The organism is Pseudomonas sp. W15Feb9B (assembly GCF_000828175.1).
Classification (GTDB): Bacteria; Pseudomonadota; Gammaproteobacteria; order Pseudomonadales; family Pseudomonadaceae; genus Aquipseudomonas; species Aquipseudomonas parakoreensis.
Window position 1 is genome coordinate 1 of record NZ_JTKF01000023.1, and the last position, 56,283, is coordinate 56,283.

56 protein-coding genes (1 of these 56 only partly in view) are annotated in these 56,283 nt (G+C 60.9%); 47 read left to right on the forward strand and 9 right to left on the reverse strand.

Going from position 1 to position 56,283, the window contains the following annotated elements:
• Positions 1–148: 148 nt before the first annotated feature.
• From OC71_RS12075 to OC71_RS12090, 4 genes are all read right to left on the reverse strand, one after another.
• A complete protein-coding gene (locus OC71_RS12075) occupies positions 149–1,888 on the reverse strand; it encodes a dipeptidase (protein WP_041069071.1) in 1,740 nt (579 codons plus the stop codon).
• Between the two features lie 199 nt (positions 1,889–2,087).
• Entirely contained in the window at positions 2,088–2,726 is a 639-nt protein-coding gene (locus OC71_RS12080) for a LysE family translocator (protein WP_041069074.1), read from the reverse strand.
• 1 nt (position 2,727) lies between these two features.
• The gene (locus OC71_RS12085) at positions 2,728–3,498 is read right to left on the reverse strand and encodes a 2OG-Fe(II) oxygenase (protein ID WP_041069077.1); all 771 of its coding nucleotides are present in this window, start codon (positions 3,496–3,498) and stop codon (positions 2,728–2,730) included.
• A gap of 89 nt (positions 3,499–3,587) precedes the next feature.
• Positions 3,588–4,214 carry a serine-tRNA(Ala) deacylase AlaX gene (locus OC71_RS12090; RefSeq protein ID WP_041069080.1) on the reverse strand — a complete coding sequence of 209 codons (627 nt, stop codon included), beginning with the start codon at positions 4,212–4,214 and terminating at the stop codon, positions 3,588–3,590.
• Positions 4,215–4,304: 90 nt separating this feature from the next.
• Between OC71_RS12090 and OC71_RS12095 the strand changes: the two genes are divergently transcribed.
• On the forward strand, positions 4,305–5,303 hold the full coding sequence (locus tag OC71_RS12095; protein ID WP_041069083.1) for a LysR family transcriptional regulator: 999 nt from the start codon (positions 4,305–4,307) through the stop codon (positions 5,301–5,303).
• A gap of 64 nt (positions 5,304–5,367) precedes the next feature.
• Here OC71_RS12095 and OC71_RS12100 read toward each other — a convergent pair whose 3' ends face one another.
• Both OC71_RS12100 and OC71_RS12105 read right to left on the reverse strand, forming a co-directional pair.
• Positions 5,368–5,775 carry a PA2817 family protein gene (locus OC71_RS12100; RefSeq protein ID WP_041069086.1) on the reverse strand — a complete coding sequence of 136 codons (408 nt, stop codon included), beginning with the start codon at positions 5,773–5,775 and terminating at the stop codon, positions 5,368–5,370.
• An 89-nt stretch (positions 5,776–5,864) separates the two neighbouring features.
• Positions 5,865–8,312: an acyl-CoA dehydrogenase gene (locus OC71_RS12105; protein ID WP_041069089.1), complete on the reverse strand. Its 2,448-nt coding sequence runs from the start codon at positions 8,310–8,312 to the stop codon at positions 5,865–5,867.
• 247 nt (positions 8,313–8,559) lie between these two features.
• Here OC71_RS12105 and OC71_RS12110 point away from each other — a divergent pair, with 247 nt between their 5' ends.
• From OC71_RS12110 to OC71_RS12125, 4 genes are all read left to right on the forward strand, one after another.
• Entirely contained in the window at positions 8,560–9,219 is a 660-nt protein-coding gene (locus OC71_RS12110) for a transglutaminase family protein (RefSeq protein ID WP_041069092.1), read from the forward strand.
• Positions 9,220–9,262: 43 nt separating this feature from the next.
• The gene (locus OC71_RS12115) at positions 9,263–9,886 is read left to right on the forward strand and encodes a glutathione S-transferase family protein (RefSeq protein ID WP_041069094.1); all 624 of its coding nucleotides are present in this window, start codon (positions 9,263–9,265) and stop codon (positions 9,884–9,886) included.
• Between the two features lie 133 nt (positions 9,887–10,019).
• Positions 10,020–10,952, forward strand: a complete 933-nt coding sequence (locus OC71_RS12120) for an ABC transporter ATP-binding protein (protein WP_041069096.1) — start codon at positions 10,020–10,022, stop codon at positions 10,950–10,952.
• The gene (locus OC71_RS12125) at positions 10,949–11,728 is read left to right on the forward strand and encodes an ABC transporter permease (protein ID WP_041069097.1); all 780 of its coding nucleotides are present in this window, start codon (positions 10,949–10,951) and stop codon (positions 11,726–11,728) included. Before OC71_RS12120 ends, OC71_RS12125 begins: the two co-directional genes overlap by 4 nt.
• Before the next feature lie 165 nt (positions 11,729–11,893).
• Here OC71_RS12125 and OC71_RS12130 read toward each other — a convergent pair whose 3' ends face one another.
• Positions 11,894–12,412: a DUF2062 domain-containing protein gene (locus OC71_RS12130; protein WP_041069099.1), complete on the reverse strand. Its 519-nt coding sequence runs from the start codon at positions 12,410–12,412 to the stop codon at positions 11,894–11,896.
• 136 nt (positions 12,413–12,548) lie between these two features.
• On the opposite strand from OC71_RS12130, the gene OC71_RS12135 reads away from it, so the two are divergent.
• From OC71_RS12135 to OC71_RS12190, 12 genes are all read left to right on the forward strand, one after another.
• The gene (locus OC71_RS12135) at positions 12,549–14,762 is read left to right on the forward strand and encodes a DNA internalization-related competence protein ComEC/Rec2 (protein WP_041069102.1); all 2,214 of its coding nucleotides are present in this window, start codon (positions 12,549–12,551) and stop codon (positions 14,760–14,762) included.
• 111 nt (positions 14,763–14,873) lie between these two features.
• Positions 14,874–15,509, forward strand: coding sequence for a MotA/TolQ/ExbB proton channel family protein (locus tag OC71_RS12140; protein WP_003227083.1), 636 nt, complete (start codon positions 14,874–14,876; stop codon positions 15,507–15,509).
• Positions 15,506–15,934 (forward strand): biopolymer transporter ExbD, encoded by a 429-nt coding sequence (locus OC71_RS12145; RefSeq protein ID WP_027612340.1) that lies wholly within the window; start codon positions 15,506–15,508, stop codon positions 15,932–15,934. The genes OC71_RS12140 and OC71_RS12145 overlap by 4 nt, the downstream gene beginning before the upstream one ends.
• Entirely contained in the window at positions 15,934–16,944 is a 1,011-nt protein-coding gene (gene lpxK, locus OC71_RS12150) for a tetraacyldisaccharide 4'-kinase (RefSeq protein WP_041069105.1), read from the forward strand. The genes OC71_RS12145 and lpxK overlap by 1 nt, the downstream gene beginning before the upstream one ends.
• A 21-nt stretch (positions 16,945–16,965) precedes the next feature.
• Positions 16,966–17,151, forward strand: coding sequence for a Trm112 family protein (locus OC71_RS12155; RefSeq protein WP_003174668.1), 186 nt, complete (start codon positions 16,966–16,968; stop codon positions 17,149–17,151).
• A complete protein-coding gene (gene kdsB, locus OC71_RS12160) occupies positions 17,148–17,912 on the forward strand; it encodes a 3-deoxy-manno-octulosonate cytidylyltransferase (protein WP_041069122.1) in 765 nt (254 codons plus the stop codon). The genes OC71_RS12155 and kdsB overlap by 4 nt, the downstream gene beginning before the upstream one ends.
• The gene (locus OC71_RS12165; protein WP_041069125.1) at positions 17,912–18,376 is read left to right on the forward strand and encodes a low molecular weight protein-tyrosine-phosphatase; all 465 of its coding nucleotides are present in this window, start codon (positions 17,912–17,914) and stop codon (positions 18,374–18,376) included. Before kdsB ends, OC71_RS12165 begins: the two co-directional genes overlap by 1 nt.
• Entirely contained in the window at positions 18,373–19,392 is a 1,020-nt protein-coding gene (gene murB / locus OC71_RS12170) for a UDP-N-acetylmuramate dehydrogenase (protein WP_041069128.1), read from the forward strand. The genes OC71_RS12165 and murB overlap by 4 nt, the downstream gene beginning before the upstream one ends.
• Before the next feature lie 395 nt (positions 19,393–19,787).
• Positions 19,788–20,258 (forward strand): (2Fe-2S)-binding protein, encoded by a 471-nt coding sequence (locus OC71_RS12175; RefSeq protein WP_041069131.1) that lies wholly within the window; start codon positions 19,788–19,790, stop codon positions 20,256–20,258.
• Positions 20,255–22,576, forward strand: coding sequence for a xanthine dehydrogenase family protein molybdopterin-binding subunit (locus OC71_RS12180; protein ID WP_041069134.1), 2,322 nt, complete (start codon positions 20,255–20,257; stop codon positions 22,574–22,576). The genes OC71_RS12175 and OC71_RS12180 overlap by 4 nt, the downstream gene beginning before the upstream one ends.
• Complete coding sequence (locus OC71_RS12185; RefSeq protein ID WP_041069137.1) at positions 22,576–23,556, forward strand: XdhC family protein; 981 nt, start codon at positions 22,576–22,578, stop codon at positions 23,554–23,556. The genes OC71_RS12180 and OC71_RS12185 overlap by 1 nt, the downstream gene beginning before the upstream one ends.
• On the forward strand, positions 23,553–24,143 hold the full coding sequence (locus OC71_RS12190) for a nucleotidyltransferase family protein (RefSeq protein WP_041069139.1): 591 nt from the start codon (positions 23,553–23,555) through the stop codon (positions 24,141–24,143). The genes OC71_RS12185 and OC71_RS12190 overlap by 4 nt, the downstream gene beginning before the upstream one ends.
• A gap of 148 nt (positions 24,144–24,291) precedes the next feature.
• On the opposite strand, the gene rne is transcribed toward OC71_RS12190, so the two are convergent.
• Positions 24,292–27,528 carry a ribonuclease E gene (rne, locus tag OC71_RS12195; RefSeq protein ID WP_041069142.1) on the reverse strand — a complete coding sequence of 1,079 codons (3,237 nt, stop codon included), beginning with the start codon at positions 27,526–27,528 and terminating at the stop codon, positions 24,292–24,294.
• A gap of 699 nt (positions 27,529–28,227) precedes the next feature.
• Between rne and rluC the strand changes: the two genes are divergently transcribed.
• Genes rluC through sppA form a run of 3 tightly spaced genes read left to right on the forward strand, consistent with a single transcriptional unit; the run spans position 28,228 to position 30,853 of the window.
• Positions 28,228–29,190 (forward strand): 23S rRNA pseudouridine(955/2504/2580) synthase RluC, encoded by a 963-nt coding sequence (gene rluC / locus OC71_RS12200; RefSeq protein ID WP_007950779.1) that lies wholly within the window; start codon positions 28,228–28,230, stop codon positions 29,188–29,190.
• A complete protein-coding gene (locus tag OC71_RS12205) occupies positions 29,177–29,839 on the forward strand; it encodes an HAD-IA family hydrolase (protein WP_041069147.1) in 663 nt (220 codons plus the stop codon). Before rluC ends, OC71_RS12205 begins: the two co-directional genes overlap by 14 nt.
• Positions 29,840–29,863: 24 nt before the next feature.
• Positions 29,864–30,853: a signal peptide peptidase SppA gene (gene sppA / locus OC71_RS12210; RefSeq protein ID WP_027612352.1), complete on the forward strand. Its 990-nt coding sequence runs from the start codon at positions 29,864–29,866 to the stop codon at positions 30,851–30,853.
• Positions 30,854–30,939: 86 nt separating this feature from the next.
• Here sppA and OC71_RS12215 read toward each other — a convergent pair whose 3' ends face one another.
• Positions 30,940–31,518, reverse strand: a complete 579-nt coding sequence (locus OC71_RS12215) for a nucleoside triphosphate pyrophosphatase (RefSeq protein WP_041069150.1) — start codon at positions 31,516–31,518, stop codon at positions 30,940–30,942.
• Between the two features lie 105 nt (positions 31,519–31,623).
• Between OC71_RS12215 and OC71_RS12220 the strand changes: the two genes are divergently transcribed.
• The 27 genes from OC71_RS12220 to OC71_RS12350 form a co-directional block, all read left to right on the forward strand.
• Positions 31,624–32,151, forward strand: coding sequence for a YceD family protein (locus tag OC71_RS12220; protein ID WP_003204262.1), 528 nt, complete (start codon positions 31,624–31,626; stop codon positions 32,149–32,151).
• Between the two features lie 13 nt (positions 32,152–32,164).
• Positions 32,165–32,347 (forward strand): 50S ribosomal protein L32, encoded by a 183-nt coding sequence (gene rpmF / locus OC71_RS12225; protein WP_003179396.1) that lies wholly within the window; start codon positions 32,165–32,167, stop codon positions 32,345–32,347.
• Positions 32,348–32,351: 4 nt separating this feature from the next.
• On the forward strand, positions 32,352–33,362 hold the full coding sequence (gene plsX, locus OC71_RS12230; RefSeq protein ID WP_084234183.1) for a phosphate acyltransferase PlsX: 1,011 nt from the start codon (positions 32,352–32,354) through the stop codon (positions 33,360–33,362).
• A gap of 123 nt (positions 33,363–33,485) precedes the next feature.
• A complete protein-coding gene (fabD, locus tag OC71_RS12235; protein ID WP_041069180.1) occupies positions 33,486–34,424 on the forward strand; it encodes an ACP S-malonyltransferase in 939 nt (312 codons plus the stop codon).
• Between the two features lie 16 nt (positions 34,425–34,440).
• Positions 34,441–35,181: a 3-oxoacyl-ACP reductase FabG gene (gene fabG, locus OC71_RS12240; protein WP_007967600.1), complete on the forward strand. Its 741-nt coding sequence runs from the start codon at positions 34,441–34,443 to the stop codon at positions 35,179–35,181.
• Positions 35,182–35,377: 196 nt separating this feature from the next.
• Entirely contained in the window at positions 35,378–35,614 is a 237-nt protein-coding gene (gene acpP, locus OC71_RS12245; protein ID WP_003175607.1) for an acyl carrier protein, read from the forward strand.
• A gap of 108 nt (positions 35,615–35,722) precedes the next feature.
• Complete coding sequence (gene fabF, locus OC71_RS12250) at positions 35,723–36,967, forward strand: beta-ketoacyl-ACP synthase II (RefSeq protein WP_003227039.1); 1,245 nt, start codon at positions 35,723–35,725, stop codon at positions 36,965–36,967.
• A complete protein-coding gene (gene pabC, locus OC71_RS12255; RefSeq protein ID WP_041069189.1) occupies positions 36,967–37,782 on the forward strand; it encodes an aminodeoxychorismate lyase in 816 nt (271 codons plus the stop codon). The genes fabF and pabC overlap by 1 nt, the downstream gene beginning before the upstream one ends.
• A 3-nt stretch (positions 37,783–37,785) precedes the next feature.
• Positions 37,786–38,940: an endolytic transglycosylase MltG gene (gene mltG, locus OC71_RS12260; protein WP_041069194.1), complete on the forward strand. Its 1,155-nt coding sequence runs from the start codon at positions 37,786–37,788 to the stop codon at positions 38,938–38,940.
• A 19-nt stretch (positions 38,941–38,959) separates the two neighbouring features.
• Entirely contained in the window at positions 38,960–39,592 is a 633-nt protein-coding gene (gene tmk / locus OC71_RS12265) for a dTMP kinase (protein ID WP_041069196.1), read from the forward strand.
• On the forward strand, positions 39,585–40,568 hold the full coding sequence (locus tag OC71_RS12270) for a DNA polymerase III subunit delta' (protein ID WP_041069199.1): 984 nt from the start codon (positions 39,585–39,587) through the stop codon (positions 40,566–40,568). Before tmk ends, OC71_RS12270 begins: the two co-directional genes overlap by 8 nt.
• A gap of 42 nt (positions 40,569–40,610) precedes the next feature.
• Complete coding sequence (locus tag OC71_RS12275; RefSeq protein WP_027612362.1) at positions 40,611–40,967, forward strand: PilZ domain-containing protein; 357 nt, start codon at positions 40,611–40,613, stop codon at positions 40,965–40,967.
• 15 nt (positions 40,968–40,982) lie between these two features.
• Positions 40,983–41,774, forward strand: coding sequence for a TatD family hydrolase (locus OC71_RS12280; protein ID WP_041069202.1), 792 nt, complete (start codon positions 40,983–40,985; stop codon positions 41,772–41,774).
• A gap of 352 nt (positions 41,775–42,126) precedes the next feature.
• Positions 42,127–42,765, forward strand: a complete 639-nt coding sequence (locus OC71_RS12285; RefSeq protein WP_007950805.1) for a TetR/AcrR family transcriptional regulator — start codon at positions 42,127–42,129, stop codon at positions 42,763–42,765.
• A gap of 137 nt (positions 42,766–42,902) precedes the next feature.
• Positions 42,903–43,871 carry a GTP 3',8-cyclase MoaA gene (locus OC71_RS12290; protein WP_041069205.1) on the forward strand — a complete coding sequence of 323 codons (969 nt, stop codon included), beginning with the start codon at positions 42,903–42,905 and terminating at the stop codon, positions 43,869–43,871.
• 170 nt (positions 43,872–44,041) lie between these two features.
• Positions 44,042–44,647, forward strand: a complete 606-nt coding sequence (locus tag OC71_RS12295; protein WP_041069208.1) for a DUF4823 domain-containing protein — start codon at positions 44,042–44,044, stop codon at positions 44,645–44,647.
• 15 nt (positions 44,648–44,662) lie between these two features.
• Positions 44,663–45,223: a DUF1285 domain-containing protein gene (locus tag OC71_RS12300; RefSeq protein ID WP_041069211.1), complete on the forward strand. Its 561-nt coding sequence runs from the start codon at positions 44,663–44,665 to the stop codon at positions 45,221–45,223.
• A gap of 122 nt (positions 45,224–45,345) precedes the next feature.
• On the forward strand, positions 45,346–46,062 hold the full coding sequence (locus tag OC71_RS12305) for a FadR/GntR family transcriptional regulator (protein WP_041069214.1): 717 nt from the start codon (positions 45,346–45,348) through the stop codon (positions 46,060–46,062).
• 46 nt (positions 46,063–46,108) lie between these two features.
• Positions 46,109–46,984, forward strand: a complete 876-nt coding sequence (locus OC71_RS12310; protein ID WP_041069217.1) for an SMP-30/gluconolactonase/LRE family protein — start codon at positions 46,109–46,111, stop codon at positions 46,982–46,984.
• A gap of 270 nt (positions 46,985–47,254) precedes the next feature.
• Complete coding sequence (locus OC71_RS12315) at positions 47,255–48,073, forward strand: SDR family oxidoreductase (protein WP_041069220.1); 819 nt, start codon at positions 47,255–47,257, stop codon at positions 48,071–48,073.
• Between the two features lie 278 nt (positions 48,074–48,351).
• Positions 48,352–49,356: a substrate-binding domain-containing protein gene (locus OC71_RS12320; RefSeq protein WP_041069223.1), complete on the forward strand. Its 1,005-nt coding sequence runs from the start codon at positions 48,352–48,354 to the stop codon at positions 49,354–49,356.
• A gap of 33 nt (positions 49,357–49,389) precedes the next feature.
• Positions 49,390–50,934: an L-arabinose ABC transporter ATP-binding protein AraG gene (gene araG / locus OC71_RS12325; RefSeq protein WP_041069226.1), complete on the forward strand. Its 1,545-nt coding sequence runs from the start codon at positions 49,390–49,392 to the stop codon at positions 50,932–50,934.
• 12 nt (positions 50,935–50,946) lie between these two features.
• Positions 50,947–51,915: an L-arabinose ABC transporter permease AraH gene (araH, locus tag OC71_RS12330; RefSeq protein ID WP_041069807.1), complete on the forward strand. Its 969-nt coding sequence runs from the start codon at positions 50,947–50,949 to the stop codon at positions 51,913–51,915.
• A 230-nt stretch (positions 51,916–52,145) separates the two neighbouring features.
• Positions 52,146–52,859: a GntR family transcriptional regulator gene (locus OC71_RS12335; RefSeq protein WP_041069228.1), complete on the forward strand. Its 714-nt coding sequence runs from the start codon at positions 52,146–52,148 to the stop codon at positions 52,857–52,859.
• Complete coding sequence (locus tag OC71_RS12340; protein ID WP_041069231.1) at positions 52,856–53,854, forward strand: ADP-ribosylglycohydrolase family protein; 999 nt, start codon at positions 52,856–52,858, stop codon at positions 53,852–53,854. Before OC71_RS12335 ends, OC71_RS12340 begins: the two co-directional genes overlap by 4 nt.
• A 222-nt stretch (positions 53,855–54,076) precedes the next feature.
• Positions 54,077–55,543, forward strand: a complete 1,467-nt coding sequence (locus OC71_RS12345; RefSeq protein ID WP_041069234.1) for a cytosine permease — start codon at positions 54,077–54,079, stop codon at positions 55,541–55,543.
• Positions 55,536–56,283: the 5' portion of a PfkB family carbohydrate kinase gene (locus OC71_RS12350; RefSeq protein WP_041069237.1), read on the forward strand. It continues 182 nt past the right edge of the window; the window shows 748 of its 930 coding nt (coding positions 1–748); its start codon is at positions 55,536–55,538; its stop codon lies off the right edge, out of view. Before OC71_RS12345 ends, OC71_RS12350 begins: the two co-directional genes overlap by 8 nt.

Sequence of the window (56,283 nt, forward strand, 5' to 3'; positions counted from 1 at the left end):
TCTCGTTTCCCGCTCCAATTTCACAAAAACGCCGATCAGTGATGATCGGCGTTTTTGTTTGTGCAGCATTTTGCACGCAACAAAAAAGGACCTTCGGGTCCTTTTCTGTTTTCACGTCAGGCCCGCTGAATCACGGGCCCGTGTCTTATCAGAGCTTCGGCAGTTGGCCGACACGGCCCATCATCTCAGTGACGATCTGCAGGTCCAGCAGGAACTGGTCAACCGTCTTGAACTCACCGTCAGTATGGCCGGTGTATTTGACTTCAGGACGGGCCAGGCCGAATTGCACGCCGTTCGGCAGGTCATGCACCGAGGTCGCCCCGGCCGAGGTGCCGAACTCGTGCTTCATGCCCAGGTTCTCCGTGGCCACCGCCAACAGTGCTTTGACCCATTCGCCTTCCGGGTTGCGGTACATCGGTTCGTCGATCGAGTAGGTGAAGTCCGCAGCGACGTGGGTTTTCTTGCTCCAGGCGGCGAGTTTGTCAGCGATTTCCTTCTGCAGCACTTCTGGCGATTTACCCTTCGGCACGCGCAAGTTGACAGCCAGTTTGAAGGCCTTGTCGTCCACACCGACGTAGGTCAGCGAAGCAGTCAGCGGGCCCATGAACGCATCGGAGAAGCCGACGCCAAGTTTTTTCCCCAGATAATCCAGGCCCCAGTTGTTGGACGCATAGCGTGCAGCGTCGGTGATCTGGTTGTGCTTGAGCGCCACCTTGCCGTCGAGACCGTTGATGAAGTCGAGCATCCGCGCGACCGGGTTGACGCCGGACTCGGGTTCGGAGGAGTGCGCGGACACACCGGTGACGCTCAGCTTGACGTCTTTGCCGTCAACTTTTGCCGCCACTTTGAAGTCGCCACCGTGTTTTTTCGCGTACTCGTTGCCGGCCTTCTGCAGGCTCGCCGCCAATTGCTCCGGCTTGTCGGTGACGAGGGTGGCGACCGAAACCGACGGAATCTGGTTGGTCGCCAGGCCGCCGGTCATCGAAGTGATTTCGGCGCCACTGCCTTCAGCCTTGCGCAGCGGGAAATTGGCCATGACCGTGCCGTAGCCTTTCTCGGCGATGACCACCGGGTAACCGCCATCCAGTGCCATGTTGTAGTTCGGCGTCGGGTTGTGTTCGAAGTAGTAGGGGATCGCGTCACCCGTGGTTTCTTCAGTGGTGTCCACCAGCAGTTTGAAGTTGCGTGCCAGTGGCAGCTTTTCTTCCTTGATCACTTTCATGGCGTACATGGCGACGACGATGCCGTTCTTGTCGTCCTCGGTGCCACGGCCATACATGCGGTCGCCGATCAACGTCACTTTGAATGGATCGAGTTTGGTTCCGTCCTTCAGCACCCAGTTTTCCGGGGTGACCGGTACCACGTCGGCATGCGCGTGAATGCCCACGACGTCATCGCCGCTGCCATCGAGGGAAATTTCATAGACGCGGTTGTCGACGTTGCGGAATTTCAGGTTGAACGATTCGGCGAGGTTTTTGATCTTTTCGGCGATCTTGATGAACTCGGGATTGTCGTGCTGGGCCACGCCTTCTTTGCGGAAGGTCGGGATTTCCACCAGCTCGCGCAGGGTCTCGAGGGCGGCCTTGCCGTACTTGGCGCGGGTGTACAGGCCCAGTAGACGGTGGATCTCGTTCTGTTGCTCGGCGGTCAGGGTCTTGTTGTCGAGAAAACCATTGATCGCCGGGGCGAGGTTGTCGGTCTTGCCCGGATTGCTGCTCGCTACCGCACCGAGAAACTGACGAAAATCGCTGACCGTCGTATCGCTGAAGGCCTTGAGGATCGCAGCACTTTGCTCGGTGCTGATGTTGGCCTGGGCCGGCAGGGTGAACGACGAAAGACTGGCCAGAATCAGGCTGGCGGCAGCCAGACGCTTGAGGGAAAAATTCATTGCAGTGGGCATTCCTTTGCAGGCATTTGAAGGGAAGTGTTTGAAAGTTGAAACAAATCTTTTCCAAACTAACACCGCGAAGGTGTTGAAGGGGAGCCCCTGAAGTGGGATCCGTCGCACAGAAATGCAAAAGCGGCGCACAAACGAAAAAGGCCCGAGCAGTGTGCAACTGATCGGGCCTTGTCTTTGGGCGCAGCGTTTACATCGACAGCACCAGCCTGCCGGCGAACAGAATCAGGATCACGCCCATGCTGCGTTCGAACCAATGGCCCATGCGCATGAACAGGGTCCGCACCCGGCTGCTGGAAAAAAACAGTGCGACGATCACGAACCACAGCGCGTTGACGAAGCACATCCACACCCCGTACAGCGCCTGGATATTCAGCGGGGTAGTGGCGCTGATGATCGTGGTGAAGATCGCCAGGAAAAACAGCGTGGCCTTGGGGTTGGTGGCATTGGTCAGAAAACCGGTGCTGAACGCCTTGAACAGTGACTGCGCGACCAGCGGCTCGTCGGTATTGTTTTCACCCTCGAGCGTGGACTTCGGTTTACTGCGAATCAGGCTGATGCCGAGGTAAAAGATGTACGCGCCACCGATCACCTTGGCCACGGTCAGCAACCACGGCGTGGTGTGCATGAGCGCGCCAACGCCGAGCAAGGTGTAGAGAACGTGCACCGAAATACCGGCGCCGATGCCCAGTGCGGTGCAGATGCCCACCAGTCGGCCGAAGCGTACGCTCTGGCGGATGGTCACGGCGAAGTCCGGGCCGGGAGCGACCACGGCCAGAAAGTGAATGGTGGCCAGTGCCAGAAACTCGCCCAGGTAGTTCGATAACATCTCAGCTCCAGAAGGTCAGGGGAGAAGCATTGCCGCGATAGCCGACAAAGAATGAAAGGCTCAGTCGCGGATCCGCTACGCCCGGCGTCACCGAGTGCATGCAGCGCGAATTGAACATGATGAAATCGCCCGGCTCCGGCCGCACTTCCAGAGTCGGTGGGCCGAGCAGCGCCGGGTCGATGCCGTAGCTGTCGCCGCGCATCTGGTCGAACTGATCCGGGGTGATGTCGTCGTCCCACATCTGCAGTGCGCCGCCCTCGGTCGGCATGTTCAGGTACACGTTGCAGGCGAACTGCGCCTCCAGGCTGCGGGCCTGAAAGCTGTCCGGGGCGTCCTTGGCGAAAATATCGTGATGAGCGAGGAAACACACACCGGGTTTGACCACCCGCGACAGGCCGACATACATCTTGCGGCCATAGAGGTTTTCCAGATGAGCGCCGGCCGGCCAGGACTCGTCGAGCATGCAGCGCAGGGTATCGACCGGTGAGGAGTAGGGGGCGCAACGTTCGCGCAGTTCCGCGATGTTGCGGGTGGCGCGTTCGAAGTAGTCCTCGATCAGCAGCGGCTGGTTTTCCGCCTCGTAAAACGCCATGCCGATGCGGCCGATGCTCGGCGCGTTGATGTAGCCCTCAAAGCCCGGAGCCAGAATCTTGTCGCCAAGCTGAACCGCCAGCGGCTCCGGCAGAAAGCCTTTGACGCGGATGGCGAGGACTTCTTCGTTGGCCAGTTTTTTTATGCACGTCTCATCGAGACGCTCGACGTCTAGCATCATTGTTTTAGGTCCATCTATCGATAGTCAACGGAACCGGCGAGTGCGGTTCCCCCGGCGCCGGACGCTGCGCGTGGCAGCGCCCGAGATGCTTAATCCACGCTGTAGTGGACGGATAACGTACCTTTCTTCTGCGAAAGGGAAGCGATCGTGACTGTGCCCAAATCCTTCAGGCTGCGTACATGGGTGCCACCACAACCGTAGGCCGGCAGCTCGCCAAAACCGATTTCCCGCGCGCCTTCGCGCAGCGAGGTCAGGCGGGGCAGGTCGTGTTCGATCCACTCACGAATACCGTATTGAACGGTTGGTGCGTCGACTTCCTGAGCAGCATCGCCCGGTTTGAACTGCACCCGACCTTCGTCTGGCCAGTGGTGCGCCTTGACTGGCGTCCAGCCCATCGCTTGCACGAAATGCCCGATCAGGTGCCCGGCTGAATGCATGCGGGTGTTGTAGCGGCGACGTTGTTCATCGACGTGGATGCAGGTCATGCCGAGTTTCACCGGACGGTCGACGTAATGCACGATCCGATCCGGCTCCTGGACCACGCGCAGCACCTGGCTTTCGCCGATCATGCCGGTATCGCAAGGCTGCCCACCGCCTTGCGGATGAAACAGCGTGGCGCGCAACACCACGGCAAATTCGTTCTCGTGGGGCGTGCAGTCGAGGACTTCCACATTAGCCTTGAGGTCATCACTATGGAAAAAGAGGCGAAGCGTCATATTCCATGCCCTTATTAAAGTGTCTTTTTTTATTATATGAATCGTGCAATAACGTGATAATCCGTTCAAACATCAAAGGACTTGTGCGCTGTGAGCATCAATCTTCCGCTGCCACTGCTCGGTGAAATGGCGATCTTCGTCAAGGTCGTGGAGACCGGCAGTTTCTCCGAAGCCGCCCGCCAGCTGGGTTCCTCGCCGTCGGCGATCAGTCGCAGCATTTCCCGACTGGAAAAGGCTCTGGCCACGCGTTTGCTGCAGCGCACAACGCGCAAATTGCGCCTGAGTGACGGTGGTGAAGAAGTGTTCAAGCGCTGTCAGGAGATGGTCAGCGCCGCCAAGTCGGTGATGGAGATCAGTGGGCAGTTCACCCACGAGGCAGAAGGGCTGGTGCGGGTCAGTGTGCCGAAAGCGGTCGGACGCTTCGTGATTCATCCGCACATGCCCGAGTTTCTGCGGCGTTATCCAAAGGTCGATGTCGAGTTGCTGCTGGAAGACCGCCAGGTTGATTTGATTGACGATCATGTCGACCTGGCGATTCGAATTACGGACCGTCCGCCGGCCGGGCTGGTCGGGCGACAGTTGCTGACCATCGACCATTTGCTCTGCGCCACCCCGCAATACCTGGCCGACCACGGCACACCGACGCATCCGCATGATCTGCTCAATCACAGTTGTATCTATCTGGGAGAAACCCCGAGCGATGCCCGCTGGAAATTCAAGAAGGGCAGTAAAGCAGTGACGGTCGGCGTGCGTGGCCGCTATGCCGCCAACCATACCGGCGTGCGGCTCGGAGCCGTGTTGCAGCACATTGGTATCGGCAGCTTGCCGTACTTCACCGCGCGTTATGCGCTGGAGCAGAAACTGATTGTGCAGGTGTTGCCGGAGTGGACATTCCTCGCGTCCTATCACGGTGGGCTGTGGCTGCTGCATTCACCGACGCGTTATCTGCCGCCGAAGCTGCGGGTGTTCATCGACTATCTGGTGGAGTGCCTGGAGAAGGAGCCGACGTTGAGCAAGCCGGGCAAGGCGGGGGCGCCGAATAATCTGGCGATGGCCTACGAGCTGCCCGAAAGCGAAGGATTGTTGTAAACGCCGAACAATAAAAAGGCCCGCATGGATCACCATGCGGGCCTTTTCTTAACCGAGCAGAAAATCAGTGCTTGCTGTCCTGGGCAGACATCGCCAGCAGCTGTTTTTCCTGATTCCAGTCGAACGGTTCGTCGTTCTGTTCGGCTTCGTAGCGACGTTCTTCCAGTGCCTGATACAGGTCGATTTCTTCATCAGACAAGTAGTGCAGGCAGTCACCAGCGAAGAACCACAGCAGATCCCGCGGGATCAGGTGGGCAATTTGCGGATAGCGGGTAATCACTTGGGTCAGGATGTCCTGGCCCAGGTACTGGCTTTCGATCGGATCGATCGGCAGGGATGCCAGCAGTTCGTCAAAGCGCTCCAGGAACAAGGCATGGCTTTCTTCGGGAACCTGATCGGCCTCACCTACGGCGACCAGGATACTGCGCAGGTGGTCGAGCAAAACCAGATGATCGGCAACGACGTTGGACACGAGATAAGTCCTCAAGAGCAAAACGGGCGCGGGAGTATAAAGCTCTCGCGCCCGTTTTTCACAAATAAACAGCTACACGGTCGTCAGCATCAGCGGACTTTGCCTTCTGCCTGTTTCAGTTCTTCCTTGTCGAAATCATCGACATCAATCACCTTGCGCCGAGCCGCTTCAGCATCGCGCAGGGTTTGCGCCTCCGCCGCTTGCAACACCCCGGCCTCCAGCGCGGCGTCGATGGCGTGTTCGCCCGCCTCCGGTTTGACCTGGCCGCTTTTCAGCGCAGTGTGCAGTTTCTTGTGCAGGGGTTGCGCGGCACCCAGCAGATCGCTGGCGTGTTGCAGGGCACCCACGGCATCGTCGGCGGACTGCGGGCGATAGCAACCGGCGAGCAGTTCTTCGAGAGTCGGATCACCTTTGGCGCGACCAATAACAGCTGCCACTTCGGCACCGAGCTTGTCCGATGGGCCTTTGTGGCGACGGCCGAACGGGAACACGATCACCCGCAGCAGGCAGCCAAACACTTTGTTCGGGAAGTTGCTCAGCAGCTCATCCAGTGCCCGTTCCGACTGACCGAGGCTTTCTTCCATCGCCCAACGGAACAGCGGCTCCATATGCGCCGGCGAATCCAGGTCGTGATAACGCTTGAGCGCGGCGGAGGCCAGGTACAGGTTGCTCAATACATCGCCGAGACGCGCCGACAGGCGTTCGCGCCGCTTCAGTTCACCACCCAGCAACATCATGCTGAAGTCGGCGAGCATGGCGAACGCTGCCGCCTGCCGATTGAGTGCGCGGAAATAACCTTGGCTGATCCTGTCCCCTGGCGCATGTTCGAAGTGGCCAAAGCCCAGGTTCAGCACCAGGGTACTGGCGGCGTTGCCGACGGCAAAACCGATGTGCTTGAGCAGCAGGCCATCGAATTCTTTCAGTGCCTGTTCCTTGTCTTCACGGCCGGCGAGGGCCATTTCCTTGAGCACGAAGGGATGGCAGCGAATGGCGCCCTGACCGAAGATCATCAGGTTGCGCGAAAGGATGTTGGCGCCTTCCACGGTGATGAAGATCGGCGCGCCGTTCCAGCTGCGCCCGAGGTAGTTGTTCGGCCCCATGATGATCGCCTTGCCGCCGTGCACGTCCATGGCGTGGGTGATGCACTCGCGGCCGCGTTCGGTCAGGTGGTACTTGAGGATCGCCGACAGTACCGATGGTTTCTCGCCCAGATCCACTGCGTTGGCAGTCAGCATCCGCGCGGCGTCCATCATCCAGGCGTTGCCGCCGATGCGCGCCATGGCTTCCTGAATGCCTTCGAAGGCCGACAGTGGAACGTTGAACTGCTCACGAATCTGCGCGTACTGACCGGTCACCAGACTGGTGAACTTGGCCGCGCCAGTGCCGACGGCTGGCAGCGAAATCGAGCGCCCGACCGACAGGCAGTTCATCAGCATCATCCAGCCCTTGCCGAGCATTTCCTGGCCGCCGATGAGATAGTCCAGCGGGATGAATACGTCTTTGCCCGAGTTCGGGCCGTTCATGAATGCGGCACCCAGTGGTAGGTGGCGACGGCCGATTTCCACACCCGGTGTATCGGTGGGGATCAGCGCCAGACTGATACCGAGATCTTCCTTGTCGCCCAGCAGATGCTCCGGGTCATAAGCCTTGAAGGCCAGACCGAGCAGGGTCGCGACTGGGCCGAGGGTGATGTAGCGCTTTTCCCAGTTCAGGCGCAGACCGATGACTTCCTGGCCGTCCCATTGACCTTTGCAGATGATCCCGGTGTCCGGCATGGCGCCAGCATCGGAACCGGCCAGCGGGCCGGTGAGGGCGAAGCACGGAATATCGTCGCCACGGGCCAGCCGCGGCAGGTAGTGATTGCGCTGCTCGTCGGTGCCGTAATGCAGGAGCAATTCGGCCGGGCCGAGGGAGTTGGGCACCATTACGGTGGAGGCGAGGTCGCCGCTGCGGGTGGCGAGTTTCATCGCCACTTGCGAGTGAGCATAGGCGGAAAATCCCTTGCCACCGAATTCCTTGGGAATGATCAGGGCGAAGAAGCCGTGTTCCTTGATGTGGCTCCAGGCTTCTGGCGGCAGGTCCATCGACTGGCCGATCTGCCAGTCAGTGACCATCGCGCAGAGCTCTTCGGTGGGGCCGTCGATAAAGGCCTGTTCCTCTTCGCTCAGTTGCGCCTTCGGGTAGGACAGCAGCTTGTCCCAGTCTGGACGGCCGCTGAACAGCTCGCCGTCCCACCAGACGGTACCGGCATCGATCGCGTCGCGTTCGGTCTGCGACATCGGCGGCAGGGTTTTCTGGAACCAGTTGAACAGCGGCGCGGTGAAGTGCTTGCGGCGCAGGTCGGGCAGCAGCAACGGCGCGGCAACCACTGCGAGCACGACCCACAGCACCAGCAGCAACCAGCCCGGAGCATGGCTGAAAATACCCATCGCCAGCAGGTAAATGGCGACGATGCCCAACGCGGGCAGCGGGGCGATGCGGCGGTGAGCGAGGTACGCCACACCGACGATCAGAACCAGTATCCACAACAACAGCATATGTAATCCTCCGTGAACCAAGGCCAACCGACCCACCAGAGCTTAGACGGCATCTGTAAAACGGGTGGTCAGAACATGGTGATTGAACTCGTGGGAAACCCCGGATGGTTTTCGTAGGTTCGGTGGGCAACACCCGTGGGAAATCGTTCGCCGTTCCCGCATCTTCGCGTGCATGTTTGGCCGAAACGTCGTTATCTCTGTGCTTGAGCTGTCGCTAGACTCGGGGCTCCCCCAGGAGAACATCGTCATGCGCGAGTATCTGAGTCCCGGCCGCTTCATCGATAGTGACCACCCGGCGGTGGTGGAGTTCGCCGAACAACACCGCGGTGCCAGCCGCGACCCGCTCGAGCAGGCGCTCGGTCTCTATTACGCCGTGCGCGAAGCAGTGCGTTACAACCCGTACACGTTCAGCCTCGACCCGCAGACCCTGTGTGGCAGCCATGCGTTGGCGACCGGAGAAAGTTATTGCGTGCCCAAGGCCACCTTGCTGGCCGGGTGTGCGCGGCATTGCGGCATCCCGGCGCGTATCGGTCTGGCCGACGTCAGGAATCACCTGTCGACCCCGCGGTTGCTGGAACTGCTGCGTAGCGATGTGTTCGCCATGCACGGCTACACCGAGCTGTTCCTTAACGACCGTTGGGTCAAGGCCACGCCGGCCTTCAACCAGCAACTCTGCGAACTGTTCAACGTCGCACCGTTGGAGTTCGACGGCATCCATGACAGCGTTTTCCACCCGTACAACCGAGACGGCGCGTTGCTGATGGAGTATCTGGTCGATCACGGGCAGTTCGCCGACGTGCCGGAACAGTTCTTCTTCGAACATCTGGAAAAGTGCTACCCGCACCTGTTCGGCGAACATCAGGCGAAGGTGCTGGGTGATATGCAGAGTGATTTGAGCCGCACATGATCCGGCGTATGCTGCCTGCCCACGCATTGGAAAAGAGGCGGTCATGCTGAAGATCTGGGGACGGAAAAACTCATCGAATGTCAGGAAGCCACTGTGGGCCGCTGAGGAGCTGGGCCTGGCTTACGAGGCGATTGACGCCGGTGGCGCCTTCGGGGTGGTCGACACACCTGAATATCGTGCGATGAACCCGAACGGCCGGGTCCCGGTGATCGAGGATGACGGCTTCGTGCTGTGGGAATCGAATGCGATCGTCCGTTACCTGCTGGCCAAACATGCGCCGAACAGCCAATGGTTTCCGGCAGACCTGCAAGCCCGGGCCATCGCCGACAAATGGATGGACTGGACCACCTCGAGTTTTGCCGGACCTTTCCGTACCGTGTTCTGGGGTGTGCTGCGTACGCCAGCGGACAAGCAGGATTGGCCGGCGATCAACGCCGCGATCAAAGAATGCACGGCGCTGCTGGCCATGGCCGATCAGGCCCTCGCCAGCCAGCCATACCTGTCCGGCCGCGAAATCGGCATGGGCGATATTCCCCTCGGCAGTTTCATTTATGCCTGGTTCGAGATGCCCATCGACCGTGCCGCGCAGCCGCATCTGGAGGTCTGGTACGCACGTTTGAAGCAGCGTCCGGCTTATCAGAAAGCGGTCATGACCGCGTTGACTTGATAATAACTATCGACACTCTTGACTGTACTTGTGTGGCGGCGGCAAGCACCATTGCGTTCACGCGCCGTGGTTGTTTTGTTCGCCGCCCGGCCCAATCTTTCCTTTTCTTCCCTTCTTGGTGCGTAAATCCGATATGAGTTCCGCTCTGTCCATCCGGCAGCTAACCAAAACCTACGGCAACGGGTTCCAGGCCTTGAGTGGTATCGATCTGGACGTCGCCGAAGGTGACTTTTTCGCCTTGCTCGGCCCCAATGGCGCGGGCAAATCCACGACCATCGGCATTCTCTCGACCCTGGTCAACAAGACCAGCGGCACGGTGAATATCTTCGGTCATGACCTGGACAAGAACCCCGCCGCGCTCAAGCGCTCGATCGGTGTGGTGCCCCAGGAATTCAACTTCAACCAGTTCGAAAAGACCTTCGACATCGTCGTGACCCAGGCCGGTTACTACGGCATTCCGGCGAAAGTCGCCAAGGAGCGCGCCGAGCAGTACCTGACCCAGCTTGGCCTGTGGGACAAGCGCGATGTGCCGTCGCGCTCGCTGTCCGGCGGCATGAAGCGGCGTCTGATGATTGCCCGCGCCCTGGTGCATGAGCCGCGCCTGCTGATCCTTGATGAGCCGACCGCAGGCGTCGACATCGAACTGCGTCGTTCGATGTGGACATTCCTCACCGAGCTGAACCAGAAAGGCATCACCATCATCCTCACCACGCACTATCTGGAGGAGGCTGAGCAGTTGTGCCGCAACATCGGCATCATCGACCACGGCACCATCGTCGAGAACACCAGCATGAAACAACTGCTGGGCCAGTTGCACGTCGAGACCTTCCTGCTGGATCTGAAAAACGACTTGCACGCTGCGCCACAATTGATCGGCTATCCCGCGCGGTTGCTCGACGGCCATACGCTGGAGGTCCAGGTCGACAAATCCATGGGCATCACCGCGCTGTTCACTCAGTTGGCGCAACAGAACATCGAAGTGTTGAGCCTGCGTAACAAGACCAATCGCCTCGAGGAGCTGTTCGTGTCCCTGGTGGAGAAAAATCTGTCGAAGGTGGCGGTATGAGTTCCGAATTGCGCCCCAACCTCGTCGCCCTCAATACCATCGTTTACCGTGAAGTCCGGCGTTTTACCCGGATCTGGCCGCAGACCCTGCTGCCGCCGGCGATCACCATGGTTCTGTATTTCGTGATCTTCGGTAACCTGATCGGCAAGCAGATCGGCGGCATGGGAGGCTTCAGTTACATGGAGTACATTGTGCCGGGGCTGATCATGATGTCGGTGATTACCAACTCCTACGGCAACGTGGTCTCGAGCTTCTTCGGCAGCAAGTTTCAGCGTTCCATCGAGGAACTGATGGTCTCGCCGGTGTCGCCGCACACCATTCTGATCGGCTACACCATCGGCGGCGTGCTGCGTGGTCTGATGGTCGGGGTGATCGTGACCATCCTGTCGCTGTTCTTCACCCATCTGCAGGTGCATCACCTCGGCGTGACCTTGTTGGTGGTGATTCTGACCGCGACGATCTTCTCGCTGCTGGGCTTCATCAACGCGGTGTTTGCGCGCAACTTCGATGATATTTCGATCATCCCGACGTTTGTGCTGACGCCGCTGACCTACCTCGGTGGCGTGTTCTATTCGATCACCTTGCTGCCGCCGTTCTGGCAGACCGTGTCGCTGGCCAATCCGGTGCTGCACATGGTCAACGCCTTCCGCTACGGCATTCTCGGGGTGTCGGATATCCGCATCGGTATCGCGATCACCTTCATGCTGGTGGCGACCGTGGTGTTGTACCTCGGTTGTGCGCGGTTGCTGGTGAGTGGGCGCGGAATGCGGACCTGATCCGATACCACGTCGCTGCCATCGCGGGCAAGCCCGCTCCCACAGGGATTTGTGTCGTTCAAATAATTTCGGGCAAACCAGATTCTGTGGGAGCGGGCTTGCCCGCGATGGGGCCCATTCAGACGCTACAAAAAACGGCCTCCCACTGCGGAGGCCGTTTTGCATTCAATGCATGCGGTTTTTTTTGCGCCGCGCCCATTGCCGCGCCACCCACCAGCGCCAGTACAGCATCACCGTGAAGTAGGCGAGGATGCCCAGAAGCAGTCCGCATACCACCGACCCCAGCAAAAACGGCTGCCACATGGTCGAGAGCTCTCCGCTGATCCATTCCCAGGTCAAGGAGTCGGGCAGGGTGCGGGCGGGCACATTCATCAACCAGGCTCCGGCCTGATAAGTACAGAAAAACACCGCCGGCATGGTGATCGGGTTGGTCAGCCACACGAGGCTGACGGCAATCGGCATGTTGCCGCGTACGGTGATCGCCAGTGCGGCCGCCACCAGCATCTGCGCCGGAATCGGCAGGAACGCGGCGAACAGGCCGACGGCCATCGCCCGGGCCACCGAGTGACGATTGAGGTGCCAGAGGTTCGGGTCATGCAGCAACTTGCCGAGAAAGCGTAAGGATTTGTGTTCCCTGATGCTCGTCGGGTCGGGCATGTAACGTTTGAATAAGCGCCGGGGCATAAGGCTTCTCGGTCGGTTAAGGCGGCAAGTATGTCTGGATTCTACGAAGCGCCCATTCAGACTTTGTGACAATTGTTGACGACGACCCTCCCTCATACCAGCTACCCCTAATGCAGGAACTCTCAAGGACGGGCTTATGCGCACAGGGATGATGGCGCTGGCAGTCGGTCTGCTGGTTCCGGTTTTTTTGCCGGTTTTACCGCCGGTCGGGTTGATGATGTTGTTGCCGTTGGTGGGACTGATGTTGCTGCCGTTTCGCAGCTATCCCCTGGCGTTTCTGCTGTTCGGTTTCACCTGGGCGTGCGTCAGTGCGCAATGGGCGTTGAATGATCGCCTGCCGGAAGCGCTTGACGGCGAAACCCGTTGGGTCGAAGGGCGGGTGGTCGGTTTGCCGCAAACCAGCGAGGGCGTGGTGCGATTCGAGTTGGCCGATGCCCGCTCGCGACACGAGAAATTGCCGTCGTTGATGCGTCTGGCGTGGCACGCCGGGCCGCCGCTCAACAGCGGCGAGCGTTGGCGGCTGGCGGTGAAGCTCAAGCGCCCGAGTGGCCTGCTCAATCCCGATGCGTTCGATTACGAAGCGTGGCTACTGGCGCAACGCATCGGCGCGACCGGCACGATCAAGGACGGTCAGCGCCTGGCCGAGGCAGGTTGGGCGTGGCGCGGCAGCATTCGCCAGCGCTTGCTTGAAGTGGACACGCAGGGCCGGGGCGGTGCATTGGCGGCGCTGGTGCTCGGTGACGGCTCCGGGCTCAGTCGCGAGGATTGGCAGATCCTGCAGGACACCGGCACCGTGCATCTGCTGGTGATTTCCGGTCAACACATCGGGATGTTGGCGGCGGTCGTGTATCTGCTGGTCGCCGGGCTGGCGCGCTACGGCTGGTGGCCGCTGCGCTGGCCCTGGCTGCCATGGGCCTGTGGGCTGGCGTTTGCCGCAGCGCTCGGCTACGGCTTGCTCGCCGGGTTTGATGTGCCGGTGCAACGGGCCTGCGTGATGGTTGGGCTGGTGTTGTTGTGGCGCCTGCGCTTTCGCCATCTCGGCGCGTGGTGGCCGCTGTTGCTGGCATTCAATGCGCTGCTGTTATTCGATCCGTTGGCCAGTTTGCGTCCCGGTTTGTGGCTGTCGTTCGCCGCGGTGGGGATTTTGATTTTTACCTTCGGCGGGCGCCTCGGCGCGTGGACATGGTGGCAGACCTGGACTCGCGCGCAATGGCTGATTGCGCTGGGCCTGTGCCCGGTGTTGCTGGCGCTGAACCTGCCGATCAGCCTCAGCGGACCCTTGGCGAATCTGCTGGCGGTGCCGTGGGTCAGTCTGCTGGTGCTGCCACCGGCGCTGCTCGGCACGATGTTGTTGCCGGTGCCTTACGTCGGTGCAGGCTTGTTGTGGCTGGCCGGTGGTTTGATCGACTGGCTGTTTCGTGGCTTGTCGGTGATCGCCGGCGCCTGGCCGGCATGGATCTCACCGTCGCTGCCGTGGTGGACCTTGTTGATTGGCAGTCTCGGGGCTGTATTGTTGCTGTTGCCGCGCGGTGTGCCATTGCGACCATTGGGCTGGCCGTTGCTGTTGATTTTGCTGGCGCCGCCTCGCGAGCGGGTGGCCGAGGGACTGGCTGATATCTGGCAACTCGATGTCGGTCAGGGCCTGGCGATCCTGATCCGCACGCGTCATCACACGCTGCTCTACGACGCCGGTCCACGTTTCGGCGATTTCGATCTGGGGCAGCGGGTGGTGTTGCCGGCGCTGCACAAACTGGGGGTTGAACGCATCGACCTGATGCTGCTCAGTCATGCCGATGCCGACCATGCCGGTGGTGCGCTGGCGGTATCGCGGGGCCTGAAAGTGACGCGGGTGATCAGCGGCGATCCTCCGGGGCTGCCCGCCATCCTGCGGGCCGAAGCCTGTGAAAGCGGACGTCAATGGCAGTGGGACGGGGTGCGGTTTCAACTGTGGCAGTGGTCGGCGGCCCATGACAGCAATCAGCGCTCCTGCGTGTTGCAGATCGAGGCCAATGGCGAGCGTCTGCTGCTGACCGGCGATATCGACACGGCTGCCGAACGGGCTCTGCTGGAGAGTCCGTTGGCGCGGCCGACGCACTGGCTGCAAGCGCCGCATCATGGCAGCCGCAGTTCGTCTTCAATGGCACTGCTTCGGGCTCTGAGGCCGCATTCGGTGCTGATTTCCCGTGGGCAGGGCAATTCGTTCGGGCATCCGCATCCGCTAGTGCTGGCGCGTTATCGCCAGCAAGGGCTGCGCATCTACGACAGCGCGCAGCACGGCGCCATTCATCTGCGCCTGGGCGGCTTTCAGGCGCCATGGCTGATGCGTCAACAGCGGCGTTTCTGGCGGTGAAACACCATTGATCGCGGGATCGCCGAATGCGGCATCAGGTCGTCGGGGCAGCGGGTCTTAATCGCGAAACGGTATGGTAAAGTGGCGCACTTTTTCGAGGGGACTGTCACTGTGTGGGAATTGGTCAAATCCGGCGGCTGGATGATGTTGCCGATCATTCTGAGTTCCATCGCGGCCATGGCGATTGTCGCCGAGCGCCTGTGGACCCTGCGCGCCAGCCGCGTCACCCCCGAGCATCTGCTGGGCCAGGTCTGGGTCTGGATCAAGGACAAACAGCTCAATAAAGAAAAGCTCAAGGAATTGCGCGCCAACTCGCCGCTGGGTGAAATTCTCGCCGCGGGCCTGGCCAACTCCAAGCATGGTCGCGAGATCATGAAGGAATGCATCGAAGAAGCCGCGGCGCGGGTGATTCACGAGCTCGAACGCTACGTCAACGCGCTGGGCACCATTGCTGCCATGTCGCCGTTGCTGGGCCTGTTGGGCACGGTATTGGGCATGATCGACATTTTCAGCGCCTTCACCGGTTCGGGCATGACTACTAATGCCTCGGTCCTGGCCGGCGGTATTTCCAAGGCGCTGATTACCACGGCGGCGGGCCTGATGGTCGGTATTCCGTCGGTGTTCTTCCACCGTTTCCTGCAGCGCCGCATCGATGAGCTGGTGGTGGGCATGGAGCAGGAAGCGATCAAACTGGTCGAAGTGGTGCAGGGCGACCGTGACGTCGATCTGGCCGGGGACAAAGCGTGAAATTCCGTCGCAAACCCCGGGAAACGATCGACATCAACCTCGCTTCGCTGATCGACGTGGTCTTCATCCTGTTGCTGTTTTTCGTCGTGACCACCACCTTCACCCGCGAAACCCAGCTACGTGTCGATCTGCCGGAATCGGTCAGCGGCTCGCCTGCCGAAGACCAGCAGCTCAAGCAACTGGACGTCGCGATCAGCGCCGAAGGTGTGTTCTCGGTGAACAACAAGATTCTGCCGAAGAACGACCTGGCGACGCTGATGGAAGCCATGCAGAAAGAAGCCAACGGTGACACCAACATGCCGTTGTCGATCAGTGCCGACGGCAAGACCCAACACCAATCGGTGATCACCGCCATGGATGCGGCCGGCAAGCTCGGTTTCAGCCATCTGCGCATGACCACGGTCGAGGCGGCGCCCAAATCCTGATGAGCCTGTCCGATCGTTTGCTCGCCGCTTGGTATCAGGGGCATTCGGCCCTGACGCTGCTGCGGCCGCTGGAAATGCTCTACCGCCACGTGGTGGTCAACAAGCGCCAGCGTTTTCTCGACGGTGAAGGCCCGATCTATCAGCCGCCGGTGCCGTTGATCGTGGTCGGCAACATCACGGTGGGTGGCACCGGCAAGACGCCGATGATCCTGTGGTTGATCGAGCATTGCCGCCGTGCCGGCCTGCGCGTTGGCGTGGTCAGCCGTGGTTACGGCGCCAAACCACCGCAACTGCCATGGCGGGTCACCGCCGAGCAGGGCGCCGATATCGCCGGCGACGAACCGCTGTTGATCGTGCAGCGCACCGGCGTACCGCTGATGATCGACCCTGATCGCAGCGCAGCGGTCAAAGCCTTGCTCGCCAGTGAACCGCTGGATCTGATCCTCTCCGACGACGGCATGCAGCATTACCGTCTGGCGCGGGATCTGGAGCTGGTACTGATCGACGCCGCCCGAGGTTTGGGCAACAAACGCTGCCTGCCGGCAGGCCCGTTGCGCGAGCCGATCGAGCGCCTGCAAAGCGTCGATGGCGTACTGTTCAACGGTGCCACGGCGGATCGTGAAGAGGGTTTCGCCTTTCACCTGCGGCCGACGGCGCTGGTCAATCTGCGCAGCGGCGAGCGCCAGCCGCTGGCGCATTTTGCGCCCGGTCAATCAGTGCACGCGGTGGCCGGGATCGGCAATCCGCAACGTTTCTTCAATACCCTCGAAGCGCTAGACTGGCGGGCAATCCCCCATGCGTTTGCCGACCACGCCGAGTACAGCGTGCAGGCCTTGAATTTCACACCGTCATTGCCGTTGGTGATGACCGAGAAGGATGCGGTGAAGTGCCGTGCCTTCGCGGCTGACGACTGGTGGTATCTGGCGGTCGATGCCGTGCCGTCACCGGCCTTCGTGGCCTGGTTCGACACCCAGTTGATGCGCCTGTTGCCCAATCGTCTTTTGCCTTAACTCTTTATCCAGGGAATGTTCATGGACACCAAATTGCTCGATATCCTCGCGTGCCCGATCTGCAAAGGCCCGCTCAAGCTCAGCGCCGACAAGACCGAACTGATCAGCAAGGGGGCCGGGCTGGCCTATCCGATCCGCGACGGCATCCCGGTGATGCTCGAAAGCGAAGCGCGCACCCTGACCACCGACGAGCGTCTGGATAAATGACCACCGCCTTCACCGTTGTCATCCCGTCGCGCTACGCCTCGACCCGCCTGCCGGGCAAACCACTGCTGGATATCGCCGGCAAGCCGATGATTCAGCACGTCTGGGAACAGGCGAGCAAAAGCAGCGCCAGCCGCGTGGTGGTTGCGACTGACGATGCGCGCATCGTCGAGGCCTGCAAGGCGTTCGGCGCGGAAGTGGTGCTGACCCGTGAAGATCACAATTCCGGGACTGACCGCCTCGCGGAAGTCGCGGCGAAGCTGGGCCTTGCGCCGGACGCGATCGTGGTCAACGTGCAAGGCGATGAACCGTTGATCCCGCCAAGCGTGATCGACCAGGTCGCCGCCAACCTCGCGGCCCACACCGAAGCGCGCATGGCCACCCTGGCCGAGCCGATCGAAGACGTTGAAACCCTGTTCAACCCCAACGTAGTCAAGGTCGTCAGCGACACTAACGGTCTGGCGCTGACCTTCAGTCGCGCCACCTTGCCGTGGGCCCGCGATGCTTTCGCCAAGAGCCGTGACGTGTTGCCGGAAGGCGTGCCATACCGTCGCCACATCGGCATTTATGCCTACCGCGCCGGCTTCCTTCAGGACTTTGTGAGCTGGGGCCCGTGCTGGCTGGAAAACACTGAATCGCTGGAACAGCTGCGTGCTCTGTGGCATGGCGTGCGGATTCATGTGGCCGATGCGTTGATCGCGCCGCCAACCGGGGTCGACACCGTTGAAGACCTCGAGCGCGTTCGTCGCCTGCTGGAGGCCTGATGCGCGTTCTGTTCGTGTGCCTGGGCAACATCTGCCGTTCGCCCACCGCTGAAGGCGTGTTGCGCCACAAACTGCGCGCAGCGGGGCTGGCGGATCAGGTCGAAGTGGCCTCCGCCGGCACCGGTGACTGGCACGTCGGCAATCCGCCGGACAAACGCAGCCAGGCCGCAGCCAAAGTGCGCGGTTATGACCTGTCGGCGCAACGCGCGCAGCAGGTCAGCCGTGCCGATTTCGCCAGTTACGACCTGATTCTGGCCATGGACCACAGCAATCTGCGCAACCTCAAGGCCTTGCAACCGTCCACCGGCAAGGCCGAACTGGACCTGTTCCTGCGCCGTTACGCCGGTGTGGTCGATGAAGTGCCGGATCCGTACTACGACGGCGATCAGGGCTTCGAGCAGGTGCTGGACCTGATCGAAGCGGCGTGTGACCAACTGTTGATCGAAGTGAAGGGCCGGTTATGAGTTTGCAGCTTCAATCACAGGTTTCGCTGAAACCGTTCAACAGTTTTGGCGTCGACGTTCGCGCGCAGTTGTTCGCCGAGGCGCACAGCGACGCCGACGTCCGCGAAGCGCTGGCCTACGCGACTGCCCATGACGTGCCGTTGCTGGTGATCGGCGGCGGCAGCAACCTGCTGCTGACTGCAGATATTCCGGCGCTGGTGCTGCGCATGGCGACCCGAGGCATTCGGCTGATCAGTGACGACGGCAACCGTGTAGTGATCGAAGCCGAGGCCGGCGAGCCGTGGCATCCGTTCGTGCAGCACACGCTGGCGCAGGGTTTTTCCGGCCTGGAAAACCTCAGCCTGATCCCCGGCACTGTTGGCGCGGCGCCGATGCAGAACATCGGCGCCTACGGCGTTGAGATCAAGGATGTGTTCGCCGGGCTGACCGCGCTGAACCGCCAGACCGGCGAACTGCGCGACTTCAGCCTGGAGGAGTGCAACTTCGCCTACCGCGACAGTCTGTTCAAGCAGCAGCCGGGACGTTGGCTGATCCTGCGGGTGCGCTTCAAGCTTGATCGTGTCGCGCATCTGCATTTGGAATACGGCCCGGTGCGCCAGCGCCTGGCTGAGCAGGGCATTGAGCAACCAACGCCGAGCGACGTCAGCCGCGCAATCTGCAGTATCCGCAGCGAAAAACTGCCGGACCCGGCGGTGCTCGGCAATGCCGGCAGTTTCTTCAAGAATCCACTGGTGTCGGCCGCACTGGTCGAGCAGATCAAGGCGCAGCACCCGGATCTGGTGGCCTATGCGCAAGCGGACGGGCAGATGAAACTGGCCGCCGGCTGGTTGATCGAGCGCGCTGGCTGGAAAGGTTTCCGCGAGGCCGATGCCGGCGTGCATAAATTGCAGGCGCTGGTGCTGGTCAACTACGGCACCGCGACCGGTCTGCAATTGCTGGAGCTGGCGCAACGCATCCAGAAAGATATTGCCGAACGTTTCAATGTCGAGCTGGAAATGGAGCCGAACCGCTATTGAGGCTACGCTTCAGGTCGGTATCCAAAGCCCTGCACTGAACAAAAAGTGCAGGGCTTTTTTGTTAACGGTGGGTAAACTTAGCCAGCTAACGATAACCGTCATTTGCTCCACCAAAGGCCCGGTGCAGACGTTCGCGTCGGCACAAGAGAGCCTGTGCCAACCACATATCAGTCAGCGATGACCCTGTGGCGAGGGAGCTTGCTCCCGCTGGGGCGCGTAGCGGCCCCGCTTTCAAGAAGGGCCTGCTCCGCAGTCCAGTGGGAGCAAGCTCCCTCGCCACAGGTTCAGTGTTCGGCTTCACTGATGTGTATTGGCCCATTAGCCTGAGTCGATCTGCGTGAATCACCGCCAGTTCTGCTCGACCCCATAACCACCAAGAATAGGCGGGCGTGCCCATGATTACCCTGAAACTCAATGGCCAGGACCATCAACTGGATGTCAGCGAAGACATGCCGCTGTTGTGGGCTATTCGTGATGTCGCCGGTTACAACGGCACCAAATTCGGCTGCGGCATGGGCCTGTGCGGCGCCTGCACCATTCACATCGACGGCTTGCCGGCGCGCAGTTGCATTACGCCGATCGGCTCGGTGGTCGGGCAAAGCGTCACCACCATCGACAATCTGCACGCCGATCCGGTTGGACAAGTCGTTCAGCAAGCCTGGCTCGACAGCGCCGTGGCGCAGTGCGGTTTCTGTCAGGGCGGGCAGATCATGTCTGCCACCGCATTGCTCAAGACCAACCCTAATCCGAGCGACGAGCAGATCGAAGAGGCAATGGTCGGCAACATTTGCCGGTGCGGCACGTATAACCGGATCAAGACCGCGATCCGTCAGGCTTCAACTCACCTGAAGGAGGCCAAGGCATGAGCCGCTTGCCGAATGATTTCGCCCTGAGCAATCTCAGCCGCCGCGGTTTTCTCAAAGGCGTCGGCGCCACGGGCGCATTGGTGCTGGCCGCGAGCTGGGGCTGGCAGGATGCATTTGCTGAAGACGCGCCGAAGAAGTTTGGCGCTGATGGCATGCCCAACGGCTGGATCGACGATCCCAAGGTTTACGTGAGCATTGCCGCAGACGGCACGGTCACCGTGGTCTGCAACCGCTCGGAAATGGGCCAGGGTGTGCGCACCAGCCTGACCATGGTGGTCGCCGATGAACTGGACGCCGATTGGGCCAAGGTCAAAGTGCAGCAGGCGCCGGGCGATGAAGTGCGGTTCGGCAACCAGGACACTGACGGTTCACGCAGCATGCGTCACTGGTATGAACCGATGCGCCGTTGCGGCGCGGCGGCCCGGACCATGCTGGAACAAGCCGCCGCTGCGCAGTGGCAGGTGCCGGTGGGCGAGTGCCATGCGCAGTTGCACAAAGTGCTGCACACACCGTCCGGCCGCGAGCTGGGTTACGGCGAACTTGCCGCTGCAGCCAGTGCGCTGGCGGTGCCGGCCCGTGACAGCTTGCGCCTCAAGCAGCCGTCGGAGTTTCGCTACATCGGCAAGGAAGGCACCAAAGCCATCGACGGTGCCGACATCGTCAACGGGCGCGCGGTGTATGGCGCCGACGTGCATTTCGACGGCATGCTCTACGCGACCATCGCCCGTCCGGCGGTGTACGGCGGCAAGGTCAAGTCGCTGGATGACAGCGCCGCGCTGAAGGTTCCGGGTGTGCTGAAGGTCATGCAGATCGAAAGCCGTCCGCTGCCGTCGGAATTCCAGCCGCTGGGCGGCGTTGCGGTGATTGCCAGCAATACCTGGGCGGCGATCAAGGGGCGCGAGGCGCTGAAGATCCAATGGGACGACGGCCCCAACGCCAGTTACGACTCGATCGCTTACCGCAAAGCGCTGGAAGCGGCGTCGCGCAAACCCGGCAAAGTGGTACGCAATACCGGTGATATCGACAAGGCACTGAGCGGCGCTGCCAGTAGCCTCGAAGCCTCCTACTATTTGCCGCATCTGGCGCAGGCACCGATGGAGCCGATGGTCGCCATCGCTCGCTACGACAAAGGTGTGTGTGAAGCATGGGCGCCGAGCCAGGCGCCGCAGGTGACTCGCGAGCGCATCGCCGAGCGCCTGGGGCTGCCGTTCGACAATGTCACCTTCAACGTCACGCTGCTCGGTGGTGGTTTCGGACGTAAATCCAAGCCGGATTTCGTCGTCGAAGCGGCGATCCTTGCCAAGGAGTTCCCCGGTAAAGCCGTGCGAGTGCAATGGACCCGCGAAGATGACATCCATAACTCGTATTTCCACACAGTGTCCGCCGAGTATTTGAAGGCGGCTGTCGGCAAGGACGGCATGCCGTCCGGCTGGCTGCACCGTACCGTGGCACCAAGCATTACCGCGCTGTTTGCGCCGGGCATGAACCATGAAGCGGCGTTCGAGCTGGGCATGGGCTTTACCAACATGGCCTACTCGATTCCCAACGTGCGTCTGGAAAACCCCGAAGCCACGGTGCATACCCGCGTCGGCTGGTATCGCTCGGTGTCGAACATTCCTCACGGGTTTGCGATTCAGAGTTTTGTCGATGAGCTGGCGCACAAGGCCGGCGTCGATCCGCTCAAATATCAGATCAAGTTGCTCGGCCCGGATCGGCAGATCGATCCACGCACCCTGAGCGAGGAGTGGAACTACGGCGAATCCCCCGAGCGCTACCCGATCGACACCGGACGCATGCGCACGGTACTGGAAACTGCGGCCAAGGCTGCCGGTTGGGGACGTCAGTTGCCCAAGGGCCGTGGTCTGGGTCTGGCGGTGCATTACAGCTTCGTCACTTATGTGGCGGCGGTGATCGAAGTCGAGGTCAAGGACGACGGTACGCTGATCGTGCACAAGGCTGACATCGCCGTCGATTGCGGCCCGCAGATCAACCCGGAACGCATCCGCTCGCAGTTCGAAGGCGCCTGTGTGATGGGCCTGGGCAACGCGGTGCTGGGTGAAATCAGCTTCAAGGACGGCAAGGTCCAGCAGGACAACTTCCACATGTACGAAGTGGCGCGCATGTCGCTGGCGCCGAAGGCAATCGCGGTGCATTTGGTGACGCCGCCGGGCGACGTGCCGTTGGGTGGTGTCGGTGAACCCGGCGTGCCACCGATTGCGCCGGCGCTGTGTAACGCCATCTTCGCTGCCACCGGCCAGCGCATCCGCAACCTGCCGGTGCGTTATCAGTTGCAGGGTTGGCAGAAGGCGCAAGCGTGATGGACGGCGCCGATCTCAACGTTCTGCGCAGCGTGCTCGAATGGCGCCGCGCCGGGCAGCGGGTGGTGCTGTTCAGCGTGGTGCAGACCTGGGGCACCGCGCCCCGTGCACCCGGCGCGATGCTCGCGTTGCGCGAGGACGGCGTGGTGATTGGCTCGGTGTCGGGCGGTTGTGTCGAGGATGACTTGATCGCCCGTCTGCACGACGGGCGCATCGCCAGCGACGGACCACCGGTGCAGCTGATTACCTATGGCGTCACCCGCGAGGAGGCTGCGCGCTTCGGCTTGCCCTGTGGCGGTACGCTGCGCCTGACCGAGGAGCGGGTCGCTGATCCGGCGTGGGTCGCCGAATTGCTCGCGCGGTGTGAGGCGCATGAAATTGTCGCCCGTGAGCTGAACATCGAAACCGGCGAAGTGGTGCTATCAGCGGCGAGCAAATCCGATGTGCTGGCATTCGACGGCAAGACCCTGCGCGCCATTTATGGCCCGCGCTGGCGTCTGCTGTTGATCGGTGCCGGGCAGCTGTCGCGCTACGTGGCGGACATGGCCCGGCTGCTGGATTTCGAAGTGCTGATTTGCGATCCGCGTACCGAGTTCGTCTATGGCTGGGAAGAGCACCACGGACGGTTCGTCCCGGGTATGCCGGATGACGCGGTGTTGAGCATTCAGACGGACGAACGCACAGCCATCGTCGCGCTGACTCACGATCCCCGTCTGGATGATATGGCGTTGCTTACGGCGCTCGATTCGCCGGCCTTCTATGTCGGTGCACTCGGCTCTCGGGTCAACAGTCAGAAACGCCGGGACAATCTGGCTCAGCTAGGCTTGTCAGAATCAGCCATTGCGCGATTGCATGGGCCGATCGGTCTGCACATCGGCAGCCATTCACCGGCGGAGATTGCCCTGTCGTTGTTGGCGGAGATTGTGGCGATCAAGAATGGTGTCGAGTTGAAACAGAAGAAAGCCGTGGAGGGCGCATGAGTCGATCCATCGCAGTGATCGTATTGGCGGCGGGCGAGGGCAGTCGCTTTCGCCAGGTTGCCGGTGCCGACAAGGACAAGTTGCTGGCCGATTGCACCGGGCGTGATGGCGCGGTGCGCTCGGTGATCGAGCAAGTGTTGCTGAATCTGCCGGCCAACCTCGACAAGCGGGTGCTGGTGACCACTGAAGCACGGCCGCAGGCGATGCGCATGGCTCAGGCTTATAGCTGTGACGTGGTCTCGATTGAATCGAGCGGGATGGGTGACAGCATTGCGGCGGGCGTTGCCGCCTGCCCCGAGGCGGATGGCTGGCTGATCGTGTTGGGGGACATGCCGTTTATTTTGCCGTCGAGCATTGAGCGGGTGGTGGCGGCAATGACCGATGACGCGGTTAGTGTGCCGGTGCAGGAGGGCGAATTTGGCCATCCGGTGGGGTTTGGGCGTTCGTTCGGGCCGGGCTTGCAGGCCTTGAGTGGTGATCGCGGCGCCAGGCCTTTGTTCAAGCAGGGCAGGGTGATTGAGGTAGCGGTGGATGATCCCGGGGTGTTGTGGGATATCGATGTGCCAGAAGCGTTGGTGTTCAAATAAAGCCAGATCAAAAGATCGCAGCCTTCGGCAGCTCCTACAGGAGACCTATGTAGGAGCTGCCGAAGGCTGCGATCTTTTGATCTTCTAAATGAAATAAAAAAGCCCCGCCAGGTTTTCACCCGGCGGGGCTTTTTATTGGCTTTCGGAATCAGACGAGCGGTTTAGGCTCGTGTTCTTTTTCCTCGGCCGCTTGGTGATGCTCGACCGCGTCCTGAACGGAGCGTGGTGCTTCGGCGATGACCGATTCAACCACGGCTTCTTCAGTCACGGCAGCAACCTCGACCACTTCAGTAGCCGGAGCAGCAGCGGCAGCCAGTTCGGCTTCCTTCTGCAGGCGCTCGGCTTCACGCTTGCGGCGACGCACTTCACGTGGGTCGTTTGGCGCACGGCCGTTTGGCGTCAGGGCGCTGACCGGAGTGGCTTCAACCACTGGAGCAGGCTCTTCGGCCACCACAGGTGCTTCGACCGGTGCTTCAACGACTGGCGCTGGAGCCGGTGCAGCGGCTTCAACCACTGGCGCGGCAGCCTTGGCTTCTTCAACCACTGGGGCTTCAACGACTGGCGCTGGCGTTGAAGCGACGGCAGGCTCGGCAACCCAGTTGAACGCGGTCTGTTCTTCGCGAACTTCACGCACGGTTTCGGTCACGGTTTCAGCGACGGTTTCAGCAACCGGCTCTGCGGTCACGACTGGCGCTTCAACTGCCGGAGCAGGTTCGGCAGCGACGTCAGCTTGATGCTGAGCTTCGCGAACCGGCGCGACTTCGACTTCCGGAGCAGCAATCACTTCCACCGGGGTGGTGGCCTCAACAACCGGCGCTTCCACTGGAGCGGTTTCCTGAACTGCGGCGGTAGCACGTTCGGCTTGCTCGTGAGCCTGTGCTTCGGCCGGAGCGCTGATCACGCTGCTGGCAACAGCGGCGGTCACGGCCAGGCCGGCAGCCAGATCGGCAGCGCTTGGAGCAGCGGCGTTTTCGCCGGACTCGGATTCTTCCGAACCTTCGATCACGTTGCCGTTGGCATCACGCTGACGCTCGCGACGGTTGCTGCGACGGCGCTGACCACGGGAGCGACGACGTGGACGATCGCCTTCGGCGTTGTCCTGACCGTCTTCCGGCAGTTGCTCTTCGTTAGTGTTCACTTCTTCTTCAGCGACGGCAGCAGCGGCCTGCTCGGCGCGCGGTTGACGCTCTTCACGCGGCGGACGCGGTGCGCGTTCTTCGCGTGGCTGACGGGCCGGACGCTCTTCTGCGACCACGGCGGCAGTGGCTGCCGCTACGGGTGCAGCCGGAGCGGCGTCCAGAGGCTCGCGCAGTTCACGCACACGCTCTTCACGCTCGCCACGTGGCTTGCGGTCTTCACGTGGAGCACGTGGCGCACGTTCTTCACGCGGAGCGCGTGGAGCACGTTCTTCGCGAGCGGCTGGCGCCTCGGTACGGGCTTCACGTGGCTCGCGGACTTCACGGGCTTCACGTGGCTGACGCTCTTCACGCGGCTCGCGTGGGGCGCGTTCTTCACGCGGTGCACGTTCTTCGCGCGGCTTGCGCTCTTCATCGCGGCGACCGTTACGGTTGCGGCTCTGCTGACGACCGTTGCGACGCTCTTCGTTGCGGGCCGGACGCTCGGTGGCCGGTTTTTCAACGACGACCGGAGCGGCTGGCTCTTCTTTGGTAGCGAACAGGCTGACCAGCGACTTCACCAGGCCCTTGAACAGGCTTGGCTCTGGCGCGGCAACCGGAGCCGGCGCGGGGGCTGGTGCGGCGACTTCGGTTGGCACTGGTGCGTTGGCGCGGGCCGGAGCTGTCTTGACCGCAGCTTCCTGGCGAACCAGGGTGCGGGTCGCAGCGGCTGGCTGGACTTCTTCGACTTCGGCAGCGGCAGCAGCGATTTCGTAGCTGGACTGGTTGGTCGCGGCTTCCGGGCTGTCGTCACGCAGACGCTGAACTTCGAAGTGCGGGGTTTCCAGGTGGTCGTTCGGCAGAATGACGATACGGGCACGGGTGCGCAGTTCGATCTTGGTGATCGAGTTGCGTTTTTCGTTGAGCAGGAACGCGGCAACCGGGATCGGCACCTGAGCGCGCACTTCGGCAGTGCGGTCTTTCAGGGCTTCTTCTTCGATCAGGCGCAGGATTGCCAGCGACAGCGATTCGACGTCACGGATGATGCCGGTGCCGTTGCAGCGTGGGCAGACGATGCCGCTGCTTTCGCCAAGCGATGGACGCAGGCGCTGACGGGACATTTCCAGCAGGCCGAAGCGCGAAATGCGGCCGATCTGCACGCGAGCGCGGTCGGCTTCCAGGCATTCGCGGACTTTCTCTTCCACGGCGCGCTGGTTCTTGGCTGGGGTCATGTCGATGAAGTCGATGACGATCAGGCCGCCGATGTCGCGCAGGCGCAACTGACGGGCGATTTCTTCGGCGGCTTCAAGGTTGGTCTGCAGCGCGGTTTCTTCGATGTCGCTGCCTTTGGTGGCGCGCGCCGAGTTGATGTCGATGGACACCAGGGCTTCGGTCGGATCGATGACGATGGAACCGCCGGAAGGCAGTTCGACGACGCGCTGGAAAGCGGTCTCGATCTGGCTTTCGATCTGGAAACGGTTGAACAGCGGCACGCTGTCTTCGTACAGCTTGATCTTGCTGGCGTACTGCGGCATCACCTGGCGGATGAAGGTCAGGGCTTCGTCCTGGGCTTCAACGCTGTCGATCAGCACTTCGCCGATGTCCTGGCGCAGGTAATCGCGGATGGCGCGGATGATCACGTTGCTTTCCTGGTAGATCAGGAATGGCGCGGAGCGATCCAGCGAGGCTTCTTTGATGGCGGTCCACAGTTGCAGCAGGTAATCGAGGTCCCACTGCATTTCTTCGCTGCTGCGGCCCAGGCCGGCAGTGCGCACGATCAGACCCATGTCGGCTGGAGCAACCAGACCGTTCAGCGCTTCACGCAGTTCGTTGCGTTCTTCGCCTTCGATGCGACGGGAGATACCGCCGGCACGCGGGTTGTTCGGCATCAGCACGAGGTAACGACCGGCCAGGCTGATGAACGTGGTCAGGGCGGCGCCCTTGTTGCCACGTTCTTCTTTTTCGACCTGAACGATGACTTCCTGGCCTTCGCTCAGGACGTCCTTGATGTTGACGCGGCCTTCAGGGGCTTTCTTGAAGTATTCGCGGGAGATTTCTTTGAGGGGCAGGAAGCCGTGGCGCTCGGAGCCGAAATCGACAAAGGCAGCCTCAAGGCTTGGTTCGATGCGAGTGATACGGCCTTTGTAGATGTTGGCCTTCTTCTGCTCGCGTGCACCGGATTCGATGTCCAGGTCGTAGAGGCGTTGGCCATCTACCAGTGCAACACGCAACTCTTCGGGTTGAGTTGCGTTAATCAGCATTCTTTTCATGTAGTACCGTCGGTTTCCGGGCTGCCGGAAACGGCGTTCGGCACACACGACTTCTCACGGTCGGTGTCAGGTGCGTCGGGAGTGGTTGGCCATTCCCGTGTCCAGCGATGTCAGGCCAATTGGGCCGATATCGCGACGTACGCGTCCTGCTTGCTGTGGCTACTTAAGCACTCAGTCAGGAGGAGGAATCAACCAGCGGCTGTGGACGAGATGAAGCGTCTTGATAAAGCCTATTGCTACACAGTCCGGCGGTTGTGCATCTCCACCCTACACGTATCCCTGATAATTCGGGTGCTGCCGCGCGCAGAATCCGCAGCGGGTTGGCATTTACCGTGAGCTCCGAAAGGGGAGGTCACGCATCATGGCTAATTCAGGCGATGTTTCCGAAGCCTTCGCTCGGGGTCATCTGCAGCTGACTGCACTTTGTGAACTGGCCTTGAATGTGTGCCTGTCAGGCGAGTGAAAACTCTGCTCGACGGTGTAATTCAGGCCTCATGTCACCTGCGCTTGTTACAACTGCAAACTCCACCGTTACGTAGCGAAAGCCCCGTAGGACGGCCTCGCGTCCTGGTGAATTGCGTTGGTCAGGGCCGGTTTTTGACCGTGGTTCCGCTGTCCAGGCCGCTTTTGGCGGCGTTCGCGACTATAGCAGCAATGATTAAGTGCTTCAATTCCATAAAAATTGTTATCATCCGCGGCATGACAACTACTGCCCCTTCGACTCCAGGCGTTCAACTGCTTGAAGTCTCGCCGGAGTATGCCGGCCAACGAATCGACAATTTCCTCCTTGCCCGGCTCAAAGGCGTGCCCAAGACCTTGATTTACCGCATTTTGCGTAAAGGCGAAGTGCGCGTGAACAAGGGGCGGATCAAGCCCGAATACAAGCTGCAGGCCGGCGATATCGTGCGCGTGCCGCCGGTTCGTGTGCCTGAGCGCGACGAACCGGTGCCATTGGCTCAAGGCCTGTTGCAGCGTCTGGAAGCCTCGATTGTCTACGAAGACAAAGCCCTGATCGTGATCAACAAGCCCGCCGGCATTGCGGTTCACGGCGGCAGCGGCTTGAATTACGGGGTGATCGAAGCCTTTCGTCAGTTGCGTCCCGATGCCAAGGAGCTGGAGCTGGTTCATCGTCTCGACCGTGACACTTCCGGCCTGCTGATGATCGCCAAGAAGCGCAGCATGTTGCGGCACTTGCACGCCGCCTTGCGTGGCGATGGTGTCGACAAGCGCTACATGGCACTGGTGCGTGGCAATTGGGCGACTTCGATCAAGCAAGTCCGCGCGGCACTGGGTAAAAGCAACCTGCGCTCCGGGGAGCGCATGGTCGAGGTCGACGAGGAGGAGGGCAAGGAGTCGGTGACCGTGTTCAAGGTCCTGCGCCGCTTTGGCGACTTTGCCACCCTGATCGAAGCCAAGCCGATCACCGGGCGCACCCACCAGATTCGCGTCCACACGTTGCACGCCGGGCATTGCATTGCCGGCGACACCAAGTACGGCGATGACGGTTTCAGCAAGGAAATCCGTGATCTGGGCGGCAAGCGCCTGTTTCTGCACGCCTACATGCTGACCGTGCCACTGCCCGATGGCGGTGAACTCAAGCTGCAAGCCCCAGTGGATGAAATGTGGGCCAAGACCGTGGAGCGGTTGAGTGCGCCCATCTGATTACAAACTGCTGATTTTCGATTGGGACGGCACCCTCGCCGATTCCATTGGTCGGATTGTCGAGGCGATGCATTCGGCGTCCACTCGTTCCGGTTTCGAGTTGCGCGATGATTTTGCCGTCAAGGGCATCATCGGTCTGGGCTTGCCCGAGGCAATCCGTACCTTGTACCCGGACATCAGCGATGCCGAAATGACCCTGTTTCGCGAGTACTACGCCGATCATTACATCGAGGCAGAAGCCGTGCCTTCGCCGCTGTTCGAGGGTGTGGTCGAGTCGATGGCGTCGTTTCGCGAGCAGGGCTATCACCTGGCGGTCGCGACCGGCAAGAATCGTCGCGGACTGGACCGGGTGCTCAAGGCTAATGGTTGGGAAGATTATTTCGATATCACCCGCGCCGCCGACGAGACCGCGAGCAAGCCGCATCCGTTGATGTTGGAGCAGATTCTCGCGCATTGCGGCGTGCGGCCCGAGCAGGCGCTGATGGTCGGGGATTCGTCCTTCGATCTGCTGATGGCACGCAATGCGGGTATGGCGTCGGTGGCGGTCAGCTACGGCGCGCAGTCGATCGAGTCGCTGCAGCAGTTCGAACCGCGCCTGTCGATCGACCGTTTTAGTGAATTGCACGCCTGGCTGGGGCAGCAGGCTTAATACGTTTTTGCTGGGGTACAGCGTATGACCGACGAATGGAAAGCACCGGCCAAGGCAAGTGCCGACGACGGTGACGAGAAAAGCTGGAAGCTGCTGGAAAAGACTTTGCTGGCCAGTGTGCAGGAGCAGCGTCGCTCACGGCGTTGGGGGATCTTCTTCAAGCTGCTGACGTTTGTTTATCTGTTTGTTGCGCTGATCCTGTTCACGCCGCTGATGGACATGGAGAAGAGCGCCACCCGTGGTCCGAACTACACCGCGCTCATCGACGTCACCGGCATGATTGCCGACAAGGAGCCTGCCAGTGCCGATAACATCGTCGGCAGCTTGCGTGCCGCCTTCGAAGACAAGAAGGTCAAGGGTGTCATTCTGCGGATCAACAGTCCTGGCGGCAGCCCGGTGCAGTCGGGTTATGTGTATGACGAGATCAAGCGTTTGCGCGGCCTGCATCCGGATACCAAGGTGTACGCGGTGATTTCCGATCTCGGTGCGTCAGGTGCCTATTACATCGCCAGTGCGGCGGATCAGATCTATGCCGACAAGGCCAGTCTGGTCGGCTCCATCGGTGTAACGGCGGCCGGTTACGGTTTTGTCGGCACCATGGACAAGCTGGGCGTCGAGCGTCGCACCTATACGTCAGGTGAGCACAAGTCGTTCCTGGATCCGTTCCAGCCGCAGAAGCCTGATGAGACGGCTTTCTGGCAGACCGTGCTCGACACCACGCATAAGCAGTTCATCAATAGTGTCAAACAGGGGCGTGGCGATCGACTGAAGGACAAGGAGCATCCGGAGCTGTTCTCCGGGCTGGTCTGGTCTGGCGAGCAGGCGCTGCCGCTGGGCCTGATCGATGGTTTGGGGAATGCCAGTTCGGTGGCGCGGGACGTGATTGGCGAGAAAGAGCTGGTGGACTTCACGGTTCAGGAATCGCCATTCGACCGCTTCTCGAAAAAGCTCGGTGCCAGTGTCGCTGAGCAGTTGGCGATGTGGATGGGGTTCCACGGGCCTTCGTTGCGCTGATTCGTTGTAAAGATCAAAAGATCGCAGCCTGCTGCAGCTCCTACAGAGATCAATGTAGGGGCTGCCGCAGGCTGCGATCTTTTGCTTTAAGGGATTTGCACGCCTTCGGCCAGCAGCATGTCGATCAGGCGAATCAGTGGCAGGCCGATCAGGCTGGTGGCGTCAGATCCTTCGGTGGACTGAAACAGGCTCACGCCCAGGCCCTCGGCCTTGAAGCTGCCGGCGCAGTCGTAGGGCTGCTCGAGGCGCAGGTAGCGCTCGATGCGCGCCTCGTCGAGCTGGCGCATGTGTACGGTAAATGGCACGCAGTCGACCTGGCAGTGGCCGGTCTGGCTGTTGAGCAGGGCCAGGCCGGTGAGGAAGGTCACGCTGGCGCCGCTGGCGGCCAGCAGTTGCTCGCGAGCCCTGTCGAAGGTGTGTGGCTTGCCGATGATCCGTTCGCCGAGCACTGCGACCTGGTCTGAGCCGATAATCAGATGAGCGGGGTAGCTGGCGGCCAGTGCGCGGGCTTTCTGTTCGGCGAGGCGCTTGACCAGTTCGATGGCGGATTCGCCCGGCTGGTGGCTTTCGTCGATATCCGGCGAGCTGCAGACGAACGGCAGGTGCAGGCGGGCGAGCAATTCACGGCGATAAGTCGAGCTCGAAGCAAGTAATAAAGGCAGCATTGACGTCTCCTGAGGCAGGCGCGAATTCTAGCGGAGGCACGCAAGTGACGGACAGGGCACAATTTCCTTTGACATGGGTGGGGGCATCCCTATAATGCTGCGCCTATGTTGAATGACCCGATTCCACCTCACGTTGACCCGCGCAAATTGGCTGACCGTGGCACCACCCTTCAAGGTGAACTGCTGCTGGCCGATTTGAAGAGACTCTGCGACCCGCTTTCCGACGATGTCGGTACGGTGCAGGCCAAATTCGTTTTTGAGCGAGATGAACGTAAATCTGTGGTGATCCACAGCTTTATCGACACCGAAGTCAAAATGGTTTGCCAGCGTTGTCTTGAGCTGGTCACCCTGCCGATCCACAGCGAATGCAGTTACGCTGTTGTGAAGGAGGGTGCGAATACCCAGTCGTTACCGAAAGGTTATGACGTGCTGGAACTGGGCGAAGATCCATTGGATCTGCAGTCACTGATCGAGGAGGAGCTTCTGCTCGCCTTGCCCATTGTGCCTGCTCATCATCCGGAAGAATGCCAGCAGCCGGCGGGAGCAGATGAGCCCGAACCGAGCGAGGACGAGGTAACGCGGTCCAACCCGTTCAGTGTATTGGCGCAGTTAAAGCGTGACCCAAACGTTTAGGAGTTAATCAATTATGGCTGTTCAGCAGAACAAAAAATCCCGCTCTGCCCGTGACATGCGCCGTTCGCACGACGCTCTCGAGGCTAGCACCCTGTCTGTAGAAAAAACCACTGGTGAAGTTCACCTGCGTCACCACGTATCGCCAGAAGGCGTATACCGTGGCCGTAAAGTGATCGACAAGGGCGCTGACGAGTAATCACTTGTCCGCTCAAGTCATCGCGATTGACGCAATGGGCGGGGACTTCGGTCCCCGCAGCATTGTTCAGGCCAGCCTTGCTTGCCTTTCTGCTACGCCCTCGCTGCACCTGACCCTCGTCGGTCAACCCTCCCTTCTTGAAGAACTGATCAACGGCCAATCGGCTGCCGATCGCGCGCGCCTGACGATTGTCCCGGCGTCTGAAGTCATCACCATGGACGAAAAGCCGACCCAGGCCTTGCGTGGCAAGCCGGATTCGTCGATGCGTGTCGCCCTGGAGCTGGTGCGTGACGGCAAGGCCCAGGCCTGTGTCAGCGCCGGCAATACCGGGGCGTTGATGGCGCTGTCGCGTTTCGTGCTCAAGACCTTGCCGGGGATTGATCGGCCGGCGATGGTGGCGGCGATTCCGACGCAGAAGGGTTATTGCCAGTTGCTCGACCTGGGCGCCAACGTTGATTGCAGCGCCGAGCATCTGTTGCAGTTCGCGGTGATGGGCTCGGTGGCGGCGCAGACGCTGGGCATCGCCCGGCCGCGTGTCGCGTTGCTGAATATTGGCACCGAAGACATCAAGGGCAATCAGCAGGTCAAGTTGGCGGCGACTTTGTTGCAGGCGGCGCGCGGCATCCACTACATCGGTTTTGTCGAGGGCGATGGCCTGTATCGCGGCGAGGCGGATGTGGTGGTCTGTGACGGTTTTGTCGGCAATATCCTGCTCAAGTCCAGCGAAGGCCTGGCGACGATGATCGCTGCGCGTATCGAGGCCTTGTTCAAGCAAAGCTTCGCTTCCCGCGTGGTGGGTGCATTGGCCCTGCCATTGATGAAGCGTCTGCAGGCGGATCTGGCGCCTGCGCGACATAACGGCGCAAGTTTTCTCGGCTTGCAGGGCATCGTGGTGAAAAGTCACGGTTCGGCCGGGGTTCAGGGCTTTCAGAGCGCGATTCAGCGCGCGCTGATCGAGATTCAGGAGAACCTCCCCGAGCGCCTCCACGGTCGTCTGGAGGATCTGTTGTCTTAGGCGTTTTCGTCGGACAATGCTTAAATGTGACCGCCCGGTTCAAAGGGCCATCCAACTGTCAGTTTCTTGCGTCCCCCGGTGGGGCGTCACTTTCCGACGACAAGATCATTAGGGGCTTGTTACATGTCTGCTTCCCTCGCATTCGTCTTTCCAGGACAGGGTTCGCAGTCCCTCGGCATGCTGGCCGAGCTGGGCGCGGAACATCCGCTGATCCTCGAAACTTTCAAAGAAGCCTCTGAGGCTCTGGGCTATGACCTGTGGGCATTGACCCAGCAGGGCCCGGAAGAGCTGCTCAATCAAACCGATAAAACCCAACCGGCCATTCTGACCGCCTCGATCGCCCTGTGGCGTCTGTGGCTGGTTGAAGGTGGCGCGCGTCCGGCATTCGTTGCCGGTCACAGCCTGGGTGAATACAGCGCGCTGGTTGCTGCTGGCAGCCTGAGCCTGGCTGATGCGGTGAAACTCGTTGAGCGCCGTGGCCAGCTGATGCAGGAAGCCGTTCCGGCCGGGCAGGGTGGCATGGCTGCGATTCTCGGTCTGGAAGACGCTGATGTGCTGGCCGCCTGTGCCGAAGCGGCGCAAGGCGAAGTGGTCAGCGCGGTGAACTTCAACTCGCCGGGCCAGGTGGTGATTGCCGGTGCCAAGGCTGCCGTCGAGCGTGCCATTGAAGGTTGCAAGGCCCGTGGTGCGAAACGTGCCATGCCGTTGCCGGTGAGCGTGCCGTCGCACTGCGAGCTGATGCGTCCGGCAGCCGAGCGCTTTGCCGAATCCATCGCTGCCATCGACTGGCAGGCACCGCAGATCCCGGTCGTACAGAACGTCAGCGCGCAAGTGCCGGCCGATCTGGAAACCCTCAAGCGTGATCTGCTCGAACAACTGTACAAGCCCGTTCGCTGGGTTGAATCGGTCCAGACCCTGGCCGCCAAAGGCGCCACCAGTCTGGTCGAATGCGGTCCGGGCAAAGTCCTGGCCGGTCTGAACAAACGTTGCGCCGAAGGCGTTTCGACTTCCAACCTCAATACCCCAGACGCTTTCGCTGCCGCCCGTGCAGCGCTGGCCTGAATCAGGAGAAACTTGCATGAGTCTGCAAGGTAAAGTTGCACTGGTCACCGGTGCAAGCCGCGGTATCGGCCAGGCCATCGCACTGGAACTGGGTCGTCAGGGCGCCATCGTTGTTGGCACCGCGACCTCCGCCAAAGGCGCCGAGGCCATTGCTGCCACCCTGAAAGAGCACGGTATCCAGGGCACGGGTCTGGAACTGAACGTCACCAGCGACGAATCGGTCAGCGCGGTGCTGGCGAGCATTCAGGAGCAGTTCGGTGCGCCGGCCATTCTGGTCAATAATGCTGGCATCACCCGCGATAATCTGATGATGCGCATGAAAGACGATGAATGGTACGACGTGATCGATACCAATCTGAACAGTCTGTATCGCCTGTCCAAGGGCGTTTTGCGTGGCATGACCAAAGCGCGCTGGGGCCGAATTATCAGTATTGGCTCGGTGGTGGGTGCCATGGGCAACGCAGGCCAAGTAAACTATGCAGCCGCCAAGGCCGGTCTGGAAGGTTTCAGCCGTGCGATGGCGCGTGAAGTCGGTTCGCGTTCGATTACGGTCAACTCGGTAACCCCAGGGTTCATCGACACCGATATGACCCGCGAACTGCCGGAAGCACAGCGTGAAGCCTTGCAGACGCAGATTCCGCTGGGCCGTCTGGGGCAAGCTCAAGAGATCGCCTCGGTGGTCGCTTTTCTTGCATCCGACGGTGCGGCATACGTCACTGGGGCTACAATCCCGGTGAACGGTGGGATGTACATGTAAGTAAAATGTGACGGATTGCTTCAAAAAAATGTCATACGAGCTGTCTAAAATCCGTTATAAAGCTGCAATCTATTTATAGGCAGAGGGCCGCAGGGTTTGAGGAGTGAAGCTTTCAGTTGAAAAGCTGAAAAGCCTTTCTATACACTTACCCACTGGCCAGCTGCCTGAATTTGTCCATTAGGAGTGAAAACAAGGTATGAGCACCATCGAAGAGCGCGTCAAGAAAATCGTTGCCGAGCAACTGGGTGTTAAAGAAGAAGAAGTGGTCAACACTGCTTCCTTCGTTGAAGACCTGGGTGCCGACTCCCTTGACACCGTTGAGCTGGTGATGGCTCTGGAAGAGGAATTCGAGACCGAAATCCCTGACGAAGAAGCTGAGAAGATCACTACTGTACAAGCTGCAATCGACTACGTTACTAGCCACCAGGCGTAATAGTTTGTAATCGTTGTCTGCTGTCATGGAAAAACCGCACTGCCATCATGGCGTGCGGTTTTTTCTTTAGGCCTGATGCAAAGTCGTCATTTGAAAAAGGAGAGTGCTGTGTCGCGTAGACGCGTCGTAGTCACCGGTATGGGTATGTTGTCGCCACTGGGCACGGATGTGCCAAGCAGCTGGCAGGGCATTCTGGCTGGCCGCAGTGGCATTGGTCTGATCGAACACACCGACCTTTCTGCCTATTCCACCCGTTTTGGCGGCTCGGTAAAGGGCTTCAATGTCGAGGAATACCTGTCGGTCAAGGAAGCACGCAAGCTCGACCTGTTCATTCAGTACGGTCTGGCCGCGGGTTTTCAGGCTGTTCGCAATGCTGGTCTGGAAGTCACCGACGCCAACCGTGAACGCATTGGCGTGGCCATGGGTTCGGGCATCGGCGGTCTGACCAATATCGAAGAAACCAGCCGTACCCTGCATGAGACGGGCCCGCGCCGAATCTCGCCATTCTTCGTGCCAGGCTCGATCATCAATATGATTTCCGGTTTTCTGTCCATCCATCTGGGTGCACAGGGGCCGAACTACGCCATTTCCACTGCCTGTACCACCGGTACGCACTGCATTGGCATGGCGGCGCGCAACATCATGTACGACGAAGCCGACGTGATGATCGCCGGTGGTGCCGAGATGGCCGCATGCGGTCTGGGCATGGGCGGCTTCGGCGCGTCCCGTGCGCTGTCGACCCGCAACGACGAACCCACTCGCGCCAGTCGTCCATGGGACAAGGGCCGTGATGGCTTCGTGCTGTCCGACGGTGCCGGCGCGCTGGTGCTCGAAGAGCTCGAGCACGCCAAGGCTCGCGGCGCGACCATCTATGCCGAGCTGATCGGCTTCGGCACCAGTGGCGATGCGTTCCACATGACTTCGCCACCCGCTGATGGCGCTGGTGCAGCGCGCTGCATCACCAATGCTTTGCGCGATGCGAAAATCAACATCGACCAGGTGCAGTACATCAACGCCCACGGTACTTCGACCCCGGCCGGCGACCTTGCCGAAGCCAACGCGATCAAGACCGTGTTCGGTGATCACGCCTACAACCTGGCGGTCAGCTCCACCAAGTCCATGACCGGTCACCTGCTGGGTGCGGCGGGCGCGGTCGAGGCGATCTTCAGTGTGCTGGCAATCAACAGCCAGGTGGCCCCGCCAACCATCAACCTCGACGAGCCGGATGAAGGCTGCGATCTCGATTTCGTGCCGCACACGGCGCGCAACATGGACATCGATGTCGTCCTGTCCAACTCCTTCGGGTTTGGCGGCACCAACGGCACGTTGGCGTTCCGTCGGTTCGCCGGCTGATGGACAGTTGGGTCGACGGTCAGCCGGCTGACGCTCTGTCGCTGAAAGATCGCGGCCTGGCTTATGGCGATGGGCTGTTCGAGACCATCGCCGTGCACGGCGGCCAGCCGATATTGCTGGATCGTCACCTGACGCGGTTGGCCGAGGGCTGCTCGCGTCTGGCTATCGCTGCGGATATTGATCAGGTTCGCACGGAACTGCGGGCCTATGCCGCAGCAATGGGCGAGGGCGTGCTCAAGCTGATCCTCACCCGTGGTGATGGCTTGCGTGGCTACGCGCCCGATCCTGCGGCGCAGGGTCGGCGCATCCTGCAAGGCAACCCGCCTGCGGCTTATCCTGCGGTGCATGGCGAGCAGGGTGTGCGTCTGTTTCCCTGCGTCACGCGGCTGTCGAGCCAGCCGTTGCTGGCCGGGCTCAAGCATCTGAATCGTCTGGAGCAAGTGCTTGCCCGCGCCGAATGGCGCGACGGCGAACACGCCGAAGGCTTGATGCTTGATCAGGCCGGACGCGTCATCGAAGGCGTGTTCAGCAACCTGTTTCTGGTGCGCGACGGCGTACTGATCACCCCGGATCTGAAGCGCTGTGGCGTGGTCGGTGTGATGCGTGCCGAACTATTGTTTCAGGCCGAGTCATTGGCCATCCCCACCCAAATTACCGATGTAAGCCTCGAACAGCTGCAATGGGCTGACGAAGTCTTTATCTGCAACAGCGTTTATGGCGTCTGGCCGGTACGCGCCTACGCTGCACTGAGCTGGCCGGTTGGCCCGCTCACCCGTAAACTGCAAACCATTGCCCGCGCGCTACTGGATGCCTGATTCGTGAGACGTAAATTCTTGCTGCTGCTGGAAACCGGACTGGTTCTGGCAGGGCTGCTACTGGGCGCCAGCGCCTGGAAAATTCATTCGGCGCTGGAACAGCCTCTGAACATCACGCGGGAAGAACTGCTGGATGTGCCGAAAGGCTCGACACCGACCCGCACCTTTCTTGAACTCGAAACCGATGGGGTCATCAAGGACGCCTTCTGGTTGCGCATTTACTGGCGCTTCAATCTGGCCGGCACACCGATCCATACCGGCGAGTACCGCATGCTGCCAGGCATGACCGTCAACGGTCTGATCGACTTGTGGAAGCGTGGCGAAGTGGTGCAATACAGTCTGACGCTGGTCGAGGGCTGGAATTTCCACCAGGTCCGCGCCGCGCTGGCAAAAGATGAAAAGATCGAGCAAACCCTCAAGGGTTTGAGCGACAGCGAAGTGATGGAGAAAATCGGTCATCGTGGATTGTTCCCGGAAGGTCGGTTCTTCCCGGATACCTACCGTTTCGTGCGGGGCGTTTCCGATGTCGAATTGCTGAAGAAGGCCTTTGACCGGCTCGATGAAGTGTTGGCCAAGGAGTGGGAAAACCGCTCGGCCGATGCGCCGTACAGCGAGCCTTATCAGGCGCTGATCATGGCGTCGCTGGTAGAGAAGGAAACCGGTGTGCCGCAGGAGCGTGGGCAGATTGCCGGCGTGTTCGTGCGCCGCATGGCGCTGGGCATGCAGTTGCAGACCGACCCGACCGTGATCTATGGCCTGGGCGACCGCTACACCGGCAAATTGACCCGTGCTCATCTCAAGGAGCCGACGCCCTACAACACCTATGTGATTCCCGGGTTGCCGCCGACGCCGATTGCCATGGTCGGTCGCGAGGCGATTCACGCCGCGCTGAACCCCGTGGAAGGCAACAGTCTGTATTTTGTCGCCCGTGGTGATGGCAGTCACGTGTTCTCCGATGACCTGGACGCACACAATATTGCGGTGCGCGAATTCCAGCTCAAGCGCCGCGCCGATTACCGCTCCAGCCCGGCCCCGGCGAATGCGCCGGCGGCGTCCCCGGACACCGGCCCTGAGGCGCTACCGCAAGTTCCGCCTCAGGAACCTGCGCCAGCCCCTGCTGCCGAGCCTGAGACGGCGGCACCGCAAAACGCGCAATGACTTTGATTAAGGACTGCCTGTGACTGGCTTGTTTATTACCCTGGAAGGCCCGGAAGGCGCCGGCAAGAGCACCAACCGCGAGTACCTCGCCGAGCGTCTGCGCGTTGAAGGTATCGAAGTGGTGCTGACTCGCGAACCCGGCGGAACGCCACTGGCCGAACGGATTCGCGACGTGCTGCTGGCCCCGGCCGATGAGGTCATGAACCCCGACACCGAGTTGTTGCTGGTGTTCGCCGCGCGCGCCCAGCATCTGGCCGAAGTGATTCGTCCGGCACTGGCCCGTGGCGCGGTGGTGTTGTGTGATCGTTTCACTGATTCGACGTATGCCTATCAGGGCGGCGGTCGTGGTTTGTCAATGGAGCGTATTGCTGCGCTGGAGACGTTCGTTCAGGGCGACTTGCGTCCGGATCTGACACTGATTTTCGATCTGCCGGTGGAAATGGGCCTGGCTCGTGCCAGTGCCCGTGGCCGTCTGGATCGTTTCGAGCTGGAAGGCCGGGCGTTTTTCGAAGCCGTGCGCAATGCGTTTCTCAAGCGCGCTGAGGCTGATCCTGCGCGCTATGTGCGCATCGATGCCGGTCAGCCATTGGTCAAGGTTCAGCAATCGCTGGATACCTTGATTCCGAACTTGCTGGAGCTGATTCGTGGCTGAGGCCTATCCATGGCAGGACAGCCTCTGGCAGCAACTGGCCGGACGCAGTCAGCACGCTCACGCGTATTTGCTGCACGGCCCGGCCGGGATCGGCAAGCGCGCGCTGGCCGAACGTCTGATGGCCAGCCTGCTTTGTCAGCGTCCTACGCCGGAAGCGTGCGGCGAGTGCAAATCCTGCCTGCTGCTCAAGGCAGGCAGTCATCCGGACAATTACATCCTTGAGCCCGAGGAAGCCGACAAGGCGATCAAGGTCGATCAGGTCCGCGATCTGGTCAGTTTCGTGGTGCAGACCGCGCAACTGGGTGGGCGCAAGGTGGTGCTGATCGAACCGGTGGAGTCGATGAACATCAACGCCGCCAACGCCTTGCTAAAAAGCCTTGAAGAGCCTTCCGGCGATACCGTGCTGTTGCTGGTGAGCCACCAGCCGAGCCGTTTGCTGCCGACGATCAAGAGCCGCTGCGTGCAGCAGGCGTGTCCGCTGCCCGGTGAGGCCATGAGCCTGCAATGGCTGGCACAGGCGCTGCCGGAGTGTTCCGAAGAGGAGCGCATCGAATTGCTGACGCTGGCGGCAGGTTCGCCATTGGCGGCAGTCAGTCTGCAGTCCCAGGGCGTGCGTGAGCAGCGGGCGCAGGTGGTCGAAGGGGTGAAGAAGTTGCTCAAGCAGCAGCAATCGCCGACACAATTGGCCGAAGAATGGAAAAGCATTCCGATGCTGCGCCTGTTCGACTGGTTCTGCGACTGGTCGAGCCTGATCCTGCGCTATCAACTGACCCAGGATGAAGCCGGCCTCGGCCTGACCGATATGCGCAAAGTCGTGCAGTACCTGGCGCAGAAAAGCGCTCAGGGCAAAGTCCTCGATATTCAGGACTGGATTCTCGCCCAGCGGCAGAAAGTCCTGAGCAAAGCCAACCTCAACCCGGCACTGCTGCTGGAAGCGTTGTTGGTGCAATGGGCGGGTTTGCCTGGTCAAAGATAAGAATGTGTACCTAGACTCTGAACATCAGCAGTGGAGGTCAACATGAATGAAGCCATCAGCCCCGGGCCGCGCAACGGCATCCTATCCCTGACGATCAAGGACAAATCGGTGCTTTACGCCGCCTACATGCCGTTCATCAAGAACGGTGGCCTGTTCATCCCGACCAACAAGAGCTACAAGTTGGGCGACGAGGTGTTCATGCTGCTGAACCTGATGGACGAGGCGGAGAAGATCCCGGTGGCCGGCAAGGTCGCCTGGATTACCCCCAAAGGCGCTCAGGGCAACCGCGCAGCCGGCGTCGGCGTGCAATTCAACGAGGGCGACAACACCGCCCGCAGTCGCATCGAAACCCATCTGGCCGGAGCCCTGAAATCCGACCGTCCCACTCATACGATGTAAGTAGCCGTCTCTTTTATGCTCGTAGATTCCCATTGTCACCTTGATCGCCTCGACCTCGCCGCCCATGACGGCTCGCTGGATGCTGCACTTGATGCGGCCCGCCAGCGTGGGGTCGGGCATTTTCTGTGCATCGGCGTCAGTGCCGACAACGCCGCCGACGTCAAAGCCCTCGCCGAGCGCTATGACGACGTCGATTGCTCGGTCGGTGTGCACCCATTGGATGTGCAACCGGGCGCGGCGCCGGCGCTGGACTGGCTGCTGCATGAGCTCAATCACCCGAAAGTGGTGGCGATCGGTGAAACCGGTCTGGATTATCACTACGAGCCGGAAGCCGCCGAGCTGCAACAGGCATCCTTCCGCCTGCACCTGCAAGCTGCCCGGCAGACCGGTAAACCGGTGATCATCCACACCCGTGGCGCCCGTGCCGATACCCTCGAACTGCTGCGCGAAGCGGCGTTGCCCCAGGCCGGTGTGCTGCATTGCTTCACCGAAGACTGGGACATGGCCAAGGCTGCGCTGGACATGGGTTATTACATTTCCCTGTCGGGCATCGTCACCTTCCGCAACGCCGACGCTCTGCGCGATGTGGCGAGCAAGGTGCCGGCCGATCGCTTGCTGGTGGAGACCGACTCGCCGTATCTGGCGCCGATCCCGTATCGCGGCAAACCGAACCTGCCGCAGTACGTGCGCGAGGTGGCGGAGTTTCTGGCGATGCTGCGTGGGGAAGACTATGAGCGGTTTGCCGAGCAGACGACCGAGAACTTCAAGCGCCTGTTTCCGCTGGCCTCTGTCAAATCTGCCATGTAGGTCATCGGCAAATCGCAGGCAAAAAAAACCCGGGTTCTGGGGGGTGAATCCGGGTTAAGACCATTAGGAGTAAAACAAAGGCACGCGGTCCCTTGGTACCTTTACCGGCACGGCACTTGGGGGAGATGCCGCCCGACAGTTCAAGTATTGATCAGTCTGGCGTTCAGTCCAGTTGAGCGGTCGGGGTTTTTAAACAAATTTGGAATACGTGCGCTTCAGTTGAGTTCTCATTGCCGCCTCAGCGTTCGCAAAATGAACAAGAAACACAGATATGGTCGGATGATCCGTGCATTTTTGTGCAAGTTAGGCATAATACGCGGCTTCGAATTTTGACCCCTACAGACCTTTTCTTATGCACAAAGAACCTCGTAAGGTCCGTGAGTTTCGTCGCCGCGAGCAAGAAATTCTCGATACCGCGCTCAAGCTGTTCCTCGAACAAGGTGAAGACAGTGTCACCGTCGAGATGATTGCTGATGCCGTGGGTATCGGCAAAGGCACGATCTACAAGCACTTCAAATCCAAGGCCGAGATCTATCTGCGGCTGATGCTCGATTACGAGCGCGATTTGAACGAGCTGCTGCATTCGGCCGATGTCGACAAGGACAAGGAAGCGCTGTCCCGTGCCTACTTCGAATTCCGTATGCGCGACCCTCAGCGCTATCGCCTGTTCGACCGTCTCGAAGAGAAGGTGGTGAAAGGCAATCAGGTACCGGAAATGGTCGAGGAACTGCACAAGATCCGTGCCTCGAACTTCGAACGCCTGACCTTGCTCATCAAGGGCCGGATCAGCGAAGGCAAGCTCGAAGACGTGCCACCGTACTTCCACTACTGCGCGTCCTGGGCGCTGGTGCACGGCGCGGTTGCGCTGTATCACTCGCCGTTCTGGAGCAACGTGCTCGAAGATCAGGAAGGTTTCTTCCAGTTCCTGATGGACATCGGCGTGCGTATGGGCAACAAGCGCAAGCGCGATCCGGAAACCCCGAGCAGTTGAATCATTCAGCGGCCTTATTGCGCCATGATTTCGCTACATGACGCAGTACCGCAGGAATATACTCAGGCATAGGGCTTGCTAAAACTTGATTTGTGAGTCAAGTTTTAGCGGCTCGAAATTCTATCGCCGGAGTGATCATGATCGTTGACCGACAAGGCAGGCGTTTTCGCAATTTGCGCATCAGCCTGACTTCAGCCTGCAATTACGCCTGTACCTACTGCGTGCCCAACGGCAAGCGGTTGGTGGCTGCGCAGGATGAGCTGTCGGCCGAGGCCATGGCCCGCGGCGTGGCGTATCTGATCGAAGCCGCCGGCATCGAGCGCCTGCGCATCACCGGTGGCGAGCCGCTGGTCAGCCCCAAACTCGAATCTTTCATGAGTGCCGTCGGCAAGATGGGCCTGGAAGACATCAGCCTGACCACCAACGGTCAACTCCTGGCGAAGAAGCTGCCGCTGCTGGTGGACGCAGGTCTGCGCCGGATCAACGTATCCCTCGATACCCTGGATGCCGGCGCGTTCCGCAGTATCGCCCGTGGCGGCGATCTGGCGACCGTGCTCGATGGCATGGACCAGGCGAAAGCGGCGGGGATGAAGATCAAGGTCAACATGGTGCCGTTGCGCGGGCAGAACCTGGATCAGGTGATGCCGCTGCTCGATTACTGTCTGGAACGTGGCTACGAGCTGCGTTTCATCGAGTTGATGCGCATGGGCCACCTCGCCACTGACTCCAATGCCTTCCTGCAACAGTTCGTCAGCCTGCAGCAGTTGCTGAGCCTGATTGGCGAGCGTTACGAGTACGCGCAAGCCGATGCGCCAGTCGATGCAACGGCCGTGCGTTATGCGATCCCGGGGCTGGGCCATTTCGGCGTGATTGCCAACGAAAGCGTGCCGTTCTGCCGAACCTGTTCGCGCTTGCGTCTGTCTTCGACGGGATGGCTGCACGGCTGCCTGTCGTCGAGCAACCGCCACTATGTCGGCGATCTGCTCGACAAGCCGCGTCATCAGGCATTACCAGCGTTGCAGCGCTTGCTGGTCAAGGCGCTGGGCGACAAGCAGGAAGTGGCGTTCTCCGGTGGCGCGACCGTTATGAAGATTATCGGCGGCTGAACAACCGCTTTCGCGAGCAAGCTCGCTCCCACATTTCGAATGCATTCTCCTGTGGGAGCGAGCTTGCTCGCGAATACGATCTTACAATCAACGATTTTCCTGAGCTGGCGCAAAAGCTGCATCCAACGGCCATTCGCCGGTTTTCCGTCACCGGCTTCTGGAGGATGAGGATGCGTAGCCTGGTTTTGCTGCTGGCCGTTTTGGCGCTTGGCGGCTGTATGACTGTCAGCGATATGGCCGAAGGCACTCGCTATCAGATGAGCGACGCGGGGCTGCTGGATCACAGCGACAGCCGTCGGGTGAACAACTTCCGCATTCAGCCGGACTCGTTCATCTACATCGCCCAGGGTTCATTCGCGCCGCCGGGGGGCTCCTATCCGCGCCCGAACGTTGTGGCCGAAGAAGCGTTCAAAGGTTTTGTCGAATACTTCCCGATGGTCCGCCGTGCGCGAGCCCCGGAAGGCCTCGATCAGGCATTGGGCGAAGCTCGCGATGCCGGTGCTCACTACCTGCTGTATACCCGCTTCGCCAAGGCTGACGACCGCATCGGCAACTCCGACGAGTGGCTCGATCAGGAAGCCGTGGATCGCCTCGGCATCGACGGCGGGGTGATTCAGATCATGTTGATCGAGACCAGCACCCAGTATTTGATTGATACTGCACGGATCAAGAGTCGTGGCGGTTTACTGACGTTCCACGATAACAAGCCGGAAGACCTGATCGGCCCGCCGCTGGCGCAATACGCGCGCAGCCTGCTGGGAGTCGGCGACCAATAAACCAAGGAGTACGCCATGAGTGGACCGCAAAAAGCCAATGACCTGTTGGGACAGATCCCCAAAACCAAAGGCCTGCCGCCGGTGCACTTGTGGAACCCGGACTTCTGCGGCGACATCGATATGCGCATCGCCCGCGACGGCACCTGGTATTACCTGGGCACGCCGATCGGGCGCAAGCCGATGGTCAAGCTGTTCTCCACCATCATCCGCCGCGACGGCGATGATTACTTCCTGATTACCCCGGTGGAAAAGGTCGGGATCAAAGTCGACGACGCGCCGTTTGTGGCGATTGCCGTGGAGGTTGAAGGCGAGGGTGAAGCGCAGTTGCTGCGCTTCACCACCAACGTCGAGGAGACCGCCGAGGCCGGGCCGGAACATCCGATCCGCGTCGAGATCGACCCGGTGACTCAAGAGCCCGCGCCTTACGTGCACGTGCGCACCAACCTCGAAGCGCTGATTCACCGCAATGTGTTTTACCAACTGGTGGAACTGGCGGTCAGTCGCGAAATCGACGGGCAGCGCTGGTTGGGCGTATGGAGTGGCGGCGAATTCTTCCGCATCGGCCTCGAGCCTTAAACAAAAATCCCTGTGGGAGCGAGCTCCCCCATTGGTTTTGAGAATCACCTTAAAATCTCGATTGACGGCTAATCATATGATCATTAGCGTGGACACCCATCGCCAAGCGCTTTGAGGTTTTCATGTCCAGCAGCTTTCATGCATCAACGGTCGATTGGCTGGGCAGCTGGATTGCCGCTGGCCAGGTAAAGCCGGGGCAGACGATCAAGGTCGAGGCCGATCTGGGCGAGCAACTCGGCGTCAGCCGCACGGTGATTCGCGAAGCGATCAAGACCCTCGTCGCCAAAGGCATGCTTGAGGTCGGGCCGAAAGTCGGCACCCGCGTGTTGCCAGTGCGGCGCTGGAACCTGTTTGATCCGCAAGTCGTCGGCTGGCTGTCACGCAACGGCTTGCCGGAAAACTTTGTCGATGACCTGCTCGATCTGCGTCGCACCATCGAACCGATGGCCGTGCGCTGGGCCTGCGAGCGCGCCAGCCTGGAGCAGATTCATGCGGTGCAATTGGCCTACAACGCGCTGGAACGGGCGGTCGACAGCGGCATTGATTACAACCGTGCCGACCAGGTGTTCCACGAGTGCATTCTGGCGGCCAGCCATAACCAGTTCATTGAGCAAATGGTCCCGGCCCTCGGCGCTTTGCTCGCGGTGTCGTTTGAAGTCTCCGCCGCTGACCCCGATGAACTGCGTCGCACATTGCCAATCCACAAGGACATGGCCGACGCCATCGTCGCCCGCGATGCGGCGCGCGGGGTGTGGGCCTGCATGACCTTGATCGACAATGCCGACCTGGCAATCAAGCGCTTTTACCCGCAGGTGATGGCCGACAAAAAAGCCAGCTGACAACACAAATCCCTACCATAAAAACCACAAGAACCAAGGAGTTGCCATGAGCTGGACCGCCGTAACCCAACACCGCGCCAGACTCGGAGAAGGCCCGTTCTGGGACGCCCCCACCCAGGCGCTGTACTGGGTCGATATCGCCGGCCAGCAGGCGCTGCGGCTGATCGGCAACAACGTGCAGATCTGGCGGATGCCCGAGCACGTTTCCGCGTTCATCCCCTGTGCCAGTGGCGACGCGTTGGTGACATTGAGCAGCGGCGTGTATCGACTGGATCTCGATTCCCCGGGCCTCGAACCACGCCTTACGCTGTTCTGCATTGCCGACCCGCAACCCGGCAATCGACCCAACGAAGCACGCTGCGACGCCCAAGGCCGATTGTGGCTCGGCACCATGCAGAACAACATCGGCGACAACGGCGAAGACCTGCCGGTCGAGCGTCGTTCCGGTGGCCTGTTCCGCATTGATCCCGACCAGCGCGTCACACCGTTGTTGCGTGGCTTGGGGATTCCCAACACCTTGCTGTGGAGCGACGACGGCACCACGCTGCTATTCGGCGACAGCCTGGACGGGGCGCTCAATCGCTATTTCATTCACACCGATGGCAATCTCGATGTCGCCAAACGCTGGTACGGTCCTGACCAGAACGGCGGCCCGGACGGTTCGGCAATGGACGCCGAAGGCTACGTGTGGAACGCCCGCTGGGATGGCAGTTGTCTGCTGCGCCTGAGCCCGGAAGGCAAGGTCGAGCGCAAAATCGACCTGCCCGTCAGCCGACCGACCAGTTGCGTATTCGGCGGCGAAGACCTGAAAACCCTCTACATCACCAGCGCCCAGAGTCCGCACAACCATCCATTGGATGGCGCGCTGTTGTCGATGCGGGTCGATGTACCGGGCAAACTCTGCACACGCTTCGCTGGCTAAATCCCAAAATATGGGATGCAAAATTATATATTGAGATTATTTGGCAGTCGGGTTTATAGTCGGCTCCAGCAGTAACACGCACTCACACTTAAAAAGAACAAAACAGGTGAAGTGATGCAGCGAACCTCTATCGCACTCCCCAACGGAGTCAGCGTCTCGCAACGGCCCGGCGTCGCTCGCCGCGCCTGCCTGTTTCGTTTTCACAGTCTTCCAGACCGGACATCGTCAGATGCCCGGTTTTTTTGTGTCGACGAACAGGAGTTCTGATCCATGGCTGAACCTCTTTCCTTGCCGCCGGTGCCTGCGCCGCCGAAGGGTGAGCGTCTGAAAGACAAAGTGGTGCTGCTGACCGGCGCCGCTCAAGGCATCGGCGAAGCCATCGTCGCCACCTTCGCCTCACAGCAGGCCAGGCTGGTGATCAGCGACATTCAGGCAGAGAAGGTCGAGAAGGTTGCCGCGCACTGGCGCGAGCAGGGCGCTGACGTGCAGGCGATCAAGGCTGACGTCTCGCGCCAGCAAGACCTGCATGCCATGGCCAGACTGGCGGTTGAGCGGCACGGACGCATCGACGTGCTGGTCAACTGCGCCGGGGTCAACGTGTTCCGCGACCCGCTGCAAATGACCGAAGAAGACTGGCGTCGTTGCTTCGCCATCGATCTGGACGGCGCCTGGTACGGTTGCAAAGCCGTGCTGCCGCAGATGATCGAGCAAGGTGTCGGCAGCATCATCAACATCGCTTCGACCCATTCCTCCCACATCATTCCCGGTTGCTTCCCGTACCCGGTGGCCAAGCACGGCCTGCTCGGCCTGACCCGGGCGCTGGGTATCGAGTACGCGGCGAAGGGCGTTCGGGTCAACGCTATCGCGCCGGGCTACATCGAGACGCAACTCAACGTCGATTACTGGAACGGCTTTGCCGATCCCCACGCCGAGCGTCAGCGCGCCTTCGATCTGCACCCGCCGAAACGTATCGGCCAGCCGATTGAAGTGGCCATGACCGCGGTGTTTCTGGCCAGTGATGAAGCACCGTTTATCAATGCCGCCTGTATCACCATCGATGGTGGGCGCTCGGTGATGTACCACGACTGAGTGGATCGGGTTTCAGGCGGTGAACTCCGCGTGAAATCCAATCATCATACGATATGACTATTTTCAACAGGCTTTGCAGCAGTACGTGTCACGCCACCACACCTGTGGCGAGGGAGCTCGCTCCCGCTCGGCTGCGCAGCAGTCGTAAATTCGGGCTGCGCGGTGTGTTTGATTGACCGAGGTAACCGGTTTTAGGGCCGCTTCGCAGCCCAGCGGGAGCAAGCTCCCTCGCCAAAAGCTGTTTAATTTGCTCAAGAAAAATAACAAGGAGTCAGCTTATGAAATGTCGTTTCGGGATTCGTACCCTGTGCAGTGCCGCGCTGGCGGTCACCGCGTTCAGTCTGAGCAGTACGCTGCTCGCTGCCGACGCCGTGAAAATCGGTTTCCTGGTCAAGCAGGCTGAAGAGCCATGGTTCCAGACCGAATGGGCCTTCGCTGAAAAAGCCGCCAAGGACAAAGGCTTCGAACTGATCAAGATCGCCGTGCCGGACGGCGAGAAAACCCTCTCGGCCATCGACAGCCTTGCGGCGAACGGCGCCAAAGGCTTCGTGATCTGCCCGCCGGACGTCTCGCTCGGCCCGGCGATCATGGCCAAAGCCAAACTCAATGATCTGAAAGTGATCGCCGTCGACGACCGTTTTGTCGACGCCAGCGGCAAGTTCATGGAAGACGTGCCATACCTCGGCATGGCCGCGTTCGAAGTCGGCCAGAAGCAGGGCAACGCGATGGTCGCCGAAGCGAAGAAACGCAACTGGGACTGGAAAGACACCTACGCGGTGGTCAACACCTACAACGAGCTCGACACCGGCAAGAAGCGCACCGACGGTTCGATGAAGGCGCTTGAAGACGCCGGCCTGCCGAAAGACCACATCCTGACCGCCGCGCTGAAAACCCTCGATGTACCCGGCAGCATGGACGCCACCAACTCGGCGCTGGTCAAGCTGCCCAGCGCAGCGAAGAACCTGATCATCGGCGGCATGAACGACAACACCGTGCTCGGCGGCGTGCGCGCCACCGAAGCCGCCGGGTTCGCTGCGGCCAACGTGATTGGTATCGGCATCAATGGCACCGACGCCATCGGCGAGCTGAAAAAGCCCAACAGCGGTTTCTTCGGTTCGATGCTGCCAAGCCCGCACATCGAAGGCTACAAGACCGCCGAGATGATGTACGAGTGGGTCACCACCGGCAAAGAACCGCCGAAGTACACGGCGATGGATGACGTCACCCTGATCACCCGCGAGAACTTCAAGCAAGAGCTGGAAAAAATCGGCCTGTGGAACTGATGGCTGCTCGATCGGTGTGAAGAGGTGACTCAGATGCACGCGCAAGTACAGACACATGCAAGCAGCGCCGGCGGCAGCCTGCGCTTCAACGGGATCGGCAAGACCTTCCCCGGGGTCAAGGCGTTGGACGCGATCAGCTTCGTCGCCCACCCGGGGCAGGTGCACGCCTTGATGGGCGAGAACGGCGCCGGCAAATCGACCCTGCTGAAAATCCTTGGCGGCGCCTACATTCCCAGCAGCGGCGAGTTGCAGATCGGCGAGCAGACCATGGCGTTCAAGTCGACCGCCGACAGCATCGGCAGCGGCGTCGCGGTGATTCACCAGGAGCTGCATCTGGTGCCGGAAATGAGCGTGGCCGAGAACCTGTTTCTCGGTCATCTGCCGGCCAGTTTCGGCCTGATCAATCGCGGCCTGCTGCGCCAGAATGCCCTGGCCTGCCTCAAGGGCCTGGCCGATGAAATTGATCCGCAGACCAAGGTCGGGCGCCTGTCGCTCGGCCAGCGGCAACTGGTGGAAATCGCCAAGGCGCTGTCCCGTGGCGCGCATGTGATCGCCTTCGATGAGCCGACCAGCAGCCTCTCGGCGCGCGAAATCGACCGTCTGATGGCGATCATCAGCCGCCTGCGCGATGAGGGCAAAGTGGTGCTTTACGTCTCGCATCGCATGGAAGAAGTGTTCCGCATTTGCGACGCGGTGACGGTGTTCAAGGATGGCCGTTACGTGCGCACCTTCGATGACATGAGCCAGTTGACCCACGATCAACTGGTGACCTGCATGGTCGGGCGCGACATTCAGGACATCTACGATTACCGCAGCCGTCCACGCGGCGCGGTGGCGTTGAAGGTCGACGGTCTGCTCGGCCCGGGGCTGCGTGAACCGGTGAGTTTCGAGGCGCACAAGGGCGAGATTCTCGGGCTGTTCGGTCTGGTCGGGGCCGGGCGCACGGAATTGTTCCGGCTGCTCAGCGGGCTTGAGCGCAACACCGCCGGACGCCTGGAATTACGCGGGCATGAACTGAAATTGCGCTCACCGCGTGACGCGATTGCCGCCGGGATCCTGCTGTGCCCCGAGGACCGGAAAAAAGAAGGGATCATTCCGCTGGCCAGCGTTGCCGAGAACATCAACATCAGCGCGCGCGGCGCCAATGCCAGCCTCGGCTGCCTGCTGCGCGGGCTGTGGGAGAAGGGCAACGCCGACAAGCAGATCAAGGCGCTGAAAGTCAAAACCCCGCACGCCGGTCAGCAGATCAAATTCCTGTCCGGCGGCAATCAGCAGAAGGCCATTCTCGGTCGCTGGCTGTCAATGCCGATGAAGGTTCTGCTGCTCGACGAGCCGACTCGCGGCATCGACATCGGCGCCAAGGCCGAGATCTACCAGATCATCCATAACCTGGCCGCCGACGGCATTTCGGTGATCGTGGTGTCCAGCGACCTCATGGAGGTGATGGGCATTTCCGACCGCATTCTGGTGCTCTGCGAAGGCGCGCTGCGCGGCGAAGTCAGCCGCGACCAGGCCAATGAATCCAACCTGCTGCAACTGGCTTTGCCGCGCCATCGCGCTGACGGCGTGGCGAACTGAGAGGTGACTATGATGACCATCCAAAACAAGGCGCTGCCGACTCCCCGCAAACCGTTGGACCTGCGGCGCTTCCTCGACGACTGGGTCATGCTGCTGGCGGCCATCGGCATCTTCGTCGCCTGCACGCTGCTGATCGACAACTTCCTCTCGCCATTGAACATGCGCGGGTTGGGCCTGGCGATTTCCACTACCGGCATTGCCGCGTGCACCATGCTGTATTGCCTGGCGTCGGGGCACTTCGACCTGTCGGTGGGCTCGGTAATCGCCTGCGCCGGGGTCGTTGCGGCGGTGGTGATGCGCGACACCAACAGCGTGTTCCTCGGCGTCAGCGCGGCGCTGGTGATGGGCCTGATGGTCGGGCTGATCAACGGCATCGTGATCGCCAAGTTGCGGGTCAACGCGTTGATCACCACGCTGGCGACGATGCAGATCGTCCGCGGCCTGGCCTACATTTTTGCCAACGGCAAAGCGGTGGGCGTGTCGCAGGAATCGTTCTTCGTCTTCGGCAACGGCCAGTTGTTCGGCGTGCCGGTGCCGATTCTGATCACCATCGTCTGCTTCCTGTTCTTCGGCTGGCTGCTGAACTACACCACCTACGGGCGCAACACCATGGCCATCGGCGGCAACCAGGAAGCGGCGTTGCTCGCCGGGGTCAACGTTGACCGGACCAAGATCATCATTTTCGCCGTGCACGGCGTGATCGGTGCGCTGGCCGGGGTGATTCTGGCGTCGCGCATGACCTCCGGGCAGCCGATGATTGGCCAGGGTTTCGAGTTGACCGTAATTTCGGCGTGTGTGCTCGGCGGCGTGTCGTTGAGCGGCGGAATCGGCATGATCCGGCATGTGATTGCCGGGGTGCTGATTCTGGCGATCATCGAAAATGCGATGAACCTGAAGAACATCGACACGTTTTATCAGTATGTGATTCGCGGTTCGATTCTGTTGCTGGCCGTGGTCATCGACCGCCTCAAACAACGCTGATTCCATCTGTCGAAGCATAATTTTGTGGCGAGGGAGCTTGCTCCCGCGCGGCTGCGCAGCAGTCGCAAACCCGGACAGTGCGGTGTGTCAGACTCACCGCTGTCACCGGATTTGGGGCAGCTCTGCAGCCCAGCGGGAGCAAGCTCCCTCGCCACAGGTATGCATTCCTTCTGTCCGAACCGCTAAAAACTTCTTGCCCGCTCGCAACCGTTTCAGGTATCACTTTGTACATGATTAGACAGGTACGATTTGACAAGAAACAACGGGTGGTCGACGAGCTCGTCCGGCGCATCGAAAGCGGCCTCATGGAGGACGGCTTTCTGTTGCCCGGCGAGCATCAGTTGGCGCAGGAATTCAACGTCAGCCGTGGCACGTTGCGCGAGGCGCTGGCCGAGCTGAAGCGGCGCAATTACATCGCCACGCAAAGCGGGGTCGGCTCCATTGTCACGTTCGACGGTGTAGCGCTCGATCAGCGCAGCGGCTGGGCGCAGGCGCTGGCCGACAGCGGGGCGCTGATCAACACCGAAGTGCTGCGCCTGGAAGCCGTGACCCGGCCCGATCTGCTCTCGCGGTTCGGCACCGAGCAATTCATCACCCTCGACCGCCGTCGCCGCTCCAACGACGGCACCCTGGTGTCCCTCGAACGCTCTTTGATGCCGGCCACCGGCGGCCTGGAAAGCCTGCCGCGTGTCGGTCTGATCGACAACTCGTTGACCATTACCCTCGCGGCCTACGGCTACATCGGCGAACGCGGCGATCAATGGATCGGCGCCGAACCGCTGAATGCCGAGGACGCCGAACTGCTCGGGCGCCCGGTGGGAACCGTGTTCCTCAAGGCCCTGCGCACCACCTACGACCGACAGAACCGTTTCATGGAACAGGTCGAAAGCCTGCTCGACCCGGTGCATTTCCGCCTGCACCTGCAATTTGGAGAATCGAAATGACCGCGCTCAACCGTGCCCTCGGTGCGTTTTATGGCCTGGCTCTCGGTGACGCGTTGGGCATGCCGACGCAATCGCTGAACCGCGAAACGATCAAGGCCCGCTTCGGCCGGATTACTGATCTGCAGGATGCCGGTCCTCTGCAACCGATCGCCGCCAACATGCCCAAAGGCTCGATCACCGACGACACCGAACAGGCGATTCTGGTCGGCGAGTTGCTGCTCGAGGGCAAGGGCCGGATCGAGCCGGCCGTGCTCGCCCAACGGCTGATCGAGTGGGAAGCCGAGATGCAAGCCAAGGGTTCGCAGGACCTGCTCGGCCCATCGACCAAACGCGCCATTGAAATGATCCTCGCCGGCCACTCGCCGGAGGAGGCCGGGCGTTATGGCACCACCAACGGCGCGGCGATGCGCATCACCCCGGTGGGCATCGCCGCAGACGTCGCTGATCCCGAGCGTTTCATCGCAGCCGTGGTGCAGGCCTGTCAGGTTACCCACAACACCACGTTGGGGATTTCCAGCGCGGCGGCGGTGGCGGCGGTGGTCTCGGCCGGGATCAACGGCATGGATCTGGGCGAGGCATTGAACCTTGGCCAGCAGATTGCGCAACAGGCCGAGGCACATGGGCACTGGGTGGCCGGCGGGCGCATCGCTTCGCGCATCAGTTGGGCGCGAACCATCAGCGTCGATAGCGACAAGGCGCTGCTGGCCGATCTGCTGTACGACGTGATCGGCACGTCGGTAGCCTCGCAGGAATCGGTGGTGGTCTCGTTCGCCCTGGCGCAGCAAGTGGCGGTCGGCGAGATGAGTGCGTTCGACGCGTTGTGCATGGCTGCCAGCCTGGGCGGTGACACCGACACCATCGCGGCGATTCTCGGCGCCATGCTCGGGGCCTGCCTGGGTCTTGAGAGTTGGCCTGCCGAGATGATCAAGACGGTGAAGGCTGTCAATCATCTGGAGCTTGAGCCGTTGGTGCAAGGTCTGTTGGCCTTGCGTTGATTCAATTGACGCCTTCGCTGGCAAGCCAGCTCCCACAGGGATCGTGCATATCTTAAGGTTCACTTTGAACCTGTGGGAGCGGGCTTGCCCGCGATAGGCGCGACGCATTTATGAATTATTCACCCGCAATGGATCGCACAGACAGGCCCGGGAAGGCCACAGATGTCTTGTCGTTTTGCGTCATTGCCACAACCACAATAAAGGCAAACAGGAGCACTGTTCATGAGTTCATCAAACGTCGGGCCAAGCGCCGGGCAGCTGGAAACCCGGGGTATCGAGCCGGTGCCGGAAGCCGAGTGCAACGGCCATCCGCTGCAACTGTTCTGGGTCTGGTTTGCGGCCAACATTTCCATTCTCGGACTGCCGCTCGGCGCTACGCTGGTGGCGTTTCGCGGGCTGGCAATCTGGCAGGCGATCATCGTCGCGATTGTCGGTGCAGCCGGTTCGTTTGCGGTGGTGGGAATCATCTCGATTGCCGGTCGCCGCGGCCGTGCGCCGAGCTTGACGTTGTCGCGGGCGATCTTCGGCGTGCGCGGTAACATCGGCCCGACCCTGGTCTCGCTGATGTCGCGTCTGGGCTGGGAAACCGTCAACACCACCACCGCCGCATTTGTGTTGCTGTCGCTGTGCTCGATCCTGTTCGGCTCACCAGTTGAAGCGAAAAGCGCGCCCGTGCTGACGCTGCTCTTCATCGCCATTTTCGTGTTGCTGACCCTGTCGGTTTCCGGTCTCGGTCACGCGACGTTGCTGGTGATCCAGAAGTGGGCGACCTACGTGTTCGGCGCGCTGAACATTCTGGTCGGCGGCTTCCTTTGCGCGACCATCGACTGGAGCGCCGTGTTCAACGCCACGCCAGCGCCGCTGAGCGCGATGATCATCGGCATCGGCACCATGGCCGCCGGCACCGGGATCGGCTGGGCCAACGCCGGCGCGGACATGTCGCGCTATCAGCACCGCAGCGTCAAGGCTGTCCGGCTGGTGGCGTCGGCGGCGTTCGGTGCGGGGATTCCGCTGGTGCTGCTGATCACCCTCGGCGGCCTGCTGTCGGTGGGCAACAATGACCTGGCGTCGGCGACTGACCCGATCGTGGCAATCCGCGACATGCTGCCAACGTGGATGGCCGTGCCGTACCTGATCACCGCATTCGGCGGCCTGCTGCTGTCGAACAACCTTTCGGTGTACTCCGCCGGTTTGACCACGCTGACGTTGGGTCTCAAGGTCAAACGCGTCTACGCAGTGGTGGTCGACATCGTGGCGATCTTCGCCGGTTCGATCTACTTCATGCTGATCGCCGACAGCTTCTACGGCCCGTTCATCACCTTCATTTCCCTGCTGGCGGTACCGATCACCGCGTGGGTCGGGATCTTCGTGGTCGACCTGATTCACCGTCACTACTACAGCCCGAAAGACCTGCTCGACGTCAGCCCGAGCAGCGCCTACTGGTACAGCGGCGGCATCGAGTGGCGCGCGTTCGGCGCGTGGGCGATTGCCATTGTGCTCGGCTTCAGTTTCACCACCATCGGCACCACCGCCGAGAACGTCTGGTTCAAAGGCTTCCTGTCTGACTCGTGGCTGGGGCACAACGGTCTGGGCTGGATCGTGACCTTCGTGGTGGCCGGTGGCATTTACCTGGTTCTCGGCGGGGCGAAAGACCGCCGCGCCGCGCAAGTCGAGAATGCTCATGCCTAAGATGTTGCACACCGGCCAGGTCATCATCGACCTGGTCATGGCCGTGGATCGGTTGCCGCAAATCGGCGGCGATGTGCTGGCGCAGTCTGCGGCGTTCGAGGCCGGCGGCGGTTTCAACGTGATGGCCGCTGCCGTGCGCAATGGTTTGCCGGTGGTTTATCTCGGTCGCCACGGCAGTGGGCGTTTCGGTGATCTGGCGCGTCAGGCGATGAAGGATGAAGGCATTCATATCGGCATCCCGACGCCTGCGCAACGCGACACCGGGATTTGCGTGGCGCTGACCGATGCGTCGGCCGAGCGCAGTTTCATTTCCTACATCGGCGCTGAAGGTGAGGTGACCGAGGAGGATTTGAACAGCGTGGCCGCCGAGGCGGGCGATTACGTTTATGTGAGCGGCTACAGCCTGCTGCATGCAGGCAAGGCGCAAGCTTTGCTGGACTGGACGCTGGCGCTGCCGGACGCGATCAACGTGGTGTTCGATCCGGGCCCGCTGGTCGAGTCGCCGGACTCGGCGTTGATGCAAGCGCTGCTGCCGCGCATCGATGTGTGGACCAGCAACGGCGTCGAGGCGTTGCGCTTCACCGGAGCTGCGGACATTGGCGCGGCACTGGACCGACTCGCCGAACACTTACCGCAAGACGTGCTGTTGGTGGTACGCGACGGGCCGCAGGGTTGCTGGATTCAGCAGGCCGGTGAACGTCGGCATGTGCCGGGGTTCGCCGTGAAAGCGGTCGACAGCA

Excerpts from the sequence above, each read along its gene's own strand:
- OC71_RS12075 (WP_041069071.1), bottom strand. The coding sequence starts at position 1,888 with ATGAATTTTTCCCTCAAGCGTCTGGCTGCCGCCAGCCTGATTCTGGCC.
- OC71_RS12080 (WP_041069074.1), bottom strand. The coding sequence starts at position 2,726 with ATGTTATCGAACTACCTGGGCGAGTTTCTGGCACTGGCCACCATTCAC.
- OC71_RS12085 (WP_041069077.1), bottom strand. The coding sequence starts at position 3,498 with ATGATGCTAGACGTCGAGCGTCTCGATGAGACGTGCATAAAAAAACTG.
- OC71_RS12090 (WP_041069080.1), bottom strand. The coding sequence starts at position 4,214 with ATGACGCTTCGCCTCTTTTTCCATAGTGATGACCTCAAGGCTAATGTG.
- OC71_RS12105 (WP_041069089.1), bottom strand. The coding sequence starts at position 8,312 with ATGCTGTTGTTGTGGATACTGGTTCTGATCGTCGGTGTGGCGTACCTC.
- OC71_RS12110 (WP_041069092.1), top strand. The coding sequence starts at position 8,560 with ATGCGCGAGTATCTGAGTCCCGGCCGCTTCATCGATAGTGACCACCCG.
- OC71_RS12115 (WP_041069094.1), top strand. The coding sequence starts at position 9,263 with ATGCTGAAGATCTGGGGACGGAAAAACTCATCGAATGTCAGGAAGCCA.
- OC71_RS12120 (WP_041069096.1), top strand. The coding sequence starts at position 10,020 with ATGAGTTCCGCTCTGTCCATCCGGCAGCTAACCAAAACCTACGGCAAC.
- OC71_RS12125 (WP_041069097.1), top strand. The coding sequence starts at position 10,949 with ATGAGTTCCGAATTGCGCCCCAACCTCGTCGCCCTCAATACCATCGTT.
- OC71_RS12130 (WP_041069099.1), bottom strand. The coding sequence starts at position 12,412 with ATGCCCCGGCGCTTATTCAAACGTTACATGCCCGACCCGACGAGCATC.
- OC71_RS12135 (WP_041069102.1), top strand. The coding sequence starts at position 12,549 with ATGCGCACAGGGATGATGGCGCTGGCAGTCGGTCTGCTGGTTCCGGTT.
- lpxK (WP_041069105.1), top strand. The coding sequence starts at position 15,934 with ATGAGCCTGTCCGATCGTTTGCTCGCCGCTTGGTATCAGGGGCATTCG.
- OC71_RS12155 (WP_003174668.1), top strand. The coding sequence starts at position 16,966 with ATGGACACCAAATTGCTCGATATCCTCGCGTGCCCGATCTGCAAAGGC.
- kdsB (WP_041069122.1), top strand. The coding sequence starts at position 17,148 with ATGACCACCGCCTTCACCGTTGTCATCCCGTCGCGCTACGCCTCGACC.
- OC71_RS12165 (WP_041069125.1), top strand. The coding sequence starts at position 17,912 with ATGCGCGTTCTGTTCGTGTGCCTGGGCAACATCTGCCGTTCGCCCACC.
- murB (WP_041069128.1), top strand. The coding sequence starts at position 18,373 with ATGAGTTTGCAGCTTCAATCACAGGTTTCGCTGAAACCGTTCAACAGT.
- OC71_RS12175 (WP_041069131.1), top strand. The coding sequence starts at position 19,788 with ATGATTACCCTGAAACTCAATGGCCAGGACCATCAACTGGATGTCAGC.
- OC71_RS12180 (WP_041069134.1), top strand. The coding sequence starts at position 20,255 with ATGAGCCGCTTGCCGAATGATTTCGCCCTGAGCAATCTCAGCCGCCGC.
- OC71_RS12185 (WP_041069137.1), top strand. The coding sequence starts at position 22,576 with ATGGACGGCGCCGATCTCAACGTTCTGCGCAGCGTGCTCGAATGGCGC.
- OC71_RS12190 (WP_041069139.1), top strand. The coding sequence starts at position 23,553 with ATGAGTCGATCCATCGCAGTGATCGTATTGGCGGCGGGCGAGGGCAGT.
- rne (WP_041069142.1), bottom strand. The coding sequence starts at position 27,528 with ATGAAAAGAATGCTGATTAACGCAACTCAACCCGAAGAGTTGCGTGTT.
- rluC (WP_007950779.1), top strand. The coding sequence starts at position 28,228 with ATGACAACTACTGCCCCTTCGACTCCAGGCGTTCAACTGCTTGAAGTC.
- sppA (WP_027612352.1), top strand. The coding sequence starts at position 29,864 with ATGACCGACGAATGGAAAGCACCGGCCAAGGCAAGTGCCGACGACGGT.
- OC71_RS12215 (WP_041069150.1), bottom strand. The coding sequence starts at position 31,518 with ATGCTGCCTTTATTACTTGCTTCGAGCTCGACTTATCGCCGTGAATTG.
- OC71_RS12220 (WP_003204262.1), top strand. The coding sequence starts at position 31,624 with ATGTTGAATGACCCGATTCCACCTCACGTTGACCCGCGCAAATTGGCT.
- rpmF (WP_003179396.1), top strand. The coding sequence starts at position 32,165 with ATGGCTGTTCAGCAGAACAAAAAATCCCGCTCTGCCCGTGACATGCGC.
- fabD (WP_041069180.1), top strand. The coding sequence starts at position 33,486 with ATGTCTGCTTCCCTCGCATTCGTCTTTCCAGGACAGGGTTCGCAGTCC.
- fabG (WP_007967600.1), top strand. The coding sequence starts at position 34,441 with ATGAGTCTGCAAGGTAAAGTTGCACTGGTCACCGGTGCAAGCCGCGGT.
- acpP (WP_003175607.1), top strand. The coding sequence starts at position 35,378 with ATGAGCACCATCGAAGAGCGCGTCAAGAAAATCGTTGCCGAGCAACTG.
- pabC (WP_041069189.1), top strand. The coding sequence starts at position 36,967 with ATGGACAGTTGGGTCGACGGTCAGCCGGCTGACGCTCTGTCGCTGAAA.
- OC71_RS12275 (WP_027612362.1), top strand. The coding sequence starts at position 40,611 with ATGAATGAAGCCATCAGCCCCGGGCCGCGCAACGGCATCCTATCCCTG.
- OC71_RS12280 (WP_041069202.1), top strand. The coding sequence starts at position 40,983 with ATGCTCGTAGATTCCCATTGTCACCTTGATCGCCTCGACCTCGCCGCC.
- OC71_RS12285 (WP_007950805.1), top strand. The coding sequence starts at position 42,127 with ATGCACAAAGAACCTCGTAAGGTCCGTGAGTTTCGTCGCCGCGAGCAA.
- OC71_RS12290 (WP_041069205.1), top strand. The coding sequence starts at position 42,903 with ATGATCGTTGACCGACAAGGCAGGCGTTTTCGCAATTTGCGCATCAGC.
- OC71_RS12295 (WP_041069208.1), top strand. The coding sequence starts at position 44,042 with ATGCGTAGCCTGGTTTTGCTGCTGGCCGTTTTGGCGCTTGGCGGCTGT.
- OC71_RS12300 (WP_041069211.1), top strand. The coding sequence starts at position 44,663 with ATGAGTGGACCGCAAAAAGCCAATGACCTGTTGGGACAGATCCCCAAA.
- OC71_RS12305 (WP_041069214.1), top strand. The coding sequence starts at position 45,346 with ATGTCCAGCAGCTTTCATGCATCAACGGTCGATTGGCTGGGCAGCTGG.
- OC71_RS12310 (WP_041069217.1), top strand. The coding sequence starts at position 46,109 with ATGAGCTGGACCGCCGTAACCCAACACCGCGCCAGACTCGGAGAAGGC.
- OC71_RS12315 (WP_041069220.1), top strand. The coding sequence starts at position 47,255 with ATGGCTGAACCTCTTTCCTTGCCGCCGGTGCCTGCGCCGCCGAAGGGT.
- OC71_RS12320 (WP_041069223.1), top strand. The coding sequence starts at position 48,352 with ATGAAATGTCGTTTCGGGATTCGTACCCTGTGCAGTGCCGCGCTGGCG.
- araG (WP_041069226.1), top strand. The coding sequence starts at position 49,390 with ATGCACGCGCAAGTACAGACACATGCAAGCAGCGCCGGCGGCAGCCTG.
- araH (WP_041069807.1), top strand. The coding sequence starts at position 50,947 with ATGACCATCCAAAACAAGGCGCTGCCGACTCCCCGCAAACCGTTGGAC.
- OC71_RS12335 (WP_041069228.1), top strand. The coding sequence starts at position 52,146 with ATGATTAGACAGGTACGATTTGACAAGAAACAACGGGTGGTCGACGAG.
- OC71_RS12340 (WP_041069231.1), top strand. The coding sequence starts at position 52,856 with ATGACCGCGCTCAACCGTGCCCTCGGTGCGTTTTATGGCCTGGCTCTC.
- OC71_RS12345 (WP_041069234.1), top strand. The coding sequence starts at position 54,077 with ATGAGTTCATCAAACGTCGGGCCAAGCGCCGGGCAGCTGGAAACCCGG.